This is a genomic window from Psychrobacter sp. Ps4 (assembly GCF_022129285.1).
GTDB classification, from domain to species: Bacteria; Pseudomonadota; Gammaproteobacteria; order Pseudomonadales; family Moraxellaceae; genus Psychrobacter; species Psychrobacter immobilis_A.
In genome coordinates this window covers 1-57,671 of record NZ_JADQAK010000012.1, presented here as the reverse complement: position 1 = coordinate 57,671, position 57,671 = coordinate 1, and the positions used below count along the sequence as shown (strand labels likewise).

56 protein-coding genes and 1 pseudogene (1 of these 57 running past the window's edge) are annotated in these 57,671 nt (G+C 42.0%); 43 read left to right on the top strand and 14 right to left on the bottom strand.

All coding sequences use genetic code 11. The annotated features are described in order from the left end of the window. The 10 genes from rpsE to rplQ form a co-directional block, all read left to right on the top strand. Positions 1-514, top strand: the 3' portion of a protein-coding gene (gene rpsE, locus I3252_RS08580) for a 30S ribosomal protein S5 (protein WP_010196711.1). The gene continues 2 nt to the left of window position 1, outside the view; only the last 514 of its 516 coding nucleotides appear in the window; only part of the start codon is in view: it crosses the left edge, with 1 base visible at position 1; its stop codon occupies positions 512-514. A gap of 20 nt (positions 515-534) precedes the next feature. After that, positions 535-714: a 50S ribosomal protein L30 gene (gene rpmD / locus I3252_RS08575; RefSeq protein ID WP_201540379.1), complete on the top strand. Its 180-nt coding sequence runs from the start codon at positions 535-537 to the stop codon at positions 712-714. After that, positions 714-1,154, top strand: coding sequence for a 50S ribosomal protein L15 (gene rplO, locus I3252_RS08570; RefSeq protein WP_045446637.1), 441 nt, complete (start codon positions 714-716; stop codon positions 1,152-1,154). The genes rpmD and rplO overlap by 1 nt, the downstream gene beginning before the upstream one ends. A gap of 19 nt (positions 1,155-1,173) precedes the next feature. Then, positions 1,174-2,505 (top strand): preprotein translocase subunit SecY, encoded by a 1,332-nt coding sequence (gene secY, locus I3252_RS08565; protein WP_173936727.1) that lies wholly within the window; start codon positions 1,174-1,176, stop codon positions 2,503-2,505. Between the two features lie 32 nt (positions 2,506-2,537). Next, positions 2,538-2,654, top strand: a complete 117-nt coding sequence (gene rpmJ / locus I3252_RS08560) for a 50S ribosomal protein L36 (protein WP_010196721.1) — start codon at positions 2,538-2,540, stop codon at positions 2,652-2,654. Between the two features lie 253 nt (positions 2,655-2,907). Beyond that, positions 2,908-3,264 carry a 30S ribosomal protein S13 gene (rpsM, locus tag I3252_RS08555; RefSeq protein ID WP_021813384.1) on the top strand — a complete coding sequence of 119 codons (357 nt, stop codon included), beginning with the start codon at positions 2,908-2,910 and terminating at the stop codon, positions 3,262-3,264. 20 nt (positions 3,265-3,284) lie between these two features. After that, the gene (gene rpsK / locus I3252_RS08550) at positions 3,285-3,674 is read left to right on the top strand and encodes a 30S ribosomal protein S11 (RefSeq protein WP_045454458.1); all 390 of its coding nucleotides are present in this window, start codon (positions 3,285-3,287) and stop codon (positions 3,672-3,674) included. A 48-nt stretch (positions 3,675-3,722) separates the two neighbouring features. Continuing rightward, positions 3,723-4,364, top strand: coding sequence for a 30S ribosomal protein S4 (rpsD, locus tag I3252_RS08545; protein WP_010196731.1), 642 nt, complete (start codon positions 3,723-3,725; stop codon positions 4,362-4,364). 80 nt (positions 4,365-4,444) lie between these two features. Continuing rightward, on the top strand, positions 4,445-5,452 hold the full coding sequence (rpoA, locus tag I3252_RS08540) for a DNA-directed RNA polymerase subunit alpha (protein WP_045446643.1): 1,008 nt from the start codon (positions 4,445-4,447) through the stop codon (positions 5,450-5,452). A 19-nt stretch (positions 5,453-5,471) separates the two neighbouring features. After that, positions 5,472-5,831: a 50S ribosomal protein L17 gene (rplQ, locus tag I3252_RS08535; protein ID WP_021813387.1), complete on the top strand. Its 360-nt coding sequence runs from the start codon at positions 5,472-5,474 to the stop codon at positions 5,829-5,831. Positions 5,832-5,909: 78 nt separating this feature from the next. Here rplQ and I3252_RS08530 read toward each other — a convergent pair whose 3' ends face one another. Continuing rightward, entirely contained in the window at positions 5,910-6,530 is a 621-nt protein-coding gene (locus I3252_RS08530) for an L-threonylcarbamoyladenylate synthase (protein WP_238034867.1), read from the bottom strand. A 218-nt stretch (positions 6,531-6,748) separates the two neighbouring features. Further along, positions 6,749-7,489, bottom strand: a complete 741-nt coding sequence (locus I3252_RS08525; protein ID WP_238034866.1) for an elongation factor P hydroxylase — start codon at positions 7,487-7,489, stop codon at positions 6,749-6,751. 185 nt (positions 7,490-7,674) lie between these two features. Here I3252_RS08525 and I3252_RS08520 point away from each other — a divergent pair, with 185 nt between their 5' ends. The 6 genes from I3252_RS08520 to lysM all read left to right on the top strand — a co-directional run bounded on the left by I3252_RS08520 (position 7,675) and on the right by lysM (position 12,250). Next, positions 7,675-8,268, top strand: a complete 594-nt coding sequence (locus I3252_RS08520; protein WP_238034865.1) for a YceD family protein — start codon at positions 7,675-7,677, stop codon at positions 8,266-8,268. Between the two features lie 337 nt (positions 8,269-8,605). Beyond that, positions 8,606-8,788, top strand: a complete 183-nt coding sequence (gene rpmF, locus I3252_RS08515; RefSeq protein ID WP_011512869.1) for a 50S ribosomal protein L32 — start codon at positions 8,606-8,608, stop codon at positions 8,786-8,788. A gap of 437 nt (positions 8,789-9,225) precedes the next feature. After that, positions 9,226-10,194 carry an ACP S-malonyltransferase gene (gene fabD, locus I3252_RS08510; RefSeq protein WP_238034864.1) on the top strand — a complete coding sequence of 323 codons (969 nt, stop codon included), beginning with the start codon at positions 9,226-9,228 and terminating at the stop codon, positions 10,192-10,194. Beyond that, positions 10,191-10,919 carry a 3-oxoacyl-ACP reductase FabG gene (gene fabG, locus I3252_RS08505; RefSeq protein WP_238034863.1) on the top strand — a complete coding sequence of 243 codons (729 nt, stop codon included), beginning with the start codon at positions 10,191-10,193 and terminating at the stop codon, positions 10,917-10,919. The genes fabD and fabG overlap by 4 nt, the downstream gene beginning before the upstream one ends. A gap of 282 nt (positions 10,920-11,201) precedes the next feature. Next, positions 11,202-11,438 carry an acyl carrier protein gene (gene acpP, locus I3252_RS08500; protein WP_025652201.1) on the top strand — a complete coding sequence of 79 codons (237 nt, stop codon included), beginning with the start codon at positions 11,202-11,204 and terminating at the stop codon, positions 11,436-11,438. A 302-nt stretch (positions 11,439-11,740) separates the two neighbouring features. Then, positions 11,741-12,250 (top strand): peptidoglycan-binding protein LysM, encoded by a 510-nt coding sequence (lysM, locus tag I3252_RS08495; RefSeq protein WP_055125278.1) that lies wholly within the window; start codon positions 11,741-11,743, stop codon positions 12,248-12,250. Positions 12,251-12,346: 96 nt separating this feature from the next. Here lysM and queG read toward each other — a convergent pair whose 3' ends face one another. After that, the gene (gene queG, locus I3252_RS08490; RefSeq protein WP_238034862.1) at positions 12,347-13,579 is read right to left on the bottom strand and encodes a tRNA epoxyqueuosine(34) reductase QueG; all 1,233 of its coding nucleotides are present in this window, start codon (positions 13,577-13,579) and stop codon (positions 12,347-12,349) included. A 191-nt stretch (positions 13,580-13,770) separates the two neighbouring features. On the opposite strand from queG, the gene I3252_RS08485 reads away from it, so the two are divergent. After that, entirely contained in the window at positions 13,771-15,510 is a 1,740-nt protein-coding gene (locus I3252_RS08485) for an NAD(P)H-hydrate dehydratase (RefSeq protein WP_238034861.1), read from the top strand. A gap of 8 nt (positions 15,511-15,518) precedes the next feature. Here I3252_RS08485 and I3252_RS08480 read toward each other — a convergent pair whose 3' ends face one another. Beyond that, the gene (locus tag I3252_RS08480; protein WP_201603785.1) at positions 15,519-16,016 is read right to left on the bottom strand and encodes a DUF4124 domain-containing protein; all 498 of its coding nucleotides are present in this window, start codon (positions 16,014-16,016) and stop codon (positions 15,519-15,521) included. A gap of 863 nt (positions 16,017-16,879) precedes the next feature. Between I3252_RS08480 and I3252_RS08475 the strand changes: the two genes are divergently transcribed. From I3252_RS08475 to I3252_RS08435, 9 genes are all read left to right on the top strand, one after another. After that, positions 16,880-18,712 (top strand): acetolactate synthase 3 large subunit, encoded by a 1,833-nt coding sequence (locus I3252_RS08475; RefSeq protein ID WP_238034860.1) that lies wholly within the window; start codon positions 16,880-16,882, stop codon positions 18,710-18,712. Next, positions 18,712-19,209, top strand: coding sequence for an acetolactate synthase small subunit (gene ilvN / locus I3252_RS08470; RefSeq protein WP_045454430.1), 498 nt, complete (start codon positions 18,712-18,714; stop codon positions 19,207-19,209). Before I3252_RS08475 ends, ilvN begins: the two co-directional genes overlap by 1 nt. 146 nt (positions 19,210-19,355) lie before the next feature. Beyond that, on the top strand, positions 19,356-20,372 hold the full coding sequence (gene ilvC / locus I3252_RS08465) for a ketol-acid reductoisomerase (RefSeq protein WP_045446660.1): 1,017 nt from the start codon (positions 19,356-19,358) through the stop codon (positions 20,370-20,372). A 270-nt stretch (positions 20,373-20,642) separates the two neighbouring features. After that, positions 20,643-21,068: a hypothetical protein gene (locus I3252_RS08460; protein WP_045454429.1), complete on the top strand. Its 426-nt coding sequence runs from the start codon at positions 20,643-20,645 to the stop codon at positions 21,066-21,068. A gap of 380 nt (positions 21,069-21,448) precedes the next feature. Next, positions 21,449-21,661, top strand: coding sequence for a cold-shock protein (locus tag I3252_RS08455; RefSeq protein ID WP_010196799.1), 213 nt, complete (start codon positions 21,449-21,451; stop codon positions 21,659-21,661). Positions 21,662-21,914: 253 nt separating this feature from the next. Continuing rightward, a complete protein-coding gene (locus I3252_RS08450; RefSeq protein WP_238034859.1) occupies positions 21,915-22,478 on the top strand; it encodes a YetF domain-containing protein in 564 nt (187 codons plus the stop codon). Positions 22,479-22,931: 453 nt separating this feature from the next. Beyond that, positions 22,932-23,681 (top strand): electron transfer flavoprotein subunit beta/FixA family protein, encoded by a 750-nt coding sequence (locus I3252_RS08445; RefSeq protein WP_045446670.1) that lies wholly within the window; start codon positions 22,932-22,934, stop codon positions 23,679-23,681. A 151-nt stretch (positions 23,682-23,832) separates the two neighbouring features. Continuing rightward, positions 23,833-24,765, top strand: coding sequence for an FAD-binding protein (locus tag I3252_RS08440; protein ID WP_238034858.1), 933 nt, complete (start codon positions 23,833-23,835; stop codon positions 24,763-24,765). Positions 24,766-25,109: 344 nt separating this feature from the next. Beyond that, the gene (locus tag I3252_RS08435) at positions 25,110-26,318 is read left to right on the top strand and encodes a cupin-like domain-containing protein (protein WP_238034857.1); all 1,209 of its coding nucleotides are present in this window, start codon (positions 25,110-25,112) and stop codon (positions 26,316-26,318) included. Between the two features lie 104 nt (positions 26,319-26,422). Here I3252_RS08435 and I3252_RS08430 read toward each other — a convergent pair whose 3' ends face one another. After that, positions 26,423-27,217, bottom strand: a complete 795-nt coding sequence (locus tag I3252_RS08430) for an RNA methyltransferase (protein ID WP_201503001.1) — start codon at positions 27,215-27,217, stop codon at positions 26,423-26,425. A 103-nt stretch (positions 27,218-27,320) separates the two neighbouring features. Then, positions 27,321-28,304 carry a class 1 fructose-bisphosphatase gene (locus I3252_RS08425; RefSeq protein ID WP_238034856.1) on the bottom strand — a complete coding sequence of 328 codons (984 nt, stop codon included), beginning with the start codon at positions 28,302-28,304 and terminating at the stop codon, positions 27,321-27,323. Between the two features lie 416 nt (positions 28,305-28,720). Here I3252_RS08425 and I3252_RS08420 point away from each other — a divergent pair, with 416 nt between their 5' ends. From I3252_RS08420 to I3252_RS08410, 3 genes are all read left to right on the top strand, one after another. After that, a complete protein-coding gene (locus I3252_RS08420; RefSeq protein WP_238034855.1) occupies positions 28,721-29,794 on the top strand; it encodes an aspartate carbamoyltransferase catalytic subunit in 1,074 nt (357 codons plus the stop codon). Between the two features lie 177 nt (positions 29,795-29,971). Further along, positions 29,972-31,066, top strand: a complete 1,095-nt coding sequence (locus I3252_RS08415; protein WP_227678200.1) for a dihydroorotase — start codon at positions 29,972-29,974, stop codon at positions 31,064-31,066. Next, positions 31,059-31,607, top strand: a complete 549-nt coding sequence (locus tag I3252_RS08410; protein ID WP_238034854.1) for a DUF2127 domain-containing protein — start codon at positions 31,059-31,061, stop codon at positions 31,605-31,607. The genes I3252_RS08415 and I3252_RS08410 overlap by 8 nt, the downstream gene beginning before the upstream one ends. 118 nt (positions 31,608-31,725) lie before the next feature. On the opposite strand, the gene I3252_RS08405 is transcribed toward I3252_RS08410, so the two are convergent. From I3252_RS08405 to I3252_RS08390, 4 genes and pseudogenes are all read right to left on the bottom strand, one after another. Beyond that, a complete protein-coding gene (locus I3252_RS08405) occupies positions 31,726-33,033 on the bottom strand; it encodes a sodium:proton antiporter (protein ID WP_238034853.1) in 1,308 nt (435 codons plus the stop codon). 66 nt (positions 33,034-33,099) lie between these two features. Then, positions 33,100-34,707: a DUF2254 domain-containing protein gene (locus tag I3252_RS08400; protein ID WP_238034852.1), complete on the bottom strand. Its 1,608-nt coding sequence runs from the start codon at positions 34,705-34,707 to the stop codon at positions 33,100-33,102. 328 nt (positions 34,708-35,035) lie between these two features. After that, positions 35,036-37,750: pseudogene (locus tag I3252_RS08395) on the bottom strand (M66 family metalloprotease); the annotation flags it as partial. 209 nt (positions 37,751-37,959) lie between these two features. Then, complete coding sequence (locus I3252_RS08390) at positions 37,960-39,501, bottom strand: YihY family inner membrane protein (RefSeq protein WP_238034851.1); 1,542 nt, start codon at positions 39,499-39,501, stop codon at positions 37,960-37,962. Positions 39,502-39,925: 424 nt separating this feature from the next. On the opposite strand from I3252_RS08390, the gene wrbA reads away from it, so the two are divergent. After that, positions 39,926-40,543, top strand: a complete 618-nt coding sequence (wrbA, locus tag I3252_RS08385) for an NAD(P)H:quinone oxidoreductase (RefSeq protein ID WP_238034850.1) — start codon at positions 39,926-39,928, stop codon at positions 40,541-40,543. 62 nt (positions 40,544-40,605) lie between these two features. Then, on the top strand, positions 40,606-41,082 hold the full coding sequence (locus I3252_RS08380) for a hypothetical protein (protein WP_055125291.1): 477 nt from the start codon (positions 40,606-40,608) through the stop codon (positions 41,080-41,082). Between the two features lie 89 nt (positions 41,083-41,171). Here I3252_RS08380 and I3252_RS08375 read toward each other — a convergent pair whose 3' ends face one another. Then, positions 41,172-41,942, bottom strand: a complete 771-nt coding sequence (locus I3252_RS08375) for a DUF3108 domain-containing protein (RefSeq protein ID WP_238034849.1) — start codon at positions 41,940-41,942, stop codon at positions 41,172-41,174. 540 nt (positions 41,943-42,482) lie between these two features. Between I3252_RS08375 and I3252_RS08370 the strand changes: the two genes are divergently transcribed. The 4 genes from I3252_RS08370 (at position 42,483) to I3252_RS08355 (ending at position 47,327) form a co-directional block, all read left to right on the top strand. Continuing rightward, on the top strand, positions 42,483-42,773 hold the full coding sequence (locus I3252_RS08370; RefSeq protein WP_011279842.1) for a co-chaperone GroES: 291 nt from the start codon (positions 42,483-42,485) through the stop codon (positions 42,771-42,773). A 105-nt stretch (positions 42,774-42,878) separates the two neighbouring features. Further along, positions 42,879-44,519, top strand: coding sequence for a chaperonin GroEL (gene groL / locus I3252_RS08365; protein ID WP_193009091.1), 1,641 nt, complete (start codon positions 42,879-42,881; stop codon positions 44,517-44,519). A gap of 520 nt (positions 44,520-45,039) precedes the next feature. Further along, on the top strand, positions 45,040-46,512 hold the full coding sequence (locus I3252_RS08360) for a glycoside hydrolase family 68 protein (RefSeq protein ID WP_238034848.1): 1,473 nt from the start codon (positions 45,040-45,042) through the stop codon (positions 46,510-46,512). A gap of 122 nt (positions 46,513-46,634) precedes the next feature. After that, a complete protein-coding gene (locus I3252_RS08355; RefSeq protein ID WP_238034847.1) occupies positions 46,635-47,327 on the top strand; it encodes a hypothetical protein in 693 nt (230 codons plus the stop codon). A 14-nt stretch (positions 47,328-47,341) separates the two neighbouring features. Here the strand turns inward: I3252_RS08355 and yaaA are convergent, their stop codons facing one another. Then, on the bottom strand, positions 47,342-48,142 hold the full coding sequence (gene yaaA / locus I3252_RS08350) for a peroxide stress protein YaaA (RefSeq protein ID WP_238034846.1): 801 nt from the start codon (positions 48,140-48,142) through the stop codon (positions 47,342-47,344). Positions 48,143-48,625: 483 nt separating this feature from the next. Here yaaA and I3252_RS08345 point away from each other — a divergent pair, with 483 nt between their 5' ends. The 6 genes from I3252_RS08345 (at position 48,626) to I3252_RS08320 (ending at position 53,272) form a co-directional block, all read left to right on the top strand. After that, positions 48,626-49,792, top strand: a complete 1,167-nt coding sequence (locus tag I3252_RS08345; protein WP_238034845.1) for an NAD(P) transhydrogenase subunit alpha — start codon at positions 48,626-48,628, stop codon at positions 49,790-49,792. Positions 49,793-49,893: 101 nt separating this feature from the next. Further along, positions 49,894-50,232 carry a proton-translocating transhydrogenase family protein gene (locus tag I3252_RS08340; protein WP_197135295.1) on the top strand — a complete coding sequence of 113 codons (339 nt, stop codon included), beginning with the start codon at positions 49,894-49,896 and terminating at the stop codon, positions 50,230-50,232. A 14-nt stretch (positions 50,233-50,246) separates the two neighbouring features. Further along, positions 50,247-51,629, top strand: a complete 1,383-nt coding sequence (locus I3252_RS08335; protein ID WP_173936728.1) for an NAD(P)(+) transhydrogenase (Re/Si-specific) subunit beta — start codon at positions 50,247-50,249, stop codon at positions 51,627-51,629. Between the two features lie 173 nt (positions 51,630-51,802). Next, positions 51,803-52,357: an acyl-CoA thioesterase gene (locus I3252_RS08330; RefSeq protein ID WP_238034844.1), complete on the top strand. Its 555-nt coding sequence runs from the start codon at positions 51,803-51,805 to the stop codon at positions 52,355-52,357. Between the two features lie 130 nt (positions 52,358-52,487). Continuing rightward, entirely contained in the window at positions 52,488-52,697 is a 210-nt protein-coding gene (gene iscX / locus I3252_RS08325) for a Fe-S cluster assembly protein IscX (protein WP_021812734.1), read from the top strand. A 74-nt stretch (positions 52,698-52,771) separates the two neighbouring features. Continuing rightward, positions 52,772-53,272, top strand: a complete 501-nt coding sequence (locus tag I3252_RS08320) for a GyrI-like domain-containing protein (RefSeq protein WP_045446712.1) — start codon at positions 52,772-52,774, stop codon at positions 53,270-53,272. 91 nt (positions 53,273-53,363) lie between these two features. On the opposite strand, the gene dapE is transcribed toward I3252_RS08320, so the two are convergent. Beyond that, positions 53,364-54,578 (bottom strand): succinyl-diaminopimelate desuccinylase, encoded by a 1,215-nt coding sequence (gene dapE / locus I3252_RS08315; RefSeq protein ID WP_238034843.1) that lies wholly within the window; start codon positions 54,576-54,578, stop codon positions 53,364-53,366. 103 nt (positions 54,579-54,681) lie between these two features. After that, positions 54,682-55,437: a 2OG-Fe(II) oxygenase gene (locus tag I3252_RS08310; RefSeq protein ID WP_238034842.1), complete on the bottom strand. Its 756-nt coding sequence runs from the start codon at positions 55,435-55,437 to the stop codon at positions 54,682-54,684. 129 nt (positions 55,438-55,566) lie between these two features. On the opposite strand from I3252_RS08310, the gene rlmJ reads away from it, so the two are divergent. Next, complete coding sequence (rlmJ, locus tag I3252_RS08305; protein WP_045446718.1) at positions 55,567-56,442, top strand: 23S rRNA (adenine(2030)-N(6))-methyltransferase RlmJ; 876 nt, start codon at positions 55,567-55,569, stop codon at positions 56,440-56,442. Between the two features lie 42 nt (positions 56,443-56,484). After that, positions 56,485-57,387, top strand: a complete 903-nt coding sequence (gene pssA / locus I3252_RS08300) for a CDP-diacylglycerol--serine O-phosphatidyltransferase (RefSeq protein ID WP_227678062.1) — start codon at positions 56,485-56,487, stop codon at positions 57,385-57,387. Positions 57,388-57,671: the final 284 nt, after the last annotated feature.

Sequence of the window (57,671 nt, the reverse complement as noted above, 5' to 3'; positions counted from 1 at the left end):
GGCTAGAAATGATAAAAATGATAAAAATGAACAGACTGACGGTCTAGTAGAACGCTTAGTTACCGTTGATCGCGTTGCAAAAGTTGTTAAAGGTGGTCGTATTTTCTCTTTCACTGCATTGACTGTAGTGGGCGATGGCAATGGTCGTGTTGGTTTTGGTCGCGGTAAAGCACGTGAAGTGCCAGCTGCTATCCAAAAAGCACTAGAAGCTGCCAAACGTAATATGATTACTGTTGAGCTTAATGATGCAACTTTGTATCATCCGATCAAAGCACGTCATGGTGCTAGTAAAGTTTATATGCAGCCTGCATCTGAAGGTACTGGCGTAATCGCTGGTGGCGCAATGCGTGCTGTATTAGAAGTTGCTGGTGTCAAAGATGTTTTGACTAAATGTTATGGTTCTACCAATACTGCTAACGTTGTTCGCGCAACGTTTAACGGTTTACGTGATATGTCAACTCCAGAGAAGATGGCAGCAAAACGTGGTAAATCTGTAGACGAAATCTTGGGTTAACTTAGACTAGGTGAGTTACGATGAAAAAAATGAAAGTCACTCAATTTAAATCGGGTGCCCATCGCCTAAAGAGCCACAAAGCGAGCTTGAAAGGATTGGGTTTACGCCGTATTAATCATACTGTTGAAGTAGAAGATACACCTTCAAACCGTGGTATGGTCAATCGCGTTAACTACATGGTAAAAGTGGAGGAAGCGTAATGGGTCTTAGATTAAATGAATTATCACCAGGTGTTGGCGCAAAGAAAACTGCCCAACGTCGTGGTCGTGGTATCGGTTCAGGTCTTGGTAAGACTGGTGGTCGTGGTGTAAAGGGTCAGAAATCTCGTTCAGGTTCTAGCATCCGCTCAGGATTTGAAGGTGGTCAAATGCCTTTATATCGTCGTCTACCGAAATTTGGTTTTACCAGTAAAATGGCAATGAAGACGGCTGAAGTACGTCTTTCTGAACTAAATAAAATTGATGGTGATGTGGTTAGCCTTGAAACACTTAAAGCTGCTAACCTAATCCGTCACGACATGAAGCGTGCCCGTATTATGTTGTCAGGCGAAGTCACTAAGGCTTATACCTTTAAAGGTATCAAAGTGACTAAAGGCGCTAAGCTAGCAATCGAAGCTGCTGGTGGTAGCATCGAGGAGTAGTAACGTGTCAAAACAATCAATGTCATCGACTGGTATACCGCTCAATCCATTTGCATTCATACGCAAGTATGATGAATTATGGACGCGTTTATTATTCTTAATCGGCGCATTGGTTGTTTATCGTTTAGGGTCACATATTCCAGTACCGGGTATCAATCCGGTCAACTTGGCTGATCTGTTTTCGCGCAACGAAAACACCATTTTGAGCATGTTTAACATGTTCTCAGGTGGTGCACTAGAGCGTATGTCCATTATGGCGCTCGGCATTATGCCGTATATTTCAGCATCGATTATTGTACAGATGATGTCTGCAGTATTACCATCGCTTGAAGCCCTCAAAAAAGAAGGCGAAGCGGGACGACGTAAGTTGAACAAGTACACCCGTCAAGGGACACTTGCTTTGGCCCTAGTACAGTCATTAGGAATGTGTGCTGGCTTAATCAGTCAAAATCTTACTTTATCTTCTGGTCTGACCTTTTATATTCCAGCCGTTACATCTTTAGTAGCGGGCGCTATGTTCTTGATGTGGCTTGGTGAGCAGATTACAGAGCGCGGCGTAGGTAATGGTATTTCAATGCTCATTTTTGCGAGTATTGTGGCTGGTACGCCAGGTATGATTTCGCAGTCTATTGAACAGGTTAATCAAGGGCAGATGAACTTGATTGTACTGTTTATTTTTGTGCTACTAGGCATCGCGGTTACTGCTGGTATCGTTTATATTGAACGTGCTCAGCGCCGTGTTCCAGTGAACTATGCACAGAAGCAGCAACAAGGTCGCAAAATATATGCTCAGCAGCAGTCACATTTGCCGCTGAAGCTTAATATGGCAGGGGTTATCCCAGCCATTTTTGCTAGCTCGTTGTTGTTGTTTCCAGCAAGTTTAGGGCAGTGGGTCGGTCAATCAACTGATCCTACCCTTACACAAAAGATACTACAGAATATGGCATTGGTGTTGTCTCCAGGACAGCCGCTATATTTGGTTCTGTTTGGCGCGATGATTATTTTCTTCTGTTACTTCTATACGGCATTGGTATTTAGCCCACGTGAAGTAGCTGAAAACCTTAAACGTAGTGGTGCGTATATCCCAGGTATTCGCCCCGGACAACAAACTCAGCGTTACCTAGATCATGTATTAAACCGACTGACCTTTATTGGCGCGATGTATATGACGGTTATTTGTTTAATGCCAATGGTCGTCCAGTCATCGTTTGGTGTACCGTTTCAACTCGGTGGTACGTCTTTACTGATTATGGTGGTTGTGGTAATGGACTTCATTTCGCAAATCCAAGCGCATTTGATGACCCATCAATATCATGATCAGACGTTAATTCAATCGCCCACTCAACCTTAAATGAGCGGTACGATATCTCAAAGGAGCATGCTATGAAAGTTCAAGCATCAGTTAAAAAGATTTGTGGTAGCTGTAAAGTTGTGCGCCGTAAAGGCCGTGTACATATCATCTGTACAGCAGAACCTCGCCACAAGCAACGTCAAGGTTAATATTTAGTATTATAAAGTCTTAGACTTTTGTTACTATTTCAATTAACACTTGAAAAATGAAGGCGGATGGGATATCATCCGCCACTTGCCGTAGTTTATGCAAAAACTTTTATAAGACCGTCAATGAATAGGCTTGTAACCAAGTCAAAGCAGCGATTATAATTATAAAAGCTTTAGTATTGACAGCAACAAATCTGAAAAATAAAGCCTTATTGATAAATAACGCTTATTTTTCTTTAATGGAGAGAAATCAATGGCTCGTATTGCCGGCGTAAACATTCCGGATAATAAGCATGCTGTTATTTCACTAACTTACATCTTTGGTGTAGGTCGTACCACTGCTCAGAAAATCTTAGAAGCAGTTGGCATTGCCCCTACTACTAAAGTTAGTCAGTTAGATGATACACAGTTAGATGCTATCCGTGCACAAGTTGCAAATTACATGACTGAAGGTGATCTCCGTCGTGAAGTGTCAATGAATATCAAGCGTTTAGTTGATCTTGGTTGTTACCGTGGCATCCGTCATCGTCGTAACCTACCAGTTAGAGGTCAGAATACTAAGAACAACGCTCGTACTCGTAAGGGTCCGACACGCCCTCTCAAAAGATAATTAACTTAGGAAGCTAAAAGATGGCTAAAGACACTCGTAGTCGCAAGAAAGTGACTCGTCGTTCAGTATCGGAGGGCATTGCCCATATCCATGCGTCTTTTAATAACACCATTGTTACGATTACCGATCGTCAAGGTAATGCACTGGCTTGGGCCACTTCAGGTGGACAAGGCTTCCGTGGTTCACGTAAATCTACACCATTTGCAGCTCAGGTTGCAGCTGAAGTCGCTGGTAAAGCGGCTCAAGAATATGGTGTTAAGAATATCGACGTTTTGGTCAAAGGACCAGGACCGGGTCGTGAGTCTGCGGTAAGAGCACTAGGTGCATTGGGTTATAAAGTTAACAGCATCTCTGATGTAACCCCAATCCCACACAATGGTTGCCGTGCGCCGAAAAAGCGCCGCGTCTAATATTAAAGACGAAGCTTTTTATCCCAAAAGCTTATAGGAGACATAACAATGGCCCGCTATATTGGACCAAAACTCAAATTATCACGTCGTGAAGGCACGGACTTAGGTCTTAAGTCTGGCGTTAAACCATACGACGTAAAAACGAAAAAAGCTGGTCGTCCACCAGGTCAACATGGTGTAAGCCGTAACAAGACCTCAGAATATGCTTTACAGCTGCGTGAAAAGCAGAAAGTTAAGCGTATCTATGGTGTATTAGAGCGTCAGTTTGCTAATTACTATAAAGAAGCTGCTCGTAAGCGCGGTGCTACTGGTGAAAACCTGTTAGCCATGCTTGAGAGCCGTCTAGATAACGTTGTTTATCGCATGGGCTTTGGCTCAACTCGCGCTGAAGCACGTCAGCTAGTCAGTCATCGTACTGTTATGGTAAAAAAAGCTGGCCGTGATGAGTTTGTTCGTGTGAACATTCCATCAATTCAGTTGCAAGATGGTGATGTCATCGCTATCCAAGAGAAGTCTCGCGAGCAATTACGTATTAAAAACGCAATTGAGCTGGCTACCCAACGTGGTATTCCAGAATGGCTAGATGTTGACCACAGCAAATTACAAGGCACGTTCAAACAAGCGCCTGATCGTATTGATCTACCTGCTGAAATTAACGAAAGCTTGATCGTTGAGCTATACTCTAAGTAATGACGTAATGCTCGATGTCGTGAAAACGGCATTGAGCAATTAACGTTAATTAAACCAGTTTAATAAATCGAGGTGACATCATGATGCTAAATGCAACTGAGTTTCTAACGCCGAATGCCATTAATGTGGATACGGTTAATGAAACGATTGCGAAAGTCACGCTCGAACCGTTAGAACGCGGCTTTGGGCATACCCTTGGTAATGCCTTACGTCGCATCTTGTTATCTTCATTACCTGGTGCTGCAGTCATTGAAGCTGAGATTGATGGTGTTGACCATGAATACTCAACGCTTGAAGGGCTACAAGAAGATGTACTTGACTTGCTTTTGAATCTAAAAGGCTTGGCTATTACGCTTCATGACCAAAATGAAGTATTTTTGACCTTGGATAAACAAGGTCCAGGCACTATTACTGCTGCAGACATCGCGTTACCGCATAATGTAGACATCGTCAATCCAGAATTGGTGTTGGGTACATTGAGTGATCGTGGTCATCTTAAGATGCGTTTGCGTGTAGTAATGGGTCGTGGATATGAGCCAGCAAACCAGCGCCGTGAAGATGGTGATACTAAAGCAATAGGACGTTTAAAGCTTGATGCAAGTTTTAGTCCTGTGCTTCGTGTTGCTTATCAGGTTGAGAACGCTCGTGTAGAGCAGCGTACTGATCTTGATCGTCTTATCATTGAGCTTGAAACTAATGGCACTATAGATCCAGAAGAAGCAATTCGTAAAGCAGCCACTATTTTACAACAACAGATTTCTATCTTTGTTGACCTAGAAGCTGAAGAAGCGCCTGAGCCTGTGAAAGAGAAAGAAGAGGTTGATCCGGTGCTATTACGCCCTGTGGACGATCTTGAACTAACGGTTCGCTCAGCCAACTGCTTGAAAGCTGAAAACATTTACTATATCGGTGATTTGGTACAACGTTCAGAGACTGAACTTCTAAAAACCCCAAATCTTGGTAAGAAATCATTAACGGAAATCAAAGACGTACTAGCGTCTAAAGATTTAGAGCTCGGTATGCGCCTAGATAACTGGCCACCAGCTGACCTTCGTGTTGATGATCGCTTTTCTTATCGTAGCCGTTAAACTTTAAGGATTTTTGACTATGCGCCATCGTAAGAGTGGAGTCAAGCTGGGTCGTACCGGCAGTCATCGTAAGGCAATGTTTCAGAACATGACTAACTCATTATTTGAGCATGAACTGATCAAAACAACTTTACCAAAAGCAAAAGAGTTACGTCGCGTTGCCGAGCCATTAATCACTATGGCTAAAGAAGACAGCGTTGCTAACCGTCGCTTGGCATTTAGCCGTATGCGTAGCAAAGCTATGGTAGGCAAACTATTTGGCACGTTAGGTCCTCGTTACCAGACCCGTCCAGGTGGATATTTGCGTATCGTAAAATGTGGTTACCGTGATGGTGACAATGCGCCAATGGCATATGTAGAATTGGTTGATCGCGACTAATTTTACAATAAGCAAAAGATGTATATAAAAAAGCTCCAATTGAATTGGAGCTTTTTTTGTGTCTGATGCTTTAGTTTATTACCGTAGTAGTGAATCTACATCCGCGGCACCTTGTCTGATAATTTCAGGCTGGCTACCAGTCATATCAACAATCGTAGTTAGTTTAGTGGTCTTTACACCTGCATTTATCAAACCGTCGATTTGATTGCCTAATAAATCCTCAATCTCAAAGGGATCATCTAGTATGTCATCACGGTTAGGCAGTATTAATGAACTGGTTAATATAGGTTCATCCATGGCCTCTAAAAGCACTTGCGCAATAGGGTTGCTAGGTACTCGAATACCGATGGTTTTTTTCTTCGCATGTGCCAATTTTTTTGGTACGTCTTTTGTGGCATTGAGGATAAAGGTGATGGGCGCAGGAGTAAGCGCTTTGAGCTGTTTAAATTGTATATTGTCCACTGCAGCATAGTTGGCAATTTCGCTTAAGTCACGGCACAGTAAGGTAAACTGGTGTTTATCATCAAGTTCACGAATTTGTTTGAGCTTATCGAGTGCATCCTTTGCCCCTAAGCGACAACCAAAAGCATAGCTGGTATCGGTAGGGTAGATAATGAGCTGGTCTTTACGTAACAAATCCGCCACTTGCTCAATCAGACGTGGCTGTGGATTTTCTGGATGAATATAAAATACTTGCATAGCAGTTCCTTATTTTATAATTATGGGCTTTTAAATTTGAGGGTTTTAACTAAGTAGGAAATTTATGGCGCGTACGCTTCTTTTACTAAATTTGCTAAAAAAGTATCACTGCTTCCCTAGTATAGCGCAAAGCCAATATAAGTTTGGTAGCGAGGCATTACTATGCGTAGACAATCGTTAACGCAAAAATGCCACACCTTTGCGCTGATATGCTGCTGTTACTCTAGATCAGCTATAGAAACACTGAGTAAGGCGTGTAATAAAGTTTTAGCATCAGGTGGCAATATATTGGGCTTAGCGATGTATTGTTGCACTTGTCGGTAGACGTCATTTGCGAATGTACTATTGCTCGTATCAAAGTCAGCAAACAAATTATCTTGTGACACCTCAAATGATCGTTCGCAAGCGAGAGTAAATAAACACTCTAACGCTTGTGGCTTAATTTCTACGCGCTCAAATGCTTGCTGCTGAGCGGCGGTACGCCCATCTGGTGCGTACCAGTAGCCAAAGTCAGGCAAACGTCTACGAGCCTCTCCAGCCACACACCAATGGCTTAGCTCATGCAATGCGCTAGCAAAAAATCCATGAGCAAATTCAATTTTTGCGGGTTCGTTATTTTGTGCCGGAAAGTACTCTGGTTCTCCTTGTCCACGAACCAATGTAACATTTTGATGAGCGAATAAAGTATTGAATAATTGGATGAGCCAATCAGTAGCCGCTTGCTCGTATTTATTAACCAATGATGGAGTGCCATCTAAGCTTTTGATAGCAGCTAACCTTTCTAACCTTTGCCATTCACTTTTTACATCATCTAAGCACTGATTATTTTTAAGGTTCCACGAGTCAGTGGAAGAGTCATTCACACTACTGGTTAACGTAGTGAGACGTTGCAATAGTATCTTTGCTTCAAGTGGAGAAAGTAGGTTCGAGAAGTCAGGTTTATCATTAAACACATTCATAGGTAAAACACTGGTCAAATAAAAGATAAAAAGAAGAACTATCTTTGAATATACATAGGAGAAATAAAGAGATGAAAATAGAGCTCATATCAAATAAATTTAACATACTAGCGCTAGCGTCGCTCAATGCTTTCCGTTAGTATGGCAGGCAATATTATACACCGTTTTGATGAATGAGGTCGCGCATGTCAAGCACTCCAGAAAGTAAACCGTCAGCAGGTTATGCTGATAATAAAAAAGCGCCTTTATCTACTAGTATGCCTGAATCTATTTCTTTGGATAAATGGGCGGATACTGGTTATGAATGGACAGGAGAAGTAGAGCCAAGCGCTTTCAAACGTCTTGCTACTACCTTAGCCACCGAACATGAACAAGCAAACATCTCGCTTAATGCCAATCTATATCGCCGCAATAATGTCTTACATTTGGCATTCACATTGACGGGTGAAGTTTGGTTAACCTGTCAGCGTTGCCTACAGCCAGTAGCTATCGATTTGTCTGATGATTATAATATTGCGCTACTAGAAGATGAGAGCCAAGCACGTTCAATCAATGATGAACAAGATTATCTATTACTTGATGAAATTATTACTGAGCCTGCACCAGAGCTTTTATTGCCATTCAAAAAATTGGTAGAAGATGAGATATTACTGAAGACGCCAATGTCGCCAAAACATGACGACTGTGAAATGACGGTAGAGCAATTTGGTGAGATTCCAGAAGAGGAAGAAAGCGAAAATCCTTTTGCTGCTTTAGCCTCGCTAAAAGGCAAGTTGTAATCTTATTAAGAGACAAGTCATATATCAATGTACTACTTAATAAATTTATGATACCTTTCATCAGCTTTCTACCAAAGAGTGAGAAGCAGGGCTTTATTAATCCGCTAAACATGCGTATAATGTCCCGTTTATTGCATTCTAGCAATCTGCTACTGGCAGATAGATGCTGATCTTGCAGACTAACTATAGATTTTAGACGTAATCAACACTTTAATACGTGGCAATCTATTTAACTAATGATGCGTAAGACTTAGGTTGTTGTGATTATATAGCCTCTGTCAGTGTCGATTAAAGCTGAATTTCAAGCTTATCCCCTTTTAAGTATAGGAGCTATATCATGGCCGTTCAAAAAAGTCGTAAAAGTCGTTCTCGTCGTGACATGCGCCGTTCACATCATCGTATGGAAATCGCTGAGATAAGCGTAGATGCTACCACTGGTGAAAAACATCGTCGTCATCACATGACTAAAGATGGTTTCTACCGTGGTCGCCAGTTATTTAAAGTTAGTCAAGACGCTTAAATTATTGGCTATTCAATAGCTGATTGTAAAAATAATGATAGTACTGGTGACTGTCATTATTTTTGCAACGCTGTTATTAGGTAATATGCTTTGAGCTGAAGAAAGCCAAGTTATTTCGCTATCATATATTATGTGGCTAGATAACTTGGCTTTTTGCTATTGGCTTTTATGGTAGGTATTTGAACAACCTTTTACCATGTGCCTTTAGAAAATATGAAAATGAACCGATATATTCTACCATTTTAATTTGAATGGTATCTTTTACTATACGTGTTTCAGTAGCATCCACTATGATAATAGTGTGCGTCAGTGTATAGTTTATCGATAATCCGTTTTTTTAGACAAATACTAAAGCAACGGCTTTATATCGCCTCTAATAATATAATAAACCCCAATTGTTTTTAGGGATATTTCCAATTAAATAAGGAATATTGGTTATGGCCTCTGTACCCGATATGGTAAAAAAGCCGCCGACACGTATTGCGGTAATTTTTCCTGGTCAAGGATCGCAAGTAGTCGGGATGACTAGTGAGCTTGCTGAGATCTATCCAGAGATTCTCGATACCTTTACTGAAGCTAGTGCCGCGCTTGGTGAAGACTTATGGGCAATCTGTCAAAATGAAGAAAAAATCAATCAAACACAATATACTCAGCCTGCATTACTGACGGCCAGCATCGCCATTTGGCGTATCTTAAAACAAAAAATAACCACAGCGCCTTGTTATTTAGCGGGTCATTCTCTAGGTGAGTACAGTGCGCTTTGTGCGGCTGAGGTCATATCGCTTGCTGATGCGGTTAAATTGGTACATAAGCGCGGTCAGTTGATGCAAGAAGCCGTTGTAGGTGTCGATACTGCCATGGCAGCAGTGCTAGGGCTTGAGGATAATCGAGTAGAAAATTTGTGTGAGCAAGCGACTGAACATGTCGAAGGTGCCATTGTAGGTGCAGCCAACTTTAATAGTCCAGGACAAGTGGTGATATCGGGTAATGCTGCTGGTGTGAATGCCGTTATTGATAAAGTGCAAAACACCGGCAAAAAATCTATCCCGCTAAAGGTCAGCGTACCATCACATTGCGCGCTTATGGAGCCAGCCAGTAGTGCATTGGCTGAGATTCTGGCAGAAATAAAATTTGATCAAGCGACGATTCCTGTTATCCAAAATCGACATGCGCGTGTTGAGAGCAGTGCGGTCGGTATCAAGCAGGCATTAACAGAGCAATTAAGCCAACCAGTGTTATGGTCAAAAACCATGCAAGAGCTGGCTGACAAACAAATTAATATTTTAATCGAATGCGGCAGTGGTAATGTATTGAGCAACTTGGCGAAGCGTCAAGCACAGCCAATTACGAGCTATCCTACTGACAAGCCCGCTCGTCTTGATAAATTAATGGAGGTGTTATCATGAGTCGTACGATTACTCTAGTGACAGGTGCTAGCCGTGGTATTGGTAAAGCCGTTGCCAAACGTTTTGCCAAAGAAGGACATTTTGTTGTTGGTACAGCGACTACGGAAAAAGGTGCTGAGCTGATTGATGGTTATCTCCACGATAGTGGCGGTATTGGACGTGTTTTAGACGTACGCGATACCGCACAAATTGATAAGCTGTTTGAAGAGATTGAGAGCGTCTACGGCGCAGTACAAGTCTTGGTCAATAATGCAGGTATCACCCAAGATGGTCTGCTGATGCGTATGAAAGATGACGACTGGGAAAATGTTATCGATACCAATTTGACGTCGGTATACCGTATGAGTAAACGTGCTGTGCGCGGTATGATGAAAGCACGCCGTGGTCGCATTATCAATATAACCTCTGTCGTTGCGCAAATGGGTAATGCAGGTCAGTCTAACTATGCGGCGACCAAAGCAGGCGTTGAAGGGTTCAGCCGTACGCTCGCGCGTGAAATTGGCTCACGACAAGTGACGATTAATTGCGTAGCCCCTGGTTTGATCGAAACGGATATGACGGACGAGCTTGATGAGCGCCTATTGAACTCTATGCTAGACGCTGTACCTATCAGTCGCCTTGGACAGCCAGAAGACATTGCAGCAGCCGTACATTTCTTAGCCAGCGATGAGGCCAGTTACATCACAGGCGCTGTTATTCCTGTCAATGGCGGTATGTATATGTAGGTGATAAACAAGTGTTACACAGTTATAATAAAAAACTCTGTGCACGAGTGTAAACTATAATAAAGGGTGTTATAATGACGGATACTTTTATGTCAAAGCCCTGTGTTATAGCAGGGCTTTACTAGACATCAGTCAAAACGTATAACTAGCTATAAAACAAGTTACAAAGTACTCAGATAGCTGTGCTAATCTGAAGATATGATTTTATATAGAATGCTGTAGAGCCTAATGATAGGACTATGGTAATTTGCCAAAATAATAGATCAAAAAGGAGAAATCTACATGAGTAATGATACCGAGCTAAGAGTTAAAGCTGCAGTAGCTGAGCAATTGGGTATGAATGTTGAAGATATCAACAATGATGCATCATTTATGGAAGACTTAGGTGCAGATTCGTTAGACCTAGTCGAATTGGTTATGTCATTTGAAAGTGACTTTGGCATTACCATTCCTGATGAAGATTCAGCAGAATTAACGACTGTTCAAAAAGCGATTGATTATGTACAAGCGCAGCTATAATTAGCTAGTGGCTTAGCGAGTTATTTTAGCCGCCTATCTGTAGAGATAGGCGGTTTTTTTATGTTATTAATTTGCCATGGCGATATGTAGTTATGTGACTAATCAATACGTTAACATAAACTACGCCAAATCAACATTACTCAACATACTATTACTATCTACCTCACCTATCTTTGTCTATACTCATAATGGTAAGCAGTAACAAAGTGTAGTTATATATAAAGTGTGGTTATATATGAAAGTATATGCCACTAAAAAAATAATGATGAATAATAAATAACAATATTTAAAGGAGTATGTAAATGGGTATGTTCAGTTTTGCAAAAGATATCGGTGATAAAATTTTCAATCGTGATGACGCCAAACACGATGCCAAGTCAGAAACAAAAGCAGACGCCAATACGCCAGTACAGAGCAGCGAGCCTTCTGCGCAATCAGTTGCCAATATTTTACTTCGTCGTATTCAGCAGCAGAATCTGAATATTAGTGATTTGAAAATCAAGTATAACGGCTCAACAGATACTGCAGAAATCAGCGGTAAAGCTAAAACGCAAGCAGACCGCGAAAAAGCGATTATCGCCATTGGTAATGTACAAAACGTGGCTAAGGTAATCGATAATATTGATATCGAAGAAGATGCGCCTGAGTCAACGATGTATACAGTGAAATCTGGTGATAGCTTGTCTAAGATCGCAAAAGAGGTTTATGGTTCAGCGGATGATTATATGAAAATCTTCGAAGCCAATAAGCCGATGCTATCTAGCCCTGATAAGATTTATCCTGGTCAAGTACTGCGTATTCCTAAGCCATAATAGGCTTTTGAACTGTCAAAAATATGTGTGAGTAAAAAATGCCTCTTATTTTATTAAGAGGCATTTTTTTGGCATATAGAAATATAAACTTAAGATTTAGAGATTTTTTAACTTCTCGTACTGTTCTGCTATGGCCCAATTGATATGTACATCGAGCATTTCGTTATGTACGCCCAACTTTGATTGTAACTGAGTAATGGTTTCTTCATTACTATTAGCATTTCCAAGACCAATCGCGATATTACGCAAAAAGTTCACATAGCCTGTGCGTCTGAGCGGGCTACCTTCAGTTTTTTTCATAAATTCAGCTTCTTGCCATTGCCACAGCTCAAGCAGACTGCTGCTATCAAGGTTATGCCGTGGTGCGAAGTCCTCTACAGGTGTCAGATTGGCGTAGCGATTCCAAGGGCAGATAAGTTGACAGTCGTCACAACCGAAGATGCGATTACCAATCGCGCGGCGGTATTTTATATCAATAATACCGTCGTGCTCGATAGTGAGGTAGGAGATACAAGCTGCAGCATTGAGCTCATAGGGCGCGACAATCGCTTGAGTGGGACAGATGTCGATACAAGCGCTACAACTGCCGCAATGCTCTTTGACAGGTTTGTCATCAGGTAATTCGAGGCTAATAAATAGCTCACCCAATACAAAAAATGAACCCGCTTGCTTGTTGATTAATAACGTATGCTTTCCTGTCCAGCCAAGACCAGCAGCATCGGCAATGGGTCGCTCGAAAATAGGAGCAGAGTCGCTAAAAGGCCTAAAAATAAAATCTTGTTCTGAACCTATATTGAGGTGTTGCCACTCAGGAAGCATGGCTTCTATCTTTAGTGCCAATTGTTTCAAACGACTGCGCATCGTTTTATGATAGTCGCGTCCTCTGGCATAACGAGCGATGATACCCTGATTGGGGTAGTCATTGTCAGTGACCGTACGTGGGGTTGGTGCTTGAGTCAGATAGTCCATACGGACACTGATGATGGTTTTTGCCCCTTCTACCAGTTGGTCAGGATTTGCCCGCAGTTCATGGTTGTTATGCATAAACTGCAGTTGCCCCTCATAACCTTTTTCGAGCCATTGTTGCAATTGTACAATCTGCTTAGCAAATAAAGGATGATGCACCGATAAAAAACCGCAGTCGGCAAACCCTAAAGCCTGTGCTTGGTCCTTAATCCATTGTTTGACATCTGCTGTGGTGGTAAATATTGGGCTATTATTCACATTAATCTTTTTTTCGGACGCAGGCTTAGGTTCAGCAGAGGTTTGCTTAGCTGATTTCTGCTGGGTTGAAGAGATAGGCAAGTTTACTTTAGGAAGATTATTCATGTGTGACAGTAGGCGATAGAGTGAATATCGATATAATAAGCCAGTGAGCTAAGAGCGCAAGTATAAAAGCAAATAATTTCACATTCATATTGATACATACGTTGATGTAAGCTTTTGCTAAGCTGGTGCTAAATGATAGTAATCATATCTCAATAAAATAAAAATCAGCAAAAAATACTCAAGGATTAGCTATGAAAAATCAGACCAATTTATCACCTATAAAAAGTACAAAACCTATCCCGTTATATAGCAGTGAACAACTCTATGCGATGGAGCAAGCATGGTTTGTCGAAGGGCATGATAGTTTTGGGTTGATGAAACAAGCAGCCTGGCAAATGGCGCAACACATAGAGCAATTATATGAACAAAAACAATTAAACATATATTCATCAGCCACTACTTATGGGCCTCGTTGTCATATGCGTCAGCATCGAGTGAGCATTTGGGTTGGAAAGGGTAATAATGGTGGCGACGGTTGGCTCATTGCTCATTATTTACAGCAAATGGGTTGGCAGGTACAAGTGGTAACAGTGGGTTTTGAGAGTGATGATTTTGATACCAATGACACAACAGCATTTTCTGACGCACAAAAAGCCCTAAAAGAGGCACTATTGGCTAATTGCCCTTATCGACGCTTTGAAAATAGTGCTTGTGATCTACAAGAAGGAATAGGTGGTAATCTGCAAGCCGATGTCTATATTGATGCGTTGTTTGGTATTGGACTGGATCGTGCACCTACAGGTATTTATAAAATGGCCATTAGCACTTTTAATGAGTTATCTGAAGGAAATAACACCTTGGCCATTGCGGTTGATATTCCAAGTGGTTTGGTGGCTTCGACTGGCGAAGTGTTTGAGCATGTGGCTATACAAGCTGATATAACGCTATGTTTAATTGCACGGAAATTCGGTTTGCATACCAAGGATGGTATGGATCATAGCGGCAAGGTAATTGATATACCGCTGATACCTTATCCAATAAATGGCAAAATTTTCATGCCAGTAGCAACACTAATTACTACTGCATATGGTCTAAGTCCTCGCCGTCAAAATAGCTACAAAGGTAGCTATGGTCATGTACTGATTATTGGCGGTAATCGTATCGATGGCTCACAAGGTATGGGCGGCGCTGCGATACTGTCTGCTTCGAGCTCGATGGCGGCAGGATCGGGTAAAATTACAGTTGCTTGCCATGAGGCTTTTCATAGCGCCCTATTAACTTCGCTACCAGATGCAATGACGATCAATTTGCATGATGTGGATGGAGTGCAGGAGTTAATCAAGTCAGCCACTGTGATTGCGATTGGTATGGGGCTTGGTCGTGATGAAAAAGCAAAAGTGTTATTTATAAAGTATCTACAAACTGCGATGACAGCTAAAAAGGCAATAGTGATTGATGCTGATGGACTTTATCATTTGGCATCATTGCAATTAGAGCATCATGAATTGGTCAGTCAGCTGCGAGAATATAGCGTTAATCATCAAGTTTGTTTGACACCGCACAGTGGCGAAACTGCTAGATTACTGAATAAGAGAATCAGTGAAGTGGAAAGCAATAGACTACAAGCGATAAAACAGTGCGCTACAACTTATGGTGGTGAATGGGTGCTAAAAGGCGCAGGTTCTTTGATATTAGAGCAGGGCTTAGATGAGCACCACGTTTATGTTTGTGCTGCCGGTAATGCGGGTATGGCGACGGCTGGCATGGGTGATGTGTTATCCGGTGTCATTGCTGGTCTGCTAGCACAACAAGATTTATCATCAGGAATGCAAAGCTTGCATCAGGCGGTTGTTATACATGGATTAGCAGGGGATACGCTGGTCAATCAAAGTAATAATACGTTGTTGGTTGGACAACGAGGACTACAAGCTCAGGATATGCCAGCAGCCATTCGTCATGTAATGCAGCTATTGATTAACGTCTATAATTAGCATTAAGCCTAGGTAGTTGAGTTGCCACAATACTGATCAATTGCCTGCTGTACGCGTTCACGTTTGAGCTCAATTTCACGACCGTCTAAATATTGACGCTTGCCATTTGCATCCATCTCATAAATACGTCCGCCGACATTTAAGTTGGTCAGATTATTGCGGAGTGACTGGCAACGCTGTGCATTGGCTTGTGCTTCTTGTTCTTTAATCCGCGCTTCAAGCGCTGCAACTCTTTGTTCTTCTACGCTTTGAGTATTAGTACTTTGATGGGCATCTGTTTTGCCAGCCAATTGTCCTGCATTGCTTTGTCTGCCGTCACTACGAAATTCAATCAGCTCAATGTTTTTACCATTTTGCGGCGCATGTTGGCTGTATTTGACTTCACCATGTGCACCAACAGATTTGTAAACTTGAATAGCATGACTGGCATTCATCGACAGCATTAGCACATACGCAGTACTCATAAGCAGTTTGGTAGCAGTATTTATTTTAGACGCATATGCCATAGTAGCAATCCTCTCAAGGGGTAAAAGAACAGATGTGTATATATGTGTCAATATAACATTTAAGTGTTGGAATGGTACTAAAAATGTACCAGCTTTCGATTCTAACAAATAATCCTTATGAATGTATATTATTTAATAACTAATAGTTAGGGATGGGCTTTAGAAGTTTTTCTTGACAATAGCTCACAAACCATCGAATATAATAGCAGTTGATTGGTCAGTGAGCGGCTTTTATGATATTGCCGTGGCACTTGAAAATGAGGACGATAGGTTACTTATCAGTGGCTTACGCAGTTTTCGTTTCTTTGTGACAATGATATTGCAAAGATAGTAATCATAACGATTGTTATCGATGACTTTATGTATTGTCTCCGGACTTATCTGTCTACAATGACTAAGATAAACTTATTATTTGAAATGCGCTAAGCGTGACTCTAGCGGTTGTATTAAACATGGAAAAATATTCAGCAATTCAATCTTTTTAATAAGCCTATCGTAAAATCTAACCATTTTACAAATTAATATTGGCTGTGAGAGTGATTTAAATTGTGAATATCGATACCTCTGTATAAATCAACCTGTTGTAAATGCTGTCTGCTATTTATCAATAATAAGCTTCTTTTATAGATGCACGCGCATCTTGTCACTGTACATCGATAGACTCCTGCCATAAAACTGACCCTACATATATTGCTGTGTTTGAGTAGCCTGCTGTCTTATAAAACAGCGTTACTTAGAGATAGTGGGCACACATTCTTGATATGGATAAGGATTCGCAGCCATTTCTATAAGACGAACCATCTTGTGTAAATAGCGTGGTTTTCTCTTATAAATGAACGCCAATTCTTGACAAAAAAAAGGTGATGACAGTGACGCAAACCACGCAAAGTCCGAATATGACGGGACATACCCAAACGGGGAATGCCGCCAAAAATTTTGAAGAAAAGCAACAACGCCTCGCTGAGGGTAGTGATCAACCTATAATGCTATCTGGTGCTGAGATGTTGGTGCAATCACTGACTGATGAGGGCGTCAAATATATTTTTGGCTATCCAGGTGGTGCGGTTCTTCATATCTATGATGCTTTGTTTCAACAAGAAAATATCGAGCATATTTTAGTACGTCATGAGCAAGCAGCCGGTCACATGGCAGATGCTTATTCGCGAGTCACAGGGCAGACAGGGGTGGTCTTAGCGACGTCAGGTCCAGGTGCTACTAATACCGTAACGGCTATCGCAACAGCGTTTATGGATTCTGTGCCGATGGTGGTTATCGCAGGTCAGGTACCTAGCAGCCTAATTGGGGAAGATGCCTTCCAAGAAACAGATATGGTCGGTGTATCACGTCCTATCGTGAAGCATAGCTTTCAAGTGCGCCACGCTAGCGAAATCCCAATGATTGTCAAAAAAGCCTTTTATATTGCTCAGTCTGGACGCCCAGGTCCTGTAGTGATTGATGTACCAAAAGATATGACCGCGCCAAGTGAAAAGTTTGCTTATGCTTATCCAGAAGAAGTGTTTATACGTTCGTATCAGCCGTCATTAAAAGGTCATAGTGGTCAGATTAAAAAAGCGGTTGAAACGCTGCTTGCTGCAAAGCGTCCGATTGTTTACTCTGGTGGTGGTGTTGTTTTAGGCAATGCGCATAAAGAGCTTACTAAGCTTGCGCACCGTTTAAACTTACCAGTAACCAATACCTTAATGGGCTTGGGTGCGTTCCCTGGTTCTGATAGTCAGTTCTTAGGTATGCTTGGTATGCATGGTACGTACGAAGCCAATATGACCATGCATCATGCCGATGTCATTTTGGCAGTTGGTGCGCGTTTTGATGACCGTGTCACTAATAATGTCAAAAAATTCTGTCCGAATGCGACGATTATTCATATTGATATTGATCCTACCTCTATTTCAAAAACGATTAATGCCCATATTCCGATCGTGGGCGATGTCAAATCTGTCCTGACCGATATATTAGAGATTATCGGTGATGATAAAGAGTTAGATCAACCAGCATTGTTGGATTGGTGGTCACAGATTAATGAGTGGCGTAAGCGTCATGGCCTGCGTTATGACACTAGCACTGATAACGGCATTAAGCCCCAAGCGGTCGTTCAAGCTTTAGATAAAGTGACGAATAGTAACGCTATTATCACCAGTGACGTCGGTCAGCATCAGATGTTTGCAGCGCTTTATTATACCTATAATGAGCCGCGCCAATGGCTAAACTCAGGTGGTTTAGGGACGATGGGGGTTGGCTTGCCGTATGCGATGGCAGCCAAACTTGCTAACCCTGAGCGTGACGTGGTTTGTATCACGGGTGAAGGCTCTATTCAGATGAATATTCAAGAGCTCTCAACCTGCTTACAATATAATTTGCCAGTTAAAATCTTAAATCTAAATAACGCCCAATTAGGCATGGTGAAGCAATGGCAAGATATGCTGTATGAAGGTCGTCATGCCCATTCTTATATGAATTCACTACCAGACTTTGTCAAACTCGCTGAAAGCTATGGTCACGTCGGTATCAAGATTACTGATCCTGCGACCATGGAAGCGCAATTGGCGGAAGCCATGGCAATAACAGATAGATTGGTATTTATTGACGTTTATGTCGATCGTAACGAGCATGTATATCCAATGCAAATCGCTGGGCAAGCGATGCGTGATATGTGGTTAACAAAAGGGGAGCGTACCTAATGCAACAACAACATCTGATTTCGGTATTGATGGAAAACGAAGCGGGTTCGTTGTCGCGAGTGGTCGGTTTGTTCTCTCAACGTGGCTACAACATTGAAACTTTGAACGTTGCGCCAACAGACGACTCGAGTATTTCTCGCTTAACATTGACCACTATTACGTCACCTGAAAAAATAGAACAAATCACCAAGCAATTGCATAAATTGATTGAAGTGGTTAAAGTGCTTAATCTATCAGATACCGTGCACGTCGAGCGCGAGTTGATGCTCATAAAAGTACGGGCGACGGGTGGCGTACGTGAAGAGATTAAACGCAGTGCCGATATTTTCCGCGCACAAATCGTTGATGTAAACGCCAATCTATATACCATTCAAATCGTTGGTGACAAAGCCAAACTTGACGGCTTTATTGATGTGATTGGTCGTGAACGTATTATGGAAGTGGTGCGTTCGGGTGTGATTGGTATTGCACGCGGCGAAAAAACGCTCAGTTTATAATGGGTACCCACCGTGCCTATTGTAGGTCAAATTATTTATTCAAACATTAACATAGCGCTTATTCACCCATCACTTCGATAAGGTGATTATAATTTAAGTGTTTATTTATCCATGGCAAGCCATGATTTAGGAAAAGGACTCTGTTTATGAACGTTTATTATGATAAAGATTGTGATCTATCAATCATCCAAGGCAAAAAAGTTGCCATCATTGGTTACGGTTCACAAGGCCATGCACACGCGCTTAACCTACAAGATTCAGACGTTGATGTGACCGTTGGTCTACGTGCTAACTCTGGTTCATGGAAAAAAGCAGAAAACGCAGGTCTAAAAGTAGCTGAAGTAGAAGAAGCGGTAAAAGCCGCTGATGTCATCATGATTTTGACGCCTGATGAGTTTCAAAAAGAGCTATATAATGATGTAATCGAACCAAACATCAAAGAAGGTGCAACCCTAGCGTTTGCTCATGGTTTTGCGATTCATTATAACCAAGTCGTACCACGTGGTGATCTTGATGTCATCATGGTTGCGCCAAAAGCACCAGGTCATACGGTACGTTCAGAGTTTGCAAAAGGCGGCGGTATTCCAGATTTGATCGCTATCTACCAAGATGCATCAGGTCAAGCCAAACAATTGGCATTGTCATATGCTGCTGGCGTTGGTGGTGGTCGTTCAGGTATCATCGAAACGACGTTCAAAGATGAGACTGAAACGGATCTATTTGGTGAGCAAGCGGTACTTTGCGGCGGTGCAGTAGAGCTAGTGAAAATGGGCTTTGAAACGCTAACTGAAGCTGGCTACGCCCCAGAAATGGCTTACTTTGAGTGCTTGCATGAGCTTAAGCTTATCGTAGACCTCATGTATGAAGGCGGTATCGCTGACATGAACTATTCAATCAGTAACAACGCTGAATATGGCGAATATGTAACTGGTCCTGAAGTCATCAATGAGCAATCACGTGAAGCCATGCGTAATGCCCTAAAACGCATTCAGTCTGGTGAGTACGCGAAGATGTTTATCTCTGAAGGCGCAACCAACTATCCATCAATGACTGCTCGTCGTCGTAACAATGCAGAGCATCAAATCGAAATCACTGGCGCTAAGCTACGTGGCATGATGCCTTGGATCGGTGGTAACAAAATCATCGATAAAGAAAAAAACTAATTCAGTATTAAGCTATTAAGAGATTAATCGCTGATATAGACCTAAGAGCCCATGCTATTACTTAATAGTGTGGGCTTTTTTAGTTTGCACTACTTTAGTGAAATTTTAACCACAATCGCTTTGGTGTTGGTTGAAAACCACCAATCGATGCCTCATATATTTAGCCTTCATTGATTTTTTTGAATATTCTTAGTGCAACCAATTGCTGGTTAATTATCAAGACGATTGAGTTGCGCGTTCTTATCTTTTATAGATTATAGGTTGTGTGTTGTGCAAATATCTTATCCAGACTGGCTAACGCCGCAATTCGTATATATTACTCTTAGCGCTGTGGTAGCTGTTTTAATATGGATAGAAGGGGAGATGCTCAAAAAAACCGATGGCAAATTGCCTAAGTCTAAGTTTTTTCAAATCAGCTCACTCTTGGATACTTTGTGGTTCTTTATTTCCGTTGTCATATTATATGTGATTGATTTGACGCCACTAGCCATTACAGTACCTGCTGCTTATGGCATCTATACTACCTTTGGATGGATATACGGGACGCGTTTACTAAAACGTAAAGGTATTCCTGATTCTCCTAAAGACTTGGTGATACCTGCTAAATACATCGCCTATAGTCAGTCATTTTCGCTGATATTTTTTGCGCTTTGTTTGTTAGTATTAAGTTCACCGTGGCTACCGATATCTCAATGAAGCATATGCTGACTTATCACCTATTTATTATTTGAGATAATGCTGTCACCAACCTAAATGACACCTTTACGTTAGAATGATAGATAGTAAATGATATAAAATATCTTTCTTATCAATGTATTAGATAGTATTTAATTGGCTTTCGTGACTTTTCAAAACGGATTATCGTTATTTACAAAAATCATCAATTTAACCTGTTGCGATTATAAAAAGCTGCTATAATCAGCCTGTACTCAAAAGATTTTAGGTCGTAATTTCAAGCTATCTAACGATATTTTGATCATATTGACTGTTGCATTTAGCAGAAAATAGTTTGGGTATATATCAATTAATCGGTGACGACACACGTCTCGCCAACAGTTAAAGAGTTAGGAAAATTTATGTCAGATAAAGTTGAAGGCACTGTAAAGTGGTTTAATGAAGCTAAAGGTTTTGGTTTTATCGCTCAAGACAATGGCGGACAAGACGTATTCGCTCACTACAGCGCTATCCAAGGTGGTGGTTTCAAAACTCTAGCCGAAGGCCAAAAAGTGTCTTTCATCTTAGGTGATGGCAAAAAAGGCCCACAAGCCGAGCAAATCGAAGCTATCTAATCTCATTTGACATCTGGTAAGCTGATTAGTCAGTAAGCTTGATGACAGTAAGATTATCAATATGCATTGATGCCTTTGTTTGTTAAAACAATAAAAATACTGTTTCAACTCTAAAAAAAAGCAACCTCTTATCAGGTTGCTTTTTTTATGCCATTTTTCTCGCTATAAACGTAAAATCATCAAAAGCATACTGATATTAGCTGTCAGTCATCAGCACTGACTCAAAAAAGATCTAACAAAATAAGGTTGTTTTATGAAGTGGGAGGCATGGTTTTCAATCGATTGGCAGCAAGTGCTGGGTATTTCTCTATCTGCAATCGGTTTTTATTTAGGGTTAATGTTATTTACAAGATTGATGGGGTTGCGGAGTTTCTCCAAGCTCTCAAGCCATGATTTTGCGATGACTGTCGGTATTGGCAGTATACTCGCTTCAACGGTGCTATCAGACACACCGTCATTAATGCAAGGGCTGTATGCTGTCGCGGTATTATTTGTGATTCAAGGGGTTATCTCATTTATCAGGCGTAAATTCAAACCGTTAAAATCTCTGATAGACAATCGAGCCATTATATTAATGGCCCATGGCGAGTATTTTAGTGGAAATCTAAAAGAGGCCAATCTTAGTACCAGTGATGTTCAACAGGTTTTACGCAAAAATGGAATCAAGTCTAAAACGGAAGTATTTGCTGTCATCATGGAAACCACAGGGGATATGAGTGTCATCAAAAATAATGCGGTTACGCCTGACTGGTCATTATTCGATGATATACGCGACAGTGAGTTGCTGATTGGTTCCAGTAAAAACAGCAAATCGTAGATTTTGAGTTTTTGATTGTTGTTCTCGATGGATGCCAACGAGATAGATCACAACAATCCATTAAGTAACTATCGTGTTGACAGTGCTAAAAACAGGTGAAATATTGAGAATATAGGTTAAAGAAGACTATAAAATTGTGTACTTATAAACTATTTATTATAGAATGGTGACAAATTTATGACGCATTATTCACGGCGTTGTCTTGACCTTATGCCTGTGCTCACGCAAGATACAGGGGTCTGATAATAATGGTTGGCTTAGCTTTAGCAGATTTTATCAATGAGTAGTGTGATACTAATACCATTTTCGGTATTGTTTCTTCTCGATTAATTAACTACTATCTGTTGACGCAGTAATAACCCTAAGTAGTATTTTGAACGACAGTTTAAAAAAATGAACCTTTGGTTCTTAACTGACAATTTTTAATTCATAACATTAATAAACGAGGAACGTATGAAAGCATTAGTAGCGGTCAAGCGTGTCATTGATTACAACGTAAAAGTTCGTGTAAAAGCTGACAACTCTGGCGTTGATTTATCAAACACTAAAATGTCAATCAACCCTTTTGATGAGATTGCAGTAGAAGAAGCGGTTCGTCTAAAAGAAGCGGGTGTGATTGATGAAATCATTGTTGCTTCAATCGGTCCAAAAGAATCACAAGAGCAAATTCGTGCAGCTTTAGCGTTGGGCGCTGATCGTGGTGTTTTAGTGTTGACTGATGACAAGCCGTATCCATTACAAATTGCTAAGATCCTCAAAAATATCGCCGAGAGTGAAGGCACTGATATTATCTTATTGGGTAAGCAAGCCATTGATGATGATAACAATCAGACTGGTCAGATGCTAGCGGCATTGATGGGTATCGGTCAGGGTACGTTTGCATCAGAAGTGAAAGTAGAAGGCGATAAAGTAAACGTGACTCGTGAAATCGACGGTGGTTTACAGACGCTAGCACTTGAGCTACCAGCGGTTATTACCACTGATTTACGTTTGAATGAGCCTCGTTATGCTAAATTGCCTAACATCATGAAAGCGAAGAAAAAGCCACTTGACGAAAAAACGCCTGCTGATTTTGGTGTTGATATGGCCTCTAAGCAAGAGATCATTAAAGTTGTGCCACCTGCTGAACGTAAAGCTGGCATCAAAGTGGGTTCAGTGGATGAGTTGGTCGATAAGCTAAGAAACGAAGCAAAAGTCATTTAATGTTTCAATGATTGGATACTTCGCTACGGCATATCCTGTACAAGGCTATAGATTTAACTGATTTATTTTATATAAAATAATAGTTGCTCAAACAGCTTTGTACACAAACAACCGCATGAATAGATGATACGAATAAAAAAGGATTAAAATCATGGCAATTTTGGTATATGCAGAACATGACAATGCCAGTCTAAAAAAGGCAACTTTGAATACCATCGCTGCTGCTAAGCAAATGGGTGATGATATCCATGTGTTAGTTGCAGGTAGTGGTGCTCAAGCTGTCGCTGACCAAGCAGCTAAAGCAGAAGGCGTGACTAAAGTATTATTAGCAGAAAACGCTGCCTATGAGCATCAATTGGCGGGTAACGTCGCGCTATTGGTTGCTGATATCGCTGGTGATTACAGCCATATCCTTGCACCTGCTACCACTACTGGTAAGAACTTTATGCCACGCGTTGCCGCTTTACTTGACGTAAGCATGCTATCAGAAATATCTGCCGTCGTAGATGCGCAAACGTTTGAGCGTCCTATCTATGCTGGTAACGCCACAGCAACTGTTAAGACCACAGAAGATAAAGTCGTCATGACAGTACGTACCACGGCTTTTGACCCAGTAGCAAGCGAAGGTGGTTCAGCTACTGTTGAGACAATCGACAACGTGCAAGAAACTGGCAAAGCAAGCTTCGTTAATGAAGAGATGGCGAAATCTGACCGTCCTGAATTGACTTCAGCAGGCATTGTGGTTTCTGGTGGTCGTGCCTTAGCAAATGGTGAAAACTTCACCAAATATATCGAACCATTGGCTGATAAACTTGGCGCTGCCGTTGGTGCATCACGTGCCGCTGTTGATGCAGGTTACGTACCAAACGATATGCAGGTCGGTCAAACGGGTAAAATCGTTGCACCAGACTTATATATCGCAGCGGGCATTTCAGGCGCGATTCAGCATTTAGCGGGTATGAAAGATTCTAAAGTTATTGTTGCTATCAACAATGACCCAGAAGCACCTATCGCTAGCGTTGCTGATTACTTCTTAGAAGCTGATTTATTTACAGCATTGCCTGAGCTTACTAGCAAGGTTTAATTTTGAAAAGTTAAGCGTTTAATGTCGCTTAATCTATCATAAGTCATAAAGCCTTCGGTTCAATGAATCGAAGGCTTTTTTGTGGGGTATTGTCAATGCTGATATGATTTCGCTGTTTCTTATATAGCTGCAGTTCATCTTGTTTTTATCTGCATTTTTGAACTGCGGACATGCTCTAGTCAAATGGATAAATGTCCGCTACTATATGAATGTAAGCTATTATATTAATGTTATAGTTTAATTTGTAGAGCAAGATTATAGTGATAATTAACTGACTATACTCAATAATAGATGATTACATGATAGACCAATTAATTAGTACATTAAGGGATTAGGAGATGCTAATGAAGGCAGAATTAAACACGTCAGAACGCTTACCTCAGGAATGGAATGACTGGGTAGCGACTAATATAATTCGCGGTGTCCAAGCAGAGACAATTGTTCAAACGCTAAAAGATAATCACTTTTCAGACGCTCAAATCAAAGCCGCTCTGAGTGATGATTCCAAGGTGGCGGCAAACGACAGTAAACAATCAATTCGTAGACTACCAAATAATTGGAAAGGATGGGTCGCTACCAATTTGCTTGAAGGCACGAGTAAAAACAGTATTGCGAAAGTATTGGCTAAGCAAGGCTTTAGTCACGCAGAGATATTGCTAGAAATAGAGACGGTCTCTAAAAGCCCTTACCTACAAGCAGGCGTTAAAGCCACCAAGCTACTAAAAAAACGAGAATGGCTTCTTAATACTTGTGACGACTTAGCCAAGTTAGATCCCGGCTACAGCCAACAAATTGAGGTGATTGATACGCCGCCGTTTGAGGTATTTATCAAGGATTACTATAGTAAGCATAAGCCTGTGGTGCTTAAAAAAGGTATCGATCATTGGCCAGCACTGAAGAAATGGAGCCCGCATTATTTTGCAGATAAGCTAGGCGATGCGGAAATTCAGGTGCAGTTTAATCGCGAGACTGATGTTCTTTTTGAACGTCATTCCGATAAGTATCGTAAATCAATGCTGATGTCTGAATTTTTCAATATGATAGAAAATGACGGTGAAAGTAATAACTATTATATGACTGCTAATAACACACAACAAAACGTTGAAGTCATTAGGCCAGCACTTGATGACATAGGTGATTTTGGTGAAGGCTATCGCCATCTTCTAGATAATGATGCAGCTTTTAGTACCTATTTCTGGATGGGACCCAAAGGCACCTTTACGCCATTGCATCATGACTTAACTAACAACATGTTGGTTCAAGTGTATGGCACTAAGAAGGTTACGTTGATTCCAGCGTGGCAAGTACCTTGGCTCTATAATGATTTGCACGTTTATAGTGAAGTAGATTTTCCTAATTTTGATTTAAAGGAATATCCATTAATGCAACATGTGACCCCAGTTGAAGTCACTATTAAAGCTGGCGAGGCGCTATTTATTCCTATAGGGTGGTGGCATTGTGTGAATGGACTGGAGAAATCCATTAGCATTAGTTTTACTAACTTTAATGCACCAAACAACTATTCTGCAAGCTTTATGGAAGCACAAGGTTAGTTTCTATATGTAGTTGAGAAAATAAACTCTACCTAAAACATTGACTGAATCACTATATTTATTCAGCCCATGCTTTGCATGGGCTACATACATGACAGAATATTTTAGGCATAGTTTCTTTGACGTAGCGTTTCATATAAGCATAATGAGCCTGCAATGGCGACATTCAGACTTTCTTGACCATTAGGCTGTGGTAGAGCGATAGGGGTGGCGCACTGCATCAGCTCATCACAAACGCCTTGACCTTCATGACCCATAATCCAAGCAATAGGTTGCTTTAAGTCATGTTGATAAATGACTGTATCAGTATGGGAGCTGGTGGCAAATAGCGGTGTTTGTACATGTTTCAAAACATCTTGCACACTTAGACCTTCATAAATAGTCAGAGCAAACTGAGCGCCCATGCCTGCTCGTAATGTCTTAGGGGACCACGCTTGTGCTGTCGCACTGGTACAGAGTATGTTCTTGATGCCAACCGCTGCTGCGGTGCGTAATAGGGTGCCCACATTGCCACTGTCTTGCACATCATTTAAAATCAAGCAGTCATTATCAATCATCGATAAACGAGGTGTTGGTACTTTAATGATTGCCATGATATCGATACCAGTACCTAAGCTACGAATGCTCTCATACAGCGAATTTGATAACGTTAAAATAGGCGTATAAGTAGGCAAGCGCGTCAAAATTTGCTGAACCTCAGGATGGTTGTGCGCAGACTCTGCGAGTAGGATTTGGACAAACGGGTAGTCGCTACGCAGCGCCGCATCGATGAGATGGACGCCCTCAATCACCGTTTGCCCTTGCTTCTTCCGCTGCCGCGCTTGCGTTAACAAGGATTTGACAAGTTTAACGGTCGTATTTTTATCTGAGGTAATAAGCTCGGTGGGATTTGCTACCATAGTGGATCGCTTAGAAAAAAATATAAAAAAATTAAACGATCAGTATAAAGCTTATAAATGCTCTGGCTTTATACTGACTGTTATCAAAGTAAAGGCAAAGAGTTTATTTATCAGCGTAATTTACATGCAGACTTTTAACATAATCGACTTCATTTTTGCTGCCTAGTACCACTGGGACGCGTTGGTGAATATCGGTTGGCTCTATGTCTAAAATGCGATTGACTGCATCAGTAGCAGCGCCACCCGCACGCTCAATCAATAAGCTCATTGGATTGGCTTCATACATCAAGCGTAATTTGCCCGCTTTATTGGCATATTTGGTATCGAACGGATAAGTGAAGAGACCACCGCGACATAAAATACGATGCACATCACCGACCATGGCAGCCACCCAGCGCGTATTAAAATCGCGACCACGAACACCCGTTTCGCCGGCAATTAACTCATCGATATACTGCTGCATGGGTGCGCGCCAGTAGCGGTAGTTTGAAGCATTGATGGCGTATTCGCTGGTATCGGCATCGATTTGCACGTTTTCTTCTATTAATACATAATCGTTAGTGTCAGGATCTAGGCTAAACATCAAGACATGATCGGCGATAGTTAGCGCTAGTACGGTAGAGGTGCCATATAACAAATAGCCTGCTGCTAGCTGTTGATTACCAGCTTGCAAGAAGTCGCTATTTTCACTGATTTGACCTTGGCGCTGGTACGGTAAAATAGAAAAAATAGTGCCAACGGCCATATTAATATCGATGTTTGATGAACCATCAAGCGGATCGAACAATACCAACAAACTGCCATCTGCATTGGCAGGGGTAGCGTCGTCAAGCTCTTCTGAGGCAACGCCTGCACAATGGGTATTTTTCGCCAAAGCACCTAATAGTAAGTCATTGGCCAGTACGTCCAGTTTCTTTTGGTCTTCACCTTGGACGTTTTGGTTGCCAGCTTCGCCTAGAATGTCGGCTAGCGCCCCTTTTCTCAATAATTGTGAGATGGTTTTACCCACGTCAGTGACAGTCGTAATAACGTCACTCAGTGCAGGATTGGGTGAATAATCATTGAGATAGTCTGTAAGGGTTGTCATAAGGCTTCCTAATAAATGCTGTTAAAATAAAGGCTACTGAAACTAAGGATTAAGTAAGGGGTCGGAAAATCGGTTAGGTCGCACGTTACAGACCTAAATCTGGCAAATTTTTAAATACCTCGCACGGCATCTTTGTCCTGACCACAAAATCAGCTACACTATCACTATTATTATTTATTTATCGTTTGGCTAAGCGGATTTCTAATGATGGTTTTGACAGGTCTATGGCTACTGCCCAAGAGGATGACGATGGCTGTTTTTTACGGCGCTATGTCTCTCACTGCCACTGGGGTAAATTGTAGCAAATAAGTGCCAAAATGTCCTTGTCTCTGTGCTTATCGTCGACTATAAATCGCCAAAAAATGCATAAATAATGATTATTAAATCATATAAACCAACAATAAAGACCTGCCACTATGCCAAATTCTACCGATAGCCGCTCAACTCAGACAGTCTCATCAACGGATTATACCAAATTCGACCCTGATACCATTCATGAGAAACTTGATGCGTCGTTAAGTCGTCCGCAGCTGAATGCTGATGGTAGCATTCGCCATTTTTTGGGGGTAGAAGGTCTTAATAAAGCGCAGTTGCAAGCGATTATTGCCAAAGCAGAGACGTTTTTTGATGATAATGGACAGCTCATTAACCGTCCTGAGCTTGAAGGCTATACGGTAATGAATTTGTTTTTTGAACCGTCAACGCGTACCCGTACGACCTTTGAGGTAGCCGAAAAGCGTCTCGGTGCCAATGTGCTCAATATCGATATCGAGCGCTCTAGCACTAAAAAAGGTGAAAGCTTGCGCGATACGCTGTGGAACCTACAAGCCATGACGGCAGATATCTTTGTGGTACGGCATTCAGCATCAGGTGCTGCCCATTTTATGGCAACAGAGGTGACACCCGATATTGCCATTATTAATGGCGGTGATGGCTGGCATGCGCATCCAACACAAGGGATGCTCGACATGCTCACTATTCATCGTGAAGCGCCGCGCCCATTTGAGGAATTGTCAGTGGCTATCGTCGGTGATATTAAGCATTCACGGGTCGCACGCTCAGATATCAGTGCACTACAAACCTTGGGTGTCAAAGACATCCGCGTCTGTGCGCCGCGTACCTTATTACCGAAAGGCATTGAGCGTTTTGGGGTACAAGTCTATGAAGATATGAATGACTGTGTCACGGACTGTGATGTCATTATGGGATTAAGAATACAAAACGAACGTATTGGCTCGCCGCTGCTGGCATCATCGAGTGAATATTATAAACACTACGGTATTACACCAGAGCGTATGGCATTGGCTAAGCCCGATGCATTGGTCATGCATCCAGGACCGATGAACCGCGGTGTTGAGATTGCATCAAGCGTTGCCGATGGTGACCAGTCAGTGATTTTAAAACAGGTGAATAACGGCATCGCTATTCGTATGGCAGTACTGTCGCTAGCTATGGAAGGTCAGCGCGCTCACCAAGCTGCGAGCAAATAATCTTCTGCCTCGCTGTTTTATATTTATTTATCCCATTTTATTGATACGGTAATAACGCTCATGACAACTATGTTAAATATGGATGCACCGATAATTAACCATCTTCCTCAATCATTTAAAGACTCACTATCAATTGCTGCGACAGATAAGTTGGCGTCACTCGAAGCTGGTCGTGAAATGTGGCTACTGCCGCCTTTGGTGGATTTGTGCGCCCGCCTACGTGAACCGGGTCAGCAACAACATGGCACTTTGGAGTCAGAAGGACGCGCTGCTCGTGGCAATGGTTTTTTGCATGTGGTCATTCCTCCTGATACCAATCCTATCTTAGAGAACGGTTCATTATTAAAAGGCTTACGTGAGCGCGCGCTTGGTGATGGCGGCATATATTTGCATATTTTAGGCGCGTTGACTGCTGGTTTAGAAGGTGAGCGCCCATCAAATATCGCTGGGCTCAAAAAAGGCGGTTGTATAGCCGTTTCTAATGCGCGCCGCCCTTTTCGCAATGATTTAGTATTACTGCGTACACTGGAATATGCCGCGACTTTTAATATGAAAGTATTCTTTTATCCTGACGAGCCAAGTCTATCTGGTGATGGCGTGGCGCATGAAGGTTATATCGCGTCATATCACGGCTTGCAAGGGATTCCTTGGATCGCTGAAACGGTTGCCTTGTCAACGCAGTTGCTGATGGTTGAAGAAACAGGCATCGCTGCTCACTTTAGTCAACTGTCGTGCAAATCTTCAATCGAATTGATGCGCTGGGCAAAAGATAAAGGTCTGCCCGTGACTTGTGATGTGGCGATGCATCAGTTGTATTTGACCGATGATAATTTAGAGGGTTTTAACGCCCAAGCCTATGTATTACCACCCCTGCGTAGTAATACCGATCAGCAAGCCATCCGCCGTGGTCTAAAAGATGGCACCATTGATGCGATATGTAGCCATCATGAACCCTTGAACAGTACTGCCAAAAAAGCCCCATTTGCCGAGAGCACACCAGGCATCTCAAATTTTGATACCTTTATGGCGCTGGCTTGTCAGCTAGTCAATGATGAGGTGTTAACCTTAGAGCAACTCGTCGATAAAATCTGTCTCAATCCGGCGAAAATCGCTGGTATTAGTGAGCAATATGAAAAAATCGGCGGCGCAGTACTGGTGGATCCTAATTTGGAATGGCAAGTGACCGCCCAATCCATGCTGTCCAATGGTAAAAACACGCCATTCTTTAATCAGCAGTTGCAAGGCCGCGTTGTGGAGACTTTCTTTGGCTAATTTGCCTAGGCAGGATGATAGTCTGCAACCATCCTCGAAGGATAACGATCATCACTTGCACAACCAAACCATTAAGTCGCACAGTACTGCCAGTGAGTCTATCAAAGCGGTGGCAATCTATGAGGTGGTTAAAGGGATCGGTGCACTATTAGGGGCAGGGGCTTTATGGTCATGGCATACTGACCTTGAGCATTGGCTGACGACAGCGACTGCTTCTTGGCAACAGACTTTTGGACAGCTACTGGCACCGCAAGTTGACAGTGCAGTACGGATTGCCCAGCAGGCAAGTAAAAACTGGCCATTATTCTTGTTATTAATCTTTGCTTACGCCAGTTTGCGTTTCCTTGAGGCTTATGGCTTATGGCAAGATAAAACATGGGCGTATTGGTTTGGTGTGCTGGGTTATGGGGTGTTTATTCCTATTGAGCTTTACTATCTAATCGTTAGCCCATTTGATTGGTTTAAGCTTGGGATATTAGTCTCGAATCTTCTTATTGTGGTCGTGGTCTATCGTAATATGAAGCGTAAAGGCTTGATATAAAAAGGGCTTATATAGCGGCGATCCAAAAAACTGAATGTGTATGAAAAAGCCAGCACAAGATACTGTCTTATGCTGGCTTTTCTTTTGCTAAAACGATGGGCTTAAAACTGGTTATAAATTATGGCTTTGCTGTACTTTTATCAGTACGAATGCTTTTGGCGACTTTGCCAATACTCAAACCTTGCACCAAGATAGAGAATATCACCACTGCATAAGTGAGCGCCAACAAGATATCGCGTTCGGTTCCCAGCGGTAGCTGCAACACTAAAGCAACCGAAATACCACCACGTAATCCGCCCCATGTCAGCACTTTCCATGCACCAGTCGGTAAATCGAGCTGACGATGAAAGGTTTTGGTCGTCATACCTACAACGATAAAACGCGCAACTAGGGCAATGACAATCGTCAAACCAGCGGCGATAAATAAATTACCCGAATAAGCAATCATCACTACTTCTAAACCGATGAGTACGAATAAAATAGCATTGAGAATTTCATCGATTAATTCCCAAAATAAATCAATATAATGCCGCGTTTTATCGCTCATCGCCAATGCTCGTCCGCGATTACCAACCATTAATCCCATCATCACCATAGCGAGTGGTCCTGATAAATGCCAATGGCTGGCGAGTGCATAACCACCTATCACCCCAGCAAGCGTTAACAACACTTCTTCTTGATAGCTATCGATACTTTTCAGCATGTAATACAAAATTGCCCCAAGTACTAAGCCAAAAATAATGCCGCCACCGGCTTCAACCGCTAAGGTATGCGCCACATAATTGGCGGTTGGGATATCACCACTGGATAAAATACCTAGCAGCAATACAAAGATGACGACGCCGATACCATCATTAAATAGTGATTCACCCGCGATGACCGTTTCTATACTTTTTGGCGCGCCAGCCGATGCCAAAATACCCATTACGGCAATGGGGTCGGTCGGTGATATTAGAGCACCGAATAGCAAACACCAAAGAAACGGCAAACCGAAACCAAGCAGCGGCAGCATAAAATAAAGCGCCGTAGCGATAAGCATCGCAGAGACGATGGTACCGACGCAAGCAAGGATACCAATAGGCAGTTTATAACGTTTTAAATCGCTGATATTGACGTGCAGCGCCCCTGCAAATAACAGCATAGAGAGCATGCCATCTAATAAAACTTCGGTAAAATCAAGCTGCTCTAACAAGCTTACTTCATAATCAATCAGCTGATCAAATCCCAAAAATCCCAAAAATATCGCGCCAATAGATAATAAAATGGAGATAACCATCACGCCAATCGTCGTCGGTAGGCCAATAAAACGATGGTTAACGTAAGTTAATAGGGCTGTGATTGATAAGAATATCGCGCTGATTTCAAGTATGGTTAGGCTACTGGTAGGGGCCATGAAAAAATTCTCAAGTGAGTTTAAAATTGTCATAAGCTTAGCGCTTACAAACACTAAATAGGTTTGATTTTAGTTTAGTTATCGTTTGTCTTTTTATTTTTATTGCGTTTGTAATGCTTGGCGAATATGGGTGTCAAACGCGCTAACATAGTTAAAATACTGATGATGAGCATCGTTGCTAAGTATGAACTGTTGGGCTTGTTGGCACATCGCGCTCAAGTCATCTATCAGCTCTTGATAGCTTAGGTTTTCTTCTCCTGCGCGCTCAATCAGTTTTATCTCATGCAATAGGATTTGCTGCTGTGCGTTATTTACGCGAGCATAACTTAGATTGACCATCGCCTGACATAGCGCTTTTAAGACCATCAAATCTGCTGCTGCATACCGACGTATCTCGCCTAGTGATGTATTGATAAAATCAGATATTTTGGGAGTATGAGTAACTATGGCTAATATCGCCAAGCGTCGCTGTTTAACTTCGGCTTTCGATGAATCATCGTTTTGTGCCGGTGTATAAAAATGATAGGAGCTGGGCGGCTGGCGACGCATCATAATACTTAAGCAACTGGTCAGTGATTGTACGCAGTTGACCGCTGTTTTTGGATCATTGATACCTGGAGACAATGCTCGTACGGCGATTTCAGTCATTTGTCCCAAGCTATAAGCAATATCGTTAGAATGAGCCAGTCGTTGTTCGATACGTATACAGCCTGCAAAGCGCTGCCAAAAAAGTCCGTCAGGGGCACGCGGTACAACAGCTAAAGATGGCGTCGCTGTTTTTTGTCGATTGTTTGGATGACCTGCTGGACGCTGGTAAAAGTAACCGATAACATTTTTGTCAGTGACATAATCACCAAGATTAATACGCATTTGCACCACTCCGCCATAGTCTTGTGTCAGTGTAATCAGTGACTCAAGGTAAAATTGTTGAACATAACCTGAGCTTGGTGGATAGATGGGCATCGCTGACCAGTGATGAAACTGTTCAATGTCATGATGTTCTATATCGCGTTGATGCTGGATATCGCAATGATCACGATACCAATAGTGAATATTATTAATCGCATCATTGCTGGCGTTTTGAATCACATGTGAGGCTTGAATGGCATGTACCATATGCTGTACAAAGTACACCAGCAACAGCGCACATATAATTGCCATGATAATCGCAAAAGTCACTGCGAGCTGTGGCACACCAAAAGCCACGTCATATTTATGGATGGATTTTAACACCAATAAACTATAACTAAAGGTGCCAATGAACGCCCCCAATACAAACTGGTTAGGCGTATCGGTCAAAAAATTGCGCAATAGCCGTGGGCCAAATTGCGAAGAGGCCATCGACAGCACGGCGATTGTAATGGAAAAGGTCGTGCCTGCTACGCCTAATACTGCGCCTGCAATCGCTGTCATGATAGCGCGCGCCGCATCGTCGTCACCGGTAAAAGCAAAGGTAATCTCTCTGACGGTTTCGCGGTCAAAGTGTTGATCGATAGTGACCAATAAAGGCGCTAGCAATATACCTGCAATGACGCATGCCGTTGGGATAAACCAATAAGAGCCAATAAGCTGCTGCCATAGGTTTCTTAGTCGATCAGGCATATCGGTCAGTGTCTGTAGTGACCATAACTGGGCGAACTGCTTTAGTCTATGCGTTATTGTCAGCAATGCAGAGTTAAACCAGCCACTTTCAGGGTGTTTATTCAATATTATATGCTCCACAAGTGACCTAAAAAGTGACCCATTTTTTATTACTAAGCTAGGATTTTATTTGGCTAATAAAACCTATGAAGAGTAAATTACCTTACCATATAAGCCACAAAGATTAAAAATTTAGTAAAAAATAAGCCCCTATCATAGGAGCTTATTTTTAGCATAATGAATTCTTTTGTTAACTGACTAGATTGTCAATCCAAGTGCTTATCGCAGTGCTTAGTTTTGCTAATACTGAAGGCTCTTCTTTACTGTCCATACTTAATGAACGCGTTTGCATATCATCCGTCGATACTGGCTGTTTTTGCAGACTATCTACGATTAACGGTAGATTGTTACCTGCGGTCCCTAAGATAAAGCTTGGGTTTTTAGTCAGCGTTGTCCACTTCTGATTCCAGCCACCACTACAATTGTAAGTAATTAAGCTTCCGCGATTATCTACTAAGTTACCAGTACGCAAATCAAAGCATTTGTTGCCTTGTTTGATTTGGTCAGCACCGTTCATCTCCCAAACTTGCGCTGGCGAGTCCAAGCTACAAGCACCCAAAACCACCCAAGAACCTTGTTCCGTTAAACACTGATCTAATGCCATTTTGCTGTGAATTTTACCTTTAAGATCGTAAATCCACTGTTCAGAGTCGTCACCAGTACAGCCACTTGGACCACTAATAAAGCTATTTAACTTACCACCTTCTAGAGTTTCAACTTTAAGGCAGTTGTTGCCATTACGGATAGTAGTCACATTATCTAAAGGTTTGTCATCTTGTAGCTCTAAATCTACAACAAACTTTTGAAATTCAGTAAGTGCTTCAGGCTCTTTTTTGATTAAATCCGTACGATAGACATTGACCCAACGGTTTAGACGATTTAGAGTTTCTTGCTGCTTCTCATAACGCTCTAATGTTTGGAGTGCTAAAGGGCTAAGCTCATCACGATACTCTTTATAAGAATCATATAACAACTGACCGTTGGCGTCTAAACTAATAGTCGAATGTTCTGCTTGAGCAAGAAGTTTCTGCTCTAAGATTGGCAATTCTACCTTTCTTAGTGCCGTATAGCCCTGTTCTTTACCAAAGGTAACCGCGGGTTTAATCGCATCACTATATTGACGAATATCAATGGTTGAGAGCTGTACTTGTGCTTCATTGACCTTTTTACAGTACAAATCTACTTTTTTCGGGTTGTCTGCAATCGCTAAATTAACATGGAACTTATTGGCGTTACTGGTCATTCGATTAGGAGCCAACGCAATATCATTAATCGTGTTATTACTATAAGTAACGCTTAACCAGCAGCTTGCTGATTCAAGCGAGTTATTCGGTGTCGGTAACTCAAAAACGTTGCCCCAGTTACCACGTGCTTCTGGATAAATGATGCCTTTTTGCGCGACAGGGTCATAACCGCCTAAAATGGTAAATACTGGCACGCCTTGCAAACGTGGTTTTAAGTAATTACCATCCGCGCTGTTGTACCAAACGTTTTTAGAACCTTGCCATACCTTAGGCTGGATGACTTCCATCTTTCTGAGATCGGCATTCCATTTCTTATAGCCAGTTGGTGAGTCAGCGTCAAATACTGCTTTATCAAATGCTGGCTGGATCTTAATTTTTGTACTATAACCCGTATAGTGAGTATAGTTTGAATAAGCGCCACTCTGTGATCCACCAGACATCGCATCGCGACCATAGCCATAGGTGGCTAAGAAAAGAGGTTTACCAGTGAGACCATCACCCTCGACCTGTCGTGGCCAGTCTAAGTTGCTGCGCATTTTGTTTCTGACGCCATTATAGCCCCAGCCACTATTGGCATGATGCTCGGCCCAAAAGAAATCGCCGTTCTGTTCACCAGGATAATGACCCAAGCCATAATGATGACCGATTTCGTGGCTGAACTCATTACCTTGAGAGTCGATTAGGGTCAACATACCATTACCGCCGCTTAAGCCGTGGTTATATTCACCATTCTTATATTTACCGCGAGCGTGATGCGCATTGACGTTTTGGGTCAATTGCGGTTGCTCTTGACTTTGCATTGAAGCACTGGTAACGCCCCAATTGGCTAAATTAATGCCAACACCAAAGGTTGATTTCGCGGTGTTTTCGCGCATATCACCAGCATAAACGCCAGCATCATTTGAGTCACTGACTTAATCATAAATAGTGCCATTGGCGACCATTACTCGTTCGAGCTTCATGTCATCATAGCTAGCAACGGTCATTTGTGCTGCTGGAATGGTTTGGAAGTAGTCTGAACCCGCTCTTTCTGGATCGCGTAGCATATAATGACCCCAAGATTGAGGTGCATCCGTTAACATGCCCAGACGGATATTGGTCAATACCAACTCACCAGGGGCGGCAAAATCTATGTTATCTTCTGACAGTTCACCGCTACGATTTTGGTCATCCACAATGCGAATTTTGAGACCACCTTGTACCTCATCCCAGTTGAGTTTGGTTGACCATGCGCGCTTACTGTAAGCAACGCGTGCGCGCTGATCAGTGTTAGTCTGATCCGTGTCTGGGATTTGAGTCGGATCGGCTAAATTGACAGTTCGTAATAAAACCCCGTCTTTGTAAATTTCAGCCGCTAATTTATTAATGTCACCCATTTCAAGCGTAGGCGTCACCAATAACAGCGCCTCTTTTTCTGCCGTCAGGCGCGGCATGTTTTTTGCTTCGTTACCCTGTGGATCAACGGTATGATTCTGCCCAAACTGTATCATCGCTTGAAATTCGCCAACCAAGTCTGGACGAATAGTACGAATTTCTCCCGCTCTACCATCGTGGTCAAAAAAACCTAATAAATAAAAATCAGCAATATCCTTTTTTGGTTCTGGATATTTGATAGGCGTAGCTGGCACAAGTGGCGTAGCAGGAATGCTCGTTATTGGTGGCTTAATAGGTGTACTTGGTTCAAGTGGCGTAGCAGGAATACTCGTTATTGGTGGTTTAACAGGCGGCGTTTCTACTGGTAGACTAACGGTTGGTGGTACAAGTGATGATGTGCTGCCATCACCTTCACCACAAGCAGAAAGCATAATGGATACGACACAAATGCTTAGCGCTGTTACTGGGAATGCTATTGTATTTTTCAAGTTATTGCTCTAATAAAGTTTAAGGCAATATAACAGCTGTGTTAGCATCTCGTACGACTTTTGTTCGATTTATAATAATAAGTTCTATTATAACCTCTAGTGAAAACTAATTTTTATTATTCAATATGTCTCATTCGTTACTAACGCTTTTCTTAATTCGTCTTTGGGTTATCTGATTCAGTAATGATATCGCCTTTATGATTAAAGAGATTACCATTGGTTTTAATTTGAGAGTCATTCAAATCCTTAGGAATAAGAATCTCATTGTCCCGCTCATCGCATTCAATATCACTGTCTTTATCATAAGCTATTGGGTCAAAGTGTGGGGTGCCTTTGATCGGCTCATTCTTGTCTAATGGTGCAGTGGTCGCCGAGGTTTTTCTAAATAAATTTGATTGACCGCCTTTGATGCCTTTTCCATTAGAATCAGCTTTTTTACGTGGCTCACTATTGGCAAAAATAGCATTTAACGGTAGATCTAACTGTTGCTTGGCATAAGCTTCCGTATTTTCAAAACGGTTGACTAGCAAGCTAAGCCAAGGTTTTTGATCCTCTGGCCCCATCTCATCTAGCTCATCTTTGATAGGCAAGGGGTAAGGTAGCGTGCGATAAAAATCCCATAATGTCATTTTGCTCAAATCTCTCTTGAGCACATAATCATTATCTTCAGTCATGGTGATTAAATTGCTGTCTTGCAGATAATTAATATAGGTATACCATTTTGGTAGCTCTTTGCGTCCTAGCACATTACGTAGTGCTTGTTCGCTTACCGCTTCCCCTTTTAAATGATGGGTATAAACGAGGTTTAACATATCGAGCAAACTTAGCAGAGGGTGGCGTGGATAGACCTCTTCAGTTTCAAAAATCGTCAAGGTATAGCTAATCTCAACACCTAATAGAATTAAATTCCACGACAAATATATCCATAATAAGAAGATGGGCAGTGCCGCAAAAGCCCCGTAAATCGCTTCATAACTGGTGAAATTTGCCATTACTGTACCAAACAGGTGCTTCATCAGCTCGAATACGATAGCGACGAAGAGACCAGCAATGGCTGCATTTTTCGCGGGTACGCGTGCTTTTGGAATGAACCAGTACATACCAATAAAGCCTGCGACAGTGATACCAATGGATACAGCTTGTACCCAAAAAGACCAGTCAATGCCATAACCAGCAATTTGTCGGTTTAAAAAACTCAAACTTTGTACCGCGCTTGAAGCAAGAAATGCCGTACCCAGTACTAACGGTCCTAACGTGACGATGGTCCAATAGCGCAGCATACTTTTCATACCGCCAGAGCGATTTTCTACCCGCCAGATTTGGTTAAATGCGCGCTCGATGGTTGTTAACGTCATAATGGTCGTAAAAAATAACACCATTGCCCCAATGATGGTTAGATTTGAGGATTTTTCAGCGAAGCTATTGATATACTCACTGACCTGCATGCTTGATTGTGGTAGCAAGTTACTATAAATCACTTCATATATCTGTGCTCTAACGGATGCAAGTGCTGGTACAGAAGATAGGATCATCAATAGGACGGTTAGGACGGGTACAATTGACAACATAGTCGTGTAGGTCAGCGATGCCGCTTTTTGCTGGCAATTGTCTTCAAAAAAGTGCCGAGTCAAGAATCGTAAGAATTGAAACCAGCGTTGATGTAAAAACGGGATTTTTTTTGATAAATTTTCCATATCGACCATTTAGCAGGTGTTTGAGTGACAGTAGTGTAACAAAGATATGCTGTTATCATCTGCGGTTTAATTGTGTCAAAATGCACAGCAGCAACCTCTCTAGCAGGTTATTAGCGATAATGTGTACCAAGGCTGTTTGCATGTCGGTGAATGACTGGGGCATAATATATGCCTATATTGCGTTATCTGTCACAGATTATGTATATAGTCATTCCACTATAAAATTATTACAGCGTTAACCTCGCTTGAAGTATTAGATATACATCTACACTCGGTTGCCTTGTACTAGTACTATTTTTAAATTGAATCGACTATAGCTACATAATCAATGAGGTTTTATGCTAAAGAAATAGACTGCATAGAAGCTGTTGTAGGTGATTAGAATCAACAATAACATTAATGGTTTTATGAGGAAGTATTGCTAATGAGTCAGACCGCCCCTTATGTTTTGGTGCTCTATTATTCAAATTACGGTACGACTAAGACATTGGCTTATGCTATCGCTCAAGGTATTGAGGATGCTGGTATGACAGCCCGTATCCGTACTGTACCAACGGTTGCACCCGAGACCACATCGAGCAAGCCTGCAATACCTGATGAAGGTGACTTATATTGCACTATGGACGATCTAAGAGACTGTATGGGTTTGGCGCTTGGTAGCCCGACGCACTTCGGTAATATGGCTGCCCCCATGAAATATTTTTGGGACAATACGGTCACTATTTGGCTGGCAGGTAATTTACAGAACAAGCCTGCTGCTGTATTTACTGCGACCGGCTCGATGCATGGCGGGCAGGAGACAACGTTGTTGACCATGATGTTGCCGTTGCTGCATCACGGCATGATCCTTGTTGGTGTGCCTTATGCTGAGCCTGCGTTAAATCGTACCCAACGTGGTGGTTCGCCTTATGGTGCTAGTCATGTGAGTGGGGCAACACACGATCAGCCTATTTCAGCTGATGAGCGCGAGTTGGCTATCGCCCAAGGTCGGCGCTTGGCTATTAGTGCTACTGCATTGGCGCAAGCTAACTGGACTCGCTAAGCGGATTTTTATAGCATGAAAGGTCTTATATAACGCTATTAATTAGGAAGTAAATATATCTAATGGTCACAAACCGCTCCGATAGTGAGATAAGCGCACCAGCCAAAAAATCTGCCAAAGCTGCTAAACTTAAAAAGCCAATTACGCCCATTCGTCAGCGCTTGATGGTGACTTGGCTGATTTGGTTGGTTTATAGACTGCTTGGGCTACCTATTTTTATCAATGTTTTTAATCCCAGTAGTCCTGATGTCATTGGCGGTATCGCTTGGCAAGCATTATGGCTAGTGCCAGCATTTATTTTGACGCCCGCGATACTACGGGGTCGTTCGCCGTATGTGCTATTGATAGGCAGTATGCTTACCTTGGTTTATTTGGGGGCGAGTGGTGTGGTGCTGTTTACCCGCGTTTACGGCAGCAGCTGGGCAGAGATAGTGGTTTATCTGCTTGATTTTGTCTTATTACTGGCAATCAATATTTGGTTATTTATTCTACTAAAGCGTCTTCCTTCAATGAACAACGTCGTTAAGCAGCCGCGTTAGTTGATTTAGCGAAGTTTAAGACAAAAAAAAGCGGCGCTCTATTTAGAGTGCCGCTTTTTTATGCTATTTCTGTTTATTTAATAAAAAGCTTAATTTACTTTGGTTAATTCTAAATCCATCTTTTTGCCATCATTAATTTGGCTAACTTTTACTGGTAGGTAATCTAAGCTTGGTGCCAGCCAAAAACTGGTAGAACGACTATTGTCATCGTGGATACGGTCGACACGTACGGTATCAAATGTACCAGCTGGAACGGTAATCTTGGTGTTACCAGATTTTTTGAAAGGGGTTTTCTCTATTTTGTCTTTTTTCGCCATGTAATAGTTGCCAGAGAATTTACCGTTCAATAAATCTTGGCGAATTTGCACTTCCAAACTTAAATCATCAAAAGCTTGTTGTGCCATGTTCATGGTCGTCGATTTGCCTTTATAGTTACTCACCACCTTTTTACTGCTTGGATTGAAGTCTAATTTATGCGTGCGACCAACGCCTAATAGCTTATAAGTGGTGCTGGCTTGAGTCGGAATGACATTATTACCGTTGATGGTAAAAGTGCTGTTTTGCGAAGCACTTGCAACACCTGCCACCCGAGCATTGACATTATATTTCCAAGTATTGCCTGATTTGTTAAGCGTGCGAGTAGCCGTGCCTTTATATTTGTCTTCAACCGTAAAGCTGTAGTTGGCGCTTGAAGGTTCGATATTCTTTGCGCTGGCAAGGGTTGGTGCAGTCATACTTACCGCTCCAATCGTAGCAATACTGGCCCCAGTGGTTAAGGCGGTTAAAAACTTAGACTTGCTGCGTTTAGTATTATTAGTATCGGCTGTTAATGACTTTTGATCGTTTGATAAAAAACTCATGGACATTCCTTAATCGCTATTTATGGCATTGCTTATAACTATTGTTATTTTCTCAAGGACTATAATGGTCATGTCCTGCTATCTTTTCAAGAGTGCCAGCTGTCCCTGTGGTGTTGCTATTGTAGTCAAGGTTGCTGGCATCGATCGCTATATCATCAGGCGTCACTTGCGTGAGTTGAGTAAGTAGGAGTAAGTTAATCGGTCAGTTGTAAATGATATGCGGTAACTTATCAGTGTTGAAATTTAGCACTCATATGGCTGCTTTTAAAATCTTGCTAAGGCCTTTAATACGGTGCAATCCAATCAAATAACTGTTCATAAACGTCATTACCAACTAAATAATCCACGATATGCAAAATTCTTGTAAATTTTTGGGCTTTACACTTGAAGCTAACTCACTTTGCCCCCACTTTTTGATACAAGCTCAAAGCTTATCTTTAGAATGCTGTTTTAAGCAGTAATGCCTATAGATATTGGTATTGAGACCATTAATTCAAATAAACCCTTACTGAAAATAACCAAATTATTGGAGACATATTGATGAATATTCGTCCTTTACATGATCGCATCGTTGTCCGCCGCATAGAAGAAGAAACAAAAACGGCTGGTGGTATCTTGCTTCCTGGTTCTGCTCAAGAAAAGCCTTCACAAGGTGAAGTGCTAGCAACTGGTAACGGTCAGATTCGTGACAACGGCGAAACTCGCGCGTTAGATGTAAAAACTGGCGACAAAGTCTTGTTCGGTCAATATGCTGGTCAAACCGTGAAAGTTGACGGCGAAGAACTATTGATTATGAAAGAATCTGATGTATTGGGTGTGTTAGAAGGCTAGTCCTTTTTGAGTATTTTTATACTAAACGCATTTTGACAACATTATTTAAAAATTATTGAAACATTTAATTGCATTCTCATACTTATAATAGTGGAGTAATTTAACATGGCAAAAGACGTAAAATTCGGCATTGATGCCCGTAAACAAATGATGGATGGCGTAAACATCCTAGCAAATGCAGTACGCGTAACCCTAGGCCCTAAAGGTCGTAACGTGGTTATCGATAAATCATTTGGCGCGCCTACCATCACTAAAGATGGTGTTTCGGTTGCTAAAGAAATCGAGCTTGAAAACAAATTCGAAAATATGGGCGCTCAATTGGTCCGTGAAGTGGCTAGCCGCACAAATGATGTCGCTGGTGATGGCACGACGACTGCGACTGTATTGGCGCAATCTATCTTGCAAGAAGGCATGAAGTCAGTTGCCGCTGGCATGAACCCAATGGATCTAAAACGTGGTATCGATAAAGCGGTTCGCGCTGCTGTTGAGCAAATTCATTTGCTGGCTACACCAGCTGACGATTCAAAAGCGATTGCTCAAGTGGGCTCTATCTCTGCCAACTCAGACACCAAAATCGGTGAGCTAATTGCTCAAGCGATGGAAAAAGTCGGTAAGCAAGGCGTTATCACCGTTGAAGAAGGTTCAAGCTTTGAAGATACCTTAGAAGTCGTAGAAGGTATGCAGTTTGACCGTGGTTATATCAGCCCGTACTTTGCGAATAAGCAAGACAGCTTAACCGCTGAATTTGAAAACCCATATATCTTGTTGGTTGATAAAAAAATCAGCAATATTCGTGAAATCGTGCCATTACTTGAGCAAGTGATGCAGCAGAGCAAGCCATTGCTAATCATCGCTGAAGACGTAGAAAACGAAGCTTTGGCGACATTGGTTGTCAACAACATGCGTGGCGGCTTAAAAACTTGTGCCGTTAAAGCACCAGGTTTCGGCGATCGTCGTAAAGCAATGCTAGAAGATATCGCAACGCTAACTGGCGGTACTGTGATTTCTGAAGAGATTGGTCTAAGTTTAGAGACTGCTACTCTTGAGCAATTGGGTACGGCTAAAAAAGTCACTGTCGGTAAAGAAAATACCGTGATCGTTGATGGCGCTGGTAACTCTGCTGACATCGAAAATCGCGTTGAATCTATTAAACGTCAAGTAGAAGAATCAACGTCTGACTACGATAAAGAAAAGCTTCAAGAGCGTATGGCGAAACTGGCTGGCGGCGTTGCCGTTATCAAAGTGGGCGCTGCGACTGAAACTGAAATGAAAGAGAAGAAAGATCGTGTTGACGATGCGCTACATGCGACTCGTGCAGCGGTTGAAGAAGGCGTTGTACCTGGTGGTGGTGTAGCCTTAGTTCGTGCAATGAATGCATTGTCTGAGCTACGTGGCGATAACGATGACCAAAACGCGGGTATCAATATCTTACGTCGCGCAATGGAAGCACCATTACGTCAAATCGTCACCAACGCTGGCGAAGAAGCATCAGTTGTGGTCAACGAAGTGAAGAGTGGCAGCGGTAACTACGGTTACAACGCAGCTTCTAGCGAATACGGCGATATGTTAGAGATGGGTATTCTTGATCCAGCTAAAGTAGCTCGTTCAGCACTAGAAAATGCAGCATCTGTTGCAGGCCTAATGCTAACTACCGAAGTCATGATTACTGATTTGCCACAAGGTGATGACGGTATGGCTGGCATGGGCGGTGCTGGTGGCATGGGCGGCATGGGCGGCATGATGTAATTTTACTTCTGCTACAAAGCGATTTCTTTTCGTCAGATGCGCTCAATGTACAACAGGTACTATTTTTGCGCATCTTCCTCAACAAATCGCTTTTGCTAGAAGTATGACTTTGTCATAAAGTCTGTTTAACTATTAAAAGCCCTGTTATCGAAAGATAGCAGGGCTTTTTTTGCATCTACTATGATGGTTAGCGTTACACAGAAAAAACCTAGCGAGCTGAGATTGCTTGGGTTTTTGATATCAAATTTGATTAATATTTCTAATATAAATTTAAATTTTCAATTAACTGATTATTGAGATATAGTTGTTATAGAGAATACATACAGTGGATCTTTATTTTACTCAAAGGGAGTTTGAGCACGTGTGGTGGGCTAGAGACTATAAAAACTCATGTGTAATCTAAGGTGATGAAGATGAAACATTGGCATGGTATAAGTTTATGCCCCTAAAGTCTCTCGTGAATGAAGGCGTAGTCGAAGTCTGTATTGCTGTCCAACGAGATAAAAAACAAGCGTATCACATGTCTCGTCTATCCAAAGTTATTCCTTCCATTAATCAAAAGTTATTTTCTTTTCTTTCTCGAAATAAGAGTAGTACCAAACGTTATTCTATTCATGACTTGGTGGCTAATGGTGAGATGCCCATCGTAATATCAGTTGCAAATCAGGATAAAATTTATGATGAGATTGAGGATTCAGTGATTGAGAAACTTGAAGCCGCCAATCTAGATTATCTGATCAAATTTGGCTTTCGAACCTTAGCAGGGAGAGTTCTGAGTGTTTCAAAAAAAGGTATTCTCTTATTTCGTTACGGCGATGAAACCAAACAAAGACGCGGATCAGCATTGTATTGGCAGTTTGCCGAACAATGGGAGAATAGCGTAGTCACGCTACATCTGTTAAATGAGCATCTTAATGGTGATAAAGTCGTTGGGAGAGGATATGGTTCTTTATTTTACTGGGACTATAATTTAACCGAGCATAAATTAAATGGTGTCGCAGCATCTATATTGTATTGGTATTTCCATAAAAATAAAATTGGCGTCAAAAGTAGAAATTCGACGAATTCAATGCTTGACGATGCAATTTATGAACAACCCCAGCAACTGACTGCCATACGGCATTTGATGAGTTTTTTTAAAAACTATACGATAAAGACTTTCTATAAGAGTCTTTATCATAATAACTGGAGTATTTTGATTGGTTCTATTAATCAGTCGATGCAAACATACACTGAGCTATTGCCTGAAAAAGGATGTTTTTGGGCTGACCCTTTTTATATTGAGCGAGATTCAAGGCGTTATATATTTTTTGAGAGCTTAAATTATAAAAAAGGTATCGGCCGTATAGAGTGGGTGGAACTGGATGAGCACCATCAAGTTATCAATTCTGGACCAGTCGATTTAGGTATTAGCTCTCATTTAAGCTTTCCTAATGTATTCGAGCATGAAGACGCTGTATATATGATTCCAGAAGCGGCCAAGACCAATTGTATTAACCTATTAAAAGCGACGGATTTTCCGCAGAAGTGGGAAAAAGTTCATGAGTTGGTGTCTGGGGTTCAGGCAGCAGATAGTGCCGTTATTGAGCACAATGGCTTATGGTATCTTTTTACCACGCATGGTTCAATTTCAGTCCTTACAATGGATTTGGAATTGCATATTTATACGTCTGATAAGTTGGAGTCAGATAACTGGACCATTCATCCCTCGGCGCCTTTAAAAATTGATGTGCGTGGGTCACGATTAGCAGGTGCACTATTTAAGAGAGATGGTCAGCTGTTTCGTACGGCTCAAGATGGCACTATTAGGTATGGGCGTAGAGTGGCTTTGTATTTGGTAGAAGAGTTGACACCGACATCTTACAAAGAAACCTTTGTGCGTTATATCGAACCCAATTGGGAAAACGATATCGATCGTCTCCATACCTATAACGTATATGATCAAACTGTCGTACTTGATGTCTCAAGAGATAAGTTGCGTTTTACTGTATAGCTGCTAAGAGGTCGTTATATGGAAGCCCTTGATAAATTTAGTTCATCAAGGGCTCTTTATATGAAAAATATTTGAGTTGTGATAGATTAAGTTAGATTAATGTTTTCCAAAGAGGAAGTGTATTGAATATTGCCTTTAAAAGATTTTATTCACAATCAATTGATTTTCGTAAATCTCTATTAAGTGAAACGAATAAAATTCCTAGTATCGACGGTTTTAATCATAGAGAGACAGCAACTTTAATTTTGGCAGATATCTCATCTGAACATGGCCATGCTGTGCACGCGTTAGCTAAAGAGGGATGCAATATTTCAGCGAGTAGCTTGTTGCGCCTGCAATTTGAATCATTAATAAGAGCACAATGGATATACTGGGTTGCTAAAGATGAGATTGTTGAAAGATTTTATAAGCCTTTGACACAACAAAATGCATCGCAGGCGGAGAAACGTATACCTACAATCAATTCGATTTTGGATGATTTAGAATGTGCGGCAAAAGAGGGTATAGTTCCGGAGAGAGCTGTGCAAATGATGAGAGAGTTTAAAGAATTAACAATGAAACCAGCAAACTCATATGTGCATACAGGTATGCATGCATTTTCGAGAAAGAAAGACGGTTTTCCAGAGCCTCTAATTATTCAAATATTACAGAATTCTAATGGACTAGAAGCACTGAATGCAATGCTTCTAGCTACTGTGGTAAATTCTGCTGATATGATACAAAAGGTGTTAGCTCTACAGTATATTTATATGGATAGTTTACCTATGCAAATACCTGAAATAATGGACAAGTTTTATAGTATCCGTTATCCGTAGTTATTCATATCAAGCTACTGATCTACCGCATCCCGTCTAAACGTCCACGTTTTATCATCAGAAGCGGCTTCACAGTAATAATATCCCGCCAAATCAAACTGCTTTAGCTGCTCAGCATTGGTTAGCTTATTATCAGCAGCATACTTCACCATCAGTCCGCGTGCTTTTTTGGCATAAAAGCTAATGACTTTATATTGACCATTCTTTTCATCTTCAAATCGTGGCGTGATAACTTCCGCATTCAGCGCTTTCTTCTTGACCACTTTGAAATATTCATTTGACGCCAGATTAATCAAAATCTTATCATCACTATCTGCCATACGTGCATTGATAACGGCAGTTACTTCCTCGCCCCAAAACTCATAAAGGTTATCGCCACGTTCATTTTTCAGTTTGGTACCCATCTCTAAACGATATGGCTGCATCAAATCGAGCGGTTTCAGTACGCCATATAATCCAGACAAGATACCTAGATGCTTATTGACGTAAATGGCGGTGTCTTTATCCATATGATACATATCAAGTCCAGTATAAACATCGCCATCGAATAGATAACCTGCAGGTTTGGCATTTTCTAAAGTAAAGGGCTTATCGTTGCTCCAACGCCACTCTTGATTGCGCTTGGCATTGAGCTGTGCCAAATCGTCAGAGATGCCCATCAGTTCTTGTAAATCAATCGGTTCTTTTGATTTTAAGTTTTTCATCAATGCTTGCGCATGTTCGATGAGCTCTGGTTGACTATAATATTTGTCTAAGTTCACTGGCACCGCGTCTTTCTCATTTAAAGATTTGGCAGGGGAAAGTAAAAAATACATCGTCATTCCTTATTATAGTGAGTCAATGGGTATTCTATTTATGTATCAAGTTTTCTTATTATACGATAAGCAGCAATGTATCTTGACCTACCCGTCGTTATTTCGTGTTTTTTAACGTTACCCTTAAAAAGGACAGATATTTGAGTGATATAAGCCGATAGCTTGTCAAGTCTAGCGTTTAATTGAAAAGGAAAAATTTTTAATATAACAATAAAAGTTATGCAGATGGTGTAAATGCCTAACTTTTTATTTTACTTGTGGGTCATCATTAGGCAATGAAAGTTGGCAGATGATGTCTCTATAATAAAAAGACATGATGGCAAAGTCGCTATCATTTATTAAATTGATAATCTTTGGTCAGGATGTTGAACCAACCATGACCAAAGGTTTTTTTGTCCCCTGTGCTTTTTAAATGTGCGTTGAGGGTGTTAAAGGTAGTCGTGAGACGTAAGTATAGTCATTAGACGTAAGTAAGGAGACGGTATGAAAATCGGTGTAATCAGTGCAGATATCGCGAGCGAGAGCCGTGTAGCGATAACCCCAGACGCAGTCAAAAAATTGCGTAAGCTTGGGTTTGAAATCGTTATACAGTCAGGTGCAGGTAAAGCAGCATATTATGCTGATGAGTTGTATCAGGCTGCAGGTGCCGATATTGCTAGCAGCAGCGCCGAGGTAATCACACAGTCTCGAATTATTACCACCGTCAATGACTTACCTGCTGCAGCTATTGAAGGATTGACGTCAGGTCAGATTGTCATTGGCATGCTTGACCCGTATCGTAATACTCAACTAGATAGCTATGCAGCCAAAGGCGCGACAGTCTTTGCAATGGAGTTATTGCCTCGCACATTGTCACGCGCACAGAATATGGACGTACTGTCATCACAGGCCAACCTTGCCGGTTATAAAGCGGTATTGCTTGCTGCCAATGAGTATTCGCGTCCATTTCCGATGTTTATGACCTCAGCCGGTACGGTTAAGCCCGCCAAAGTCGTCATCCTCGGTGTGGGTGTGGCAGGTCTGCAAGCCATTGCAACAGCGAAGCGTTTAGGCGCTGTCGTTGAAGCCAGTGATTTACGTCCGACTGCTCGTGAGCAAGTAGAGTCATTGGGTGGTAAATGGCTGGATGTGCCGATGAGTGCAGAGGAGGCTGAGACTGCCAAGTCTACTGGTGGTTATGCGTGGACGCCATCCGAGCAATATGTCAAAGATCAAGCCGCTGTTGTAGATAAAGCCTTGAGCAATGCTGATATCGTTATTACCACCGCGCAGATTCCTGGTCGTAACGCTCCTCGTCTGGTGCACGGCGCAACCCTTGCTAAAATGAAGGCGGGTTCCGTATTGATCGATATGGCTGCTGGTACAGGTGGCAACGTCGAAGGCAGCGTGCCTAACGAAACCATCACTACAGACAATGGTGTGCGTATCGTTGGTGCCGCCAACATCCCATCGATGCTCGCCGCACAGTCTTCAGATTTGTATGCCAACAATTTGGTTAACTTTATCACCACATTAATTGCGCCTGCTAGCGATGACGCTTCAGCAAGTGACGCATCAGCTAATTTGGCACTTAAATTAGACATGGAAGACGAGATTCAGGGCGCACTGGCAGTGACACATGACAGTCAGGTACGACTAGCCAAACGCTAAGTTTTGACTGCCTTTCACTACACATTTGCCAGTAACGAATAAATTTTTAGGAGGATTAGATGATTGCCACTATTTTAGCGTCAGCACCCGCCGGTGCCGCCATGGCCAGTACACCCTTTGTCGCGATTTTTACCGTATTTGTACTCGCTATTTTTGTCGGATATTACGTGGTTTGGGGCGTCACGCCTGCACTGCACACACCATTGATGGCCGTCACCAACGCACTATCAAGTATCGTCATCGTTGGTGCCATGCTACAGACCGTCACGATTGATGGTTCTGTCTTTACACCGACCAGTATCCTTGGTGCTTTTGCCGTGTTTTTAGCCAGTATCAATATCTTTGGTGGTTTTGCCGTGACTGAGCGTATGCTTGCGATGTTTAAACCGAAAGTAAAAAAAGCACCAGTAGCAACCACTGATGTAGGAGGTGACGCATGAATGATTTCTCAGCAATGATTGCGGCAAATGCGGATTGGTTCTATCTGGTCGGCGCGATTCTCTTCGTTTTAACCTTGCGCGGTTTATCCAGCCCAAAGACGGCTATCAGAGGTAACCGCTTTGGTATGGTAGCGATGGCGATTGCAGTCGTCACGACATTTTTCTTAGCAGAAGGCCCTGTCCTTTGGTTAATTATCGGTGCGATGATTTTGGGTGCCCTCGTCGGCATGTGGAAGGCAAAGACGGTTGCGATGACACAAATGCCAGAAACCGTTGCCTTGATGCATTCGTTCGTTGGTTTGGCAGCGGTCGCCATTGCACTGGCAACCGTATTGCATACTGAACAGCAACATGGTGCCGTTGCCCGTGTAGAGCTATTTATCGGTTGCTTCATCGGTGCGATTACGTTCTCAGCTTCGGTCTTTGCCTTTGGTAAATTGGCAGCGAAGAGCTGGGCGAAAACATTGGTTGGGGGTTGGGTAAAACCTGTCCAAGCATTATTATTCATTGCGATGATTGCTTTCGGTGGCGTGTATTTCGTCACTGACTCATTACCAGCGTTTTATGCGATGGCAGTGATTGCCGTTATATTTGGTTGGATGTGGATTGCCCCAATTGGCGGCGGTGACATGCCAGTGGTGGTCTCACTATTGAACTCGTTTTCTGGTTGGGCGGCGGCAGGAATTGGTTTCACCCTCGGCAATTCGATGTTGATTATCGCAGGGTCGCTCGTCGGTTCATCAGGTGCGATTTTGTCTTATATCATGTGTAAAGCCATGAACCGCTCATTACTCAACGTCTTATTTGGCGGTATGGGTACAGGAGCTGTAGCAGCAGGCGCTGATGATGGTGCACCTAAAAACTACAAGGCTGGTTCAGCAGAAGATGCTGGGTTCTTAATGGCCAATGCAAGTAGTGTGGTTATTGTTCCGGGTTATGGTATGGCGCAAGGTCGTGCACAGAACGCGGTAAAAGAGCTGTATGAGTTGCTAAAAGAAGAAGGCGTTAACGTGCGTTTTGCCATTCATCCAGTCGCGGGTCGTATGCCAGGTCACATGAACGTTCTATTGGCGGAAGCGGATGTGCCTTATGATGATATTTTAGAGATGGATGAGATTAACTCAGACTTCGCAAGTACCGATGTGGTGTTGGTTATCGGTGCAAATGATGTGGTCAACCCTTCTGCAAAAGATGATCCAACGTCGCCAATCTTTGGTATGCCGATTCTAGAAGTCACTAAAGCCCAAACGGTCATGGTCATCAAGCGCTCAATGAATACAGGTTATGCAGGGCTTGATAATAGTCTGTTCTACATGGATAAAACCATGATGATCTTTGGTGATGCCAAGAAAATGGTGGAAGAGATGGTACGTAGTATCAATGGTGCAGGTCATTAATCTTTAAAGTTAGTTTTTAAATATAAGCTTTTAAATATCCGCTTTTAAATAAAAAAGTCACTTAGGTGGCTTTTTTGCGTTAAGGTACTCTGCATTTATAGCCAGTCGCTGTTTTATATACAATAATTTATACCCAATAAGTTTACACAAAATAAGCGTTAAGAGAGTTATTTATGAATATGTTGATACGTTTTTTTATTATGGTTAGTTTGCTAAAACAACAACTTAAGCAGCAATCAGTAAGCGAGCGCCTTAGTATTGAGCTCTTGATTGCACCGACGGTTCGTCATTATCGAGTGTTGCCGCATGATATGGGCTTTCGGAATCATCTGCCTAACTATCGTTATTTGTCTTTTATCGAGCTAAACATTACTCGCTGGCTGATGGCGTGCTGTCATCAAAAAAGTATTAAACCATTAAATTGGGTTATCGCCATGCAAGAAATGGTTTATCTGAAAGAAATTAAATTTTTAGATAAAATGACGGTGAGTAGCACGCTTGCGGGCTGGGATAAAAAATACGTTTATTTTGAAACGCGCTTTTTTGTAAAAAACCAGCTGATGGGCGTTGGTATGACTAAGTTTGTATTGACCAATAAAAAAGGCAAATGTGCACCAGAGGTATTGGATATGATAGGCGAGCGGCTGAATGAGGTCATTGATTCTTGGAATCAGCATCAAGTGGCGATTAAATCTGCTGAAACGAGTAAAACAACAAGTGCGACATAACGAACTTGTCTATAATCAATGGGCGAATTTTGGTAGGATAGCGGTTATTAAGTTGCCAATCAAATCACCAGTCAAATTGACCACTGATTTGATGACGTGTCTCAAAATGATTAAAAGTTAAGGAGCCATCATGACCCCGCAAAAATTAAAATGGACAGACAGCTTAGATATCGCTATTGAGCTGTATGAGAAGTTTCCAGAGACCGATCCGCAGTACATCCGTTTTACTGATTTACATCGCTGGGTGACTGAGCTTGAAGGTTTTGATGATGATCCACAAAAATCAAACGAAGGCATCTTGGAAGCCATTCAGATGAATTGGATTGATGAAGCAGATTAGATTTATACCCTGAAGCGCTATTTTTAATACCATTTGAAATAGAAAACTGAATAAATATATAGGACTTACAGATCATGACTTCACAAATTAAAGAGTTACCTGAAGCAATAACTTGTAAAGGTATTAGCGTTCGTACGACCAATAACGCTGAGATTAGCGAAGACACGGCTAAACTGGGTCGTTTATGGCAAAAGTTTTACCAAAACCATGCCAGTGATCTGCCTAAAGGCGAAGACATTTATGGTGTCTATCATAACTATGAGAGCGATGATTTGGTCGGCGCTTTTGATGTGGTTGCCAGTTGGAAAGTAGCCAGTGAGCAAGAGCCATCAGACAGTGAAAATATGTCTAAGGCTGCAAACTTAGTAACAGTAGATATTCCTGCAGGAAAGTATTTGGTATTCTCTGAGCAGGGTAGAATGCCATACACGGTGATGAATGCTTGGGAAAAGGCTTGGACCTATTTTAATGATCGCAGCTGTGAGCATACCCGAACTTTTGATGTCGATTTTGAGCATTATATCGGTGGTAATCTAGAGTATGGTCAAGTTGATCTCTATATTGGTATTGAGTAAAATTATTATTGAATAAATTAGTCAAAATAATAAAAAATCGCCAAGTCTGCTATCAGACTTGGCGATTTTTTTTGCTTACTTCAACGAATGATTAATCTAGCAGCAAATTCTCTAAAATCCCTTCATAAATCTGTGCAAGCTTGCCTAAGTCATCGACTTCTACCTTTTCGTCAACTTGATGGATGGTCGCATTTCTTACACCAAGTTCAACGACTTGTGCACCCGTTGGTGCAATAAAGCGTCCATCAGAAGTACCACCTGATGTAGATAGTGTCGTGTCAGTATCGGTTACCTTTTTGATGGCTTTTTGACAGGCCGACACCAGTTTCCCCTCAGGGGTCAAAAATGGCTGACCAGATAATTTCCAATGGATATCATAACTGGCCTTACTATTAGTAAAGTATTTGTCAAAGATAGCATGCGTTTTTGCTTTTAGCTCATCTTCAGTCGTTTCCGTAGAAAAGCGGAAATTGAAGATAACTTTTAGCGTTTCAGGAATGACGTTGGTGGCACCTGTACCGCTATTGATATTAGAGATTTGCAGTGAAGTCGCAGGGAAGTAGTCATTGCCATTATCCCAAGTAGCAGCAGTCAGTTCCGCCAAAGCTGCCATCGTTGCATGAATAGGGTTGCAAGCTAAATGCGGATATGCAACATGACCTTGTTTGCCAGTGACCGTAAGTTCCGCACCCAATGAGCCGCGGCGACCGTTTTTAATGATATCGCCGAGCGTATCTGTGCTCGATGGTTCGCCAACCAAGCAATAGGTGATTTTTTCATTGCGGGCTTCTAAGGCCTCAATGACTTTGACCGTGCCATTAATAGACGGGCCTTCTTCATCTGAGGTGATTAAAAAAGCAATCGAACCATTGTGCTCAGGATAATTAGCGACGAAACGCTCGGCGGCGACGGTAAAAGCCGCAATCCCCGTTTTCATATCGGCGGCTCCGCGAGCCCATAGGTAACCATCAGCGATGGTTGGCGTAAATGGCGGATACGTCCAATTGTTCTCATCACCTGTTGGCACGACGTCGGTATGGCCAGCAAAACAGATAACTGGATCAGTGGTGCCACGGCGCGCCCATAGATTTTTAACTTCTGCATGTTCGCCGCTTTGATCTCTATCGCCAAAATACATAAATTCGCAGTCAAACCCAGCTTGTGATAGTCGTTTTAACAAGATATCTTGACAGCCATCATCATCTGGGGTGACGGAGGGACGTTCAAGTAGCGCAATACTTAAATCTAGCGTTTGCTGCTGATGGTTTTGTTGTTGATGGATGGTTTGTTTATTAAAGTCCGACATGAATAAACCTTTTTATTATAAATTAAAATGATAAATTTTTAAGATTGGCAGCCACGATACAATACAATACAATCAGTCGTTGCTCGTTATTTGCTAATGCGTTTTAAATATTGTCTTCAACAAAAGGCACCAAACCATCACGGCGCATCCACGTCGCGATAGAGTAACGCTGCCGATGGGCAATTTGCACTTGATGTTTTAGGTCACTGTCAAATATCACCAATCTATTGGCGACAGGCATGACGTTATGATGAACGCCATGTTTATCAATGATTTCTAGTGCGCCGCCGTCAGTTGGTTCCCATTCATCATTGAGATAAAACACCGCAGAGATAACGCGTTCATCACGCTCAGCTGGATTGTCACTATGCCATTGGTAGCCAAACCCCAGCGGATAGCAAGCATAATGCGCTTCACTGTGACGAATACCAGCAAATAAACTGCGATTAAATAAGCTAGCAAGCGCATTGATACTTTGCAAATAATAAAACCCAGCAAAGAAATTTTCCGTAATCCAGCGGATGCGATCACCGCGAATATCACTGACACGAATACCAGCCGTCAGCTCTGCGTCACGATAGTCAATAAAACCACTCTCTGCTTGCAAGGCTAACAGCGCCTTCGTTTCAAAGATTTCATCAATAATGATCCAACCATCATCAACGAATGTATCCAGTTGTGTATCAGTCAGCTTATCTTGCCAACTGATATCGAAATCAGACTGTTGTAATACGTGCTGAGTCAGTGGTTTTTGGCTTGGGTCGTCGCTATGAGGAAATAATAATGGTGGATTATCTTCTCCTATCGGATGATCAATCACCAACTTTGTCACATCAAGATTGCTAATAATCTCTGTCATTTCGTCTCACTATGGTCAGTTAGCTAGCAATACATAGCCAATCAATGCCTTTTTACCAAAACCATCGTTATCTTTTACTCTGCCTATGCTACCATAGATGTAATTTTTCTTATTTAAACTTTTGAGATTATGAACTATAAACACGCCTACCACGCTGGTAACTTTGCTGATGTGGTTAAACACATTTTATTGGTACAACTCCTTAATCAATTGGGGCAAAAAAACAAACCTTTTTATGTGCTTGATGCTTATGGTGGTCGCGGACTGTATTCACTGAGCAGTGAAGAAGCGCGCAAGACGGGTGAGGCCAAAGGTGGTATCCAAGCGTTATTAAATGCCAATACCGACAAGGCACCCGCTGCTGTCAAAGATTATATGGAAGGCATTAAGCAAGCCCGTTTCACTTATGACAATAAAGTCTATCCTGGTTCTCCTTGGTGGGTTGCCCATCATATCGAGAAAAATCCAGATGCAGGCGTGCGCGGTGAAGCTTTTGAAGCCAAAGCTAGCGAATATGATGCGCTAAATTATCAGTTGCACAAGTTACCCATTGGTATACAGCATCGTGATGCCTTTGAAGGTATTACCGCCGTTATTCCGCCAAAAGAAAAGCGTGGTCTGATTTTTCTTGATCCGCCTTATGAGCAAGAGCACAAAGATTTTACACGCCTTATAAATTTACTCGTTGCTGCTTATAATAAATGGCCACAAGGCACTTATGCGCTTTGGTTCCCTATTAAGAACGTTGAAGCCGTTGAATTGTTTTACAAAAAACTGAAGCGTACTGAAATGCGCCGCCAGTTGGTTTGTGAGCTGAATATTTATCCAAATGATGTGGCGGTTGGTCTTAACGGTACAGGTTTACTGGTCATCAATCCACCTTGGCAATTTGATAATCATGCACGTGAGATATTACGCTTCTTACAGCCTGCATTAAAAGTGGCTGATGCTCCAGACTTAACGCCTGATAGCGCAACCAATGTACGCTGGCTAGTCGGCGAATAACCATGTTAGTGAATAACTATGCCGGCAAATAAGGATATTGAGATGACTAACGTGCAATCACCTAAAGACGAATCAAATCATCCGCCTCTAAATGATGGATTGTTACAAGACAGCGCAGCCGCCCAGCCGCCCTTTGTCGATGAGCATGATTTCAATATTCGCTTAGCGGATAATGAGAGTTATGATGGCTTGACCTTTGAGGTGATTGAAGCAGAAGTTGCTGAAGGGCAGCGAGTGGTCAGTCGCGGTGTCTATTTAGCACCAAATCTAATTACAACCTTGTCACTGCTATCTGGCTTTTACTCGATTTTGGCCAGTACGCAAGGCGAGTTCTACAAAGCTTCTTTAGCCATCTTTTTGTCCGCTATTCTCGACGGTGCTGATGGGCGAGTGGCGCGTATGCTTAATGCGCAAAGCCCGTTTGGTGAGCAATATGATTCGCTTGCCGATATGCTGGCTTTTGGTGTTGCACCAGCAATCTTAGTTTATAGTTTTGCGTTGCAGCCGTTAGGTCGCATTGGCTTGGGCTGTGCGTTTGTCTTTACTGCCTGTGCTGCCTTCCGTTTAGCACGTTTTAACGTTCAGGTCGGCATTGTTGATAAAAAATACTTTGTCGGTTTGGCCAGTCCACTAGCTGCTATATTAGTAACGGCAGCGGTTATGGTCGCTGTCGACCATAATGAATGGGTTGGGCAGTACGATACGGCAGTCATGTTCTTATTTGCTGCTTGGGTGGTGATTTGTGGTTTACTGATGGTTAGTAACGTCAAATACTATAGCTTTAAAGAGTTTGATAAAAAGAAAGTACCTTTTGTGGTTCTAATAATCGGTGTATTGGTCATGAGTATTGTGCTCTATGACATACCTGTCGGTATTTTAGCTATTGGTATTATCTATGCATTGTCGGGTATTGTTACGACGATCAAAGCAAAAGCAAATTTTTAGAATTGACTGTTCGTGTCATATTGAGGAATTTACCGTAGGGTAAGTTCCTTTTTTTATGCGCTTTACATATCCAGCTGGCTATCAGTGTATTCATCACGATAAGATAAAGAAGGACCAACTCATTTTTTAGCTAATGATCATTGATAACGGCTCGTTAAAGAAACCTACATGATTGAGATGAAATAAGCATGCTTATTTACGAGCTTACCTCAGCCCAGCCTTAAATAAACATACACTGCCATCCAGTTAAAGCAAAAGTAGCGTCGCCATTCTGCCAGTTTAGT

Coding starts and splice junctions, on each gene's coding strand:
- I3252_RS08455 (WP_010196799.1), top strand. CDS start 21,449: ATGTCAGATAAAGTTGAAGGCACTGTAAAGTGGTTTAATGAAGCTAAA.
- I3252_RS08415 (WP_227678200.1), top strand. CDS start 29,972: ATGTGGCTACTGCCGCCTTTGGTGGATTTGTGCGCCCGCCTACGTGAA.
- I3252_RS08375 (WP_238034849.1), bottom strand. CDS start 41,942: ATGAGTTTTTTATCAAACGATCAAAAGTCATTAACAGCCGATACTAAT.
- I3252_RS08450 (WP_238034859.1), top strand. CDS start 21,915: ATGAAGTGGGAGGCATGGTTTTCAATCGATTGGCAGCAAGTGCTGGGT.
- dapE (WP_238034843.1), bottom strand. CDS start 54,578: ATGTCGGACTTTAATAAACAAACCATCCATCAACAACAAAACCATCAG.
- iscX (WP_021812734.1), top strand. CDS start 52,488: ATGACCCCGCAAAAATTAAAATGGACAGACAGCTTAGATATCGCTATT.
- secY (WP_173936727.1), top strand. CDS start 1,174: ATGTCATCGACTGGTATACCGCTCAATCCATTTGCATTCATACGCAAG.
- rpmF (WP_011512869.1), top strand. CDS start 8,606: ATGGCCGTTCAAAAAAGTCGTAAAAGTCGTTCTCGTCGTGACATGCGC.
- I3252_RS08405 (WP_238034853.1), bottom strand. CDS start 33,033: ATGACAATTTTAAACTCACTTGAGAATTTTTTCATGGCCCCTACCAGT.
- rpsM (WP_021813384.1), top strand. CDS start 2,908: ATGGCTCGTATTGCCGGCGTAAACATTCCGGATAATAAGCATGCTGTT.
- wrbA (WP_238034850.1), top strand. CDS start 39,926: ATGAGTCAGACCGCCCCTTATGTTTTGGTGCTCTATTATTCAAATTAC.
- I3252_RS08335 (WP_173936728.1), top strand. CDS start 50,247: ATGATTGCGGCAAATGCGGATTGGTTCTATCTGGTCGGCGCGATTCTC.
- rpsK (WP_045454458.1), top strand. CDS start 3,285: ATGGCTAAAGACACTCGTAGTCGCAAGAAAGTGACTCGTCGTTCAGTA.
- I3252_RS08330 (WP_238034844.1), top strand. CDS start 51,803: ATGAATATGTTGATACGTTTTTTTATTATGGTTAGTTTGCTAAAACAA.
- I3252_RS08445 (WP_045446670.1), top strand. CDS start 22,932: ATGAAAGCATTAGTAGCGGTCAAGCGTGTCATTGATTACAACGTAAAA.
- I3252_RS08430 (WP_201503001.1), bottom strand. CDS start 27,217: ATGGTAGCAAATCCCACCGAGCTTATTACCTCAGATAAAAATACGACC.
- rplO (WP_045446637.1), top strand. CDS start 714: ATGGGTCTTAGATTAAATGAATTATCACCAGGTGTTGGCGCAAAGAAA.
- I3252_RS08425 (WP_238034856.1), bottom strand. CDS start 28,304: ATGACAACCCTTACAGACTATCTCAATGATTATTCACCCAATCCTGCA.
- rplQ (WP_021813387.1), top strand. CDS start 5,472: ATGCGCCATCGTAAGAGTGGAGTCAAGCTGGGTCGTACCGGCAGTCAT.
- rpmD (WP_201540379.1), top strand. CDS start 535: ATGAAAAAAATGAAAGTCACTCAATTTAAATCGGGTGCCCATCGCCTA.
- lysM (WP_055125278.1), top strand. CDS start 11,741: ATGGGTATGTTCAGTTTTGCAAAAGATATCGGTGATAAAATTTTCAAT.
- I3252_RS08360 (WP_238034848.1), top strand. CDS start 45,040: ATGTCTCGTCTATCCAAAGTTATTCCTTCCATTAATCAAAAGTTATTT.
- I3252_RS08520 (WP_238034865.1), top strand. CDS start 7,675: ATGTCAAGCACTCCAGAAAGTAAACCGTCAGCAGGTTATGCTGATAAT.
- I3252_RS08390 (WP_238034851.1), bottom strand. CDS start 39,501: ATGGAAAATTTATCAAAAAAAATCCCGTTTTTACATCAACGCTGGTTT.
- I3252_RS08525 (WP_238034866.1), bottom strand. CDS start 7,489: ATGAATGTGTTTAATGATAAACCTGACTTCTCGAACCTACTTTCTCCA.
- yaaA (WP_238034846.1), bottom strand. CDS start 48,142: ATGTATTTTTTACTTTCCCCTGCCAAATCTTTAAATGAGAAAGACGCG.
- groL (WP_193009091.1), top strand. CDS start 42,879: ATGGCAAAAGACGTAAAATTCGGCATTGATGCCCGTAAACAAATGATG.
- I3252_RS08420 (WP_238034855.1), top strand. CDS start 28,721: ATGCCAAATTCTACCGATAGCCGCTCAACTCAGACAGTCTCATCAACG.
- I3252_RS08320 (WP_045446712.1), top strand. CDS start 52,772: ATGACTTCACAAATTAAAGAGTTACCTGAAGCAATAACTTGTAAAGGT.
- ilvN (WP_045454430.1), top strand. CDS start 18,712: ATGCAACAACAACATCTGATTTCGGTATTGATGGAAAACGAAGCGGGT.
- I3252_RS08480 (WP_201603785.1), bottom strand. CDS start 16,016: ATGGCATATGCGTCTAAAATAAATACTGCTACCAAACTGCTTATGAGT.
- I3252_RS08435 (WP_238034857.1), top strand. CDS start 25,110: ATGAAGGCAGAATTAAACACGTCAGAACGCTTACCTCAGGAATGGAAT.
- rpsD (WP_010196731.1), top strand. CDS start 3,723: ATGGCCCGCTATATTGGACCAAAACTCAAATTATCACGTCGTGAAGGC.
- rlmJ (WP_045446718.1), top strand. CDS start 55,567: ATGAACTATAAACACGCCTACCACGCTGGTAACTTTGCTGATGTGGTT.
- I3252_RS08485 (WP_238034861.1), top strand. CDS start 13,771: ATGAAAAATCAGACCAATTTATCACCTATAAAAAGTACAAAACCTATC.
- pssA (WP_227678062.1), top strand. CDS start 56,485: ATGACTAACGTGCAATCACCTAAAGACGAATCAAATCATCCGCCTCTA.
- I3252_RS08440 (WP_238034858.1), top strand. CDS start 23,833: ATGGCAATTTTGGTATATGCAGAACATGACAATGCCAGTCTAAAAAAG.
- I3252_RS08310 (WP_238034842.1), bottom strand. CDS start 55,437: ATGACAGAGATTATTAGCAATCTTGATGTGACAAAGTTGGTGATTGAT.
- I3252_RS08345 (WP_238034845.1), top strand. CDS start 48,626: ATGAAAATCGGTGTAATCAGTGCAGATATCGCGAGCGAGAGCCGTGTA.
- I3252_RS08530 (WP_238034867.1), bottom strand. CDS start 6,530: ATGCAAGTATTTTATATTCATCCAGAAAATCCACAGCCACGTCTGATT.
- fabD (WP_238034864.1), top strand. CDS start 9,226: ATGGCCTCTGTACCCGATATGGTAAAAAAGCCGCCGACACGTATTGCG.
- I3252_RS08475 (WP_238034860.1), top strand. CDS start 16,880: ATGACAGTGACGCAAACCACGCAAAGTCCGAATATGACGGGACATACC.
- I3252_RS08370 (WP_011279842.1), top strand. CDS start 42,483: ATGAATATTCGTCCTTTACATGATCGCATCGTTGTCCGCCGCATAGAA.
- ilvC (WP_045446660.1), top strand. CDS start 19,356: ATGAACGTTTATTATGATAAAGATTGTGATCTATCAATCATCCAAGGC.
- I3252_RS08340 (WP_197135295.1), top strand. CDS start 49,894: ATGGCCAGTACACCCTTTGTCGCGATTTTTACCGTATTTGTACTCGCT.
- rpmJ (WP_010196721.1), top strand. CDS start 2,538: ATGAAAGTTCAAGCATCAGTTAAAAAGATTTGTGGTAGCTGTAAAGTT.
- queG (WP_238034862.1), bottom strand. CDS start 13,579: ATGAATAATCTTCCTAAAGTAAACTTGCCTATCTCTTCAACCCAGCAG.
- fabG (WP_238034863.1), top strand. CDS start 10,191: ATGAGTCGTACGATTACTCTAGTGACAGGTGCTAGCCGTGGTATTGGT.
- I3252_RS08380 (WP_055125291.1), top strand. CDS start 40,606: ATGGTCACAAACCGCTCCGATAGTGAGATAAGCGCACCAGCCAAAAAA.
- acpP (WP_025652201.1), top strand. CDS start 11,202: ATGAGTAATGATACCGAGCTAAGAGTTAAAGCTGCAGTAGCTGAGCAA.
- rpoA (WP_045446643.1), top strand. CDS start 4,445: ATGATGCTAAATGCAACTGAGTTTCTAACGCCGAATGCCATTAATGTG.